Source organism: Sphingomonas sp. ATCC 31555, from assembly GCF_000282895.1.
GTDB lineage: Bacteria > Pseudomonadota > Alphaproteobacteria > Sphingomonadales > Sphingomonadaceae > Sphingomonas.
The window spans coordinates 1-54,205 of sequence record NZ_ALBQ01000062.1; the positions used below are offsets into that span (position 1 = coordinate 1).

51 protein-coding genes, 1 tRNA gene and 1 pseudogene are annotated in these 54,205 nt (G+C 66.9%); 25 read left to right on the forward strand and 28 right to left on the reverse strand.

Features of this window, described 5'->3' with window-relative positions; translation table 11 throughout:
* The 5 genes from B215_RS0119030 to B215_RS0119050 all read right to left on the reverse strand — a co-directional run bounded on the left by B215_RS0119030 (position 1) and on the right by B215_RS0119050 (position 2,420).
* Positions 1 to 73: transfer RNA gene (locus B215_RS0119030), tRNA-Arg, on the reverse strand.
* Between the two features lie 34 nt (positions 74 to 107).
* Complete coding sequence (locus tag B215_RS0119035; protein WP_019371240.1) at positions 108 to 545, reverse strand: DUF1178 family protein; 438 nt, start codon at positions 543 to 545, stop codon at positions 108 to 110.
* The gene (locus B215_RS0119040) at positions 542 to 1,366 is read right to left on the reverse strand and encodes a carbon-nitrogen hydrolase family protein (RefSeq protein ID WP_019371241.1); all 825 of its coding nucleotides are present in this window, start codon (positions 1,364 to 1,366) and stop codon (positions 542 to 544) included. Before B215_RS0119040 ends, B215_RS0119035 begins: the two co-directional genes overlap by 4 nt.
* On the reverse strand, positions 1,363 to 1,620 hold the full coding sequence (gene grxC, locus B215_RS0119045; RefSeq protein WP_019371242.1) for a glutaredoxin 3: 258 nt from the start codon (positions 1,618 to 1,620) through the stop codon (positions 1,363 to 1,365). The genes B215_RS0119040 and grxC overlap by 4 nt, the downstream gene beginning before the upstream one ends.
* A gap of 35 nt (positions 1,621 to 1,655) precedes the next feature.
* Positions 1,656 to 2,420, reverse strand: a complete 765-nt coding sequence (locus B215_RS0119050) for a ComF family protein (protein WP_019371243.1) — start codon at positions 2,418 to 2,420, stop codon at positions 1,656 to 1,658.
* Between the two features lie 10 nt (positions 2,421 to 2,430).
* Here B215_RS0119050 and B215_RS0119055 point away from each other — a divergent pair, with 10 nt between their 5' ends.
* Positions 2,431 to 3,258, forward strand: coding sequence for a methyltransferase domain-containing protein (locus B215_RS0119055; protein WP_019371244.1), 828 nt, complete (start codon positions 2,431 to 2,433; stop codon positions 3,256 to 3,258).
* Positions 3,259 to 3,361: 103 nt separating this feature from the next.
* Positions 3,362 to 3,865: a class I SAM-dependent methyltransferase gene (locus B215_RS0119060; protein WP_236704483.1), complete on the forward strand. Its 504-nt coding sequence runs from the start codon at positions 3,362 to 3,364 to the stop codon at positions 3,863 to 3,865.
* On the opposite strand, the gene B215_RS0119065 is transcribed toward B215_RS0119060, so the two are convergent.
* Positions 3,832 to 4,293 (reverse strand): (deoxy)nucleoside triphosphate pyrophosphohydrolase, encoded by a 462-nt coding sequence (locus B215_RS0119065; protein WP_019371246.1) that lies wholly within the window; start codon positions 4,291 to 4,293, stop codon positions 3,832 to 3,834. The genes B215_RS0119060 and B215_RS0119065 overlap by 34 nt on opposite strands.
* Before the next feature lie 197 nt (positions 4,294 to 4,490).
* Here B215_RS0119065 and B215_RS0119075 point away from each other — a divergent pair, with 197 nt between their 5' ends.
* Positions 4,491 to 4,658, forward strand: a complete 168-nt coding sequence (locus tag B215_RS0119075) for a Flp family type IVb pilin (protein ID WP_019371247.1) — start codon at positions 4,491 to 4,493, stop codon at positions 4,656 to 4,658.
* A gap of 94 nt (positions 4,659 to 4,752) precedes the next feature.
* Complete coding sequence (locus B215_RS0119080; RefSeq protein WP_019371248.1) at positions 4,753 to 4,923, forward strand: Flp family type IVb pilin; 171 nt, start codon at positions 4,753 to 4,755, stop codon at positions 4,921 to 4,923.
* 64 nt (positions 4,924 to 4,987) lie between these two features.
* Here the strand turns inward: B215_RS0119080 and B215_RS0119085 are convergent, their stop codons facing one another.
* The 4 genes from B215_RS0119085 to B215_RS21650 all read right to left on the reverse strand — a co-directional run bounded on the left by B215_RS0119085 (position 4,988) and on the right by B215_RS21650 (position 8,886).
* Positions 4,988 to 5,935, reverse strand: a complete 948-nt coding sequence (locus tag B215_RS0119085) for an acetyl-CoA carboxylase carboxyltransferase subunit alpha (protein WP_019371249.1) — start codon at positions 5,933 to 5,935, stop codon at positions 4,988 to 4,990.
* 104 nt (positions 5,936 to 6,039) lie between these two features.
* On the reverse strand, positions 6,040 to 6,948 hold the full coding sequence (locus B215_RS0119090) for a tyrosine-type recombinase/integrase (protein ID WP_019371250.1): 909 nt from the start codon (positions 6,946 to 6,948) through the stop codon (positions 6,040 to 6,042).
* Positions 6,945 to 8,732 (reverse strand): hypothetical protein, encoded by a 1,788-nt coding sequence (locus tag B215_RS0119095; RefSeq protein WP_019371251.1) that lies wholly within the window; start codon positions 8,730 to 8,732, stop codon positions 6,945 to 6,947. Before B215_RS0119095 ends, B215_RS0119090 begins: the two co-directional genes overlap by 4 nt.
* Positions 8,733 to 8,748: 16 nt before the next feature.
* Positions 8,749 to 8,886, reverse strand: coding sequence for a hypothetical protein (locus B215_RS21650; protein WP_019371252.1), 138 nt, complete (start codon positions 8,884 to 8,886; stop codon positions 8,749 to 8,751).
* Positions 8,887 to 8,960: 74 nt separating this feature from the next.
* Here B215_RS21650 and B215_RS0119105 point away from each other — a divergent pair, with 74 nt between their 5' ends.
* Complete coding sequence (locus tag B215_RS0119105; protein WP_037514293.1) at positions 8,961 to 9,500, forward strand: shikimate kinase; 540 nt, start codon at positions 8,961 to 8,963, stop codon at positions 9,498 to 9,500.
* Positions 9,497 to 10,597 (forward strand): 3-dehydroquinate synthase, encoded by a 1,101-nt coding sequence (gene aroB, locus B215_RS0119110; RefSeq protein ID WP_019371254.1) that lies wholly within the window; start codon positions 9,497 to 9,499, stop codon positions 10,595 to 10,597. The genes B215_RS0119105 and aroB overlap by 4 nt, the downstream gene beginning before the upstream one ends.
* Positions 10,598 to 10,766: 169 nt before the next feature.
* Here aroB and B215_RS0119115 read toward each other — a convergent pair whose 3' ends face one another.
* Positions 10,767 to 11,747, reverse strand: coding sequence for a methyltransferase (locus tag B215_RS0119115; RefSeq protein ID WP_019371255.1), 981 nt, complete (start codon positions 11,745 to 11,747; stop codon positions 10,767 to 10,769).
* Between the two features lie 129 nt (positions 11,748 to 11,876).
* Here B215_RS0119115 and B215_RS0119120 point away from each other — a divergent pair, with 129 nt between their 5' ends.
* Both B215_RS0119120 and B215_RS21105 read left to right on the forward strand, forming a co-directional pair.
* Complete coding sequence (locus tag B215_RS0119120) at positions 11,877 to 13,754, forward strand: M1 family metallopeptidase (RefSeq protein ID WP_026009422.1); 1,878 nt, start codon at positions 11,877 to 11,879, stop codon at positions 13,752 to 13,754.
* Positions 13,755 to 13,759: 5 nt separating this feature from the next.
* The gene (locus tag B215_RS21105; RefSeq protein WP_082664473.1) at positions 13,760 to 13,903 is read left to right on the forward strand and encodes a DUF2256 domain-containing protein; all 144 of its coding nucleotides are present in this window, start codon (positions 13,760 to 13,762) and stop codon (positions 13,901 to 13,903) included.
* 52 nt (positions 13,904 to 13,955) lie between these two features.
* Here the strand turns inward: B215_RS21105 and B215_RS0119125 are convergent, their stop codons facing one another.
* The 6 genes from B215_RS0119125 to B215_RS0119150 all read right to left on the reverse strand — a co-directional run bounded on the left by B215_RS0119125 (position 13,956) and on the right by B215_RS0119150 (position 19,142).
* A complete protein-coding gene (locus B215_RS0119125; RefSeq protein WP_019371257.1) occupies positions 13,956 to 14,315 on the reverse strand; it encodes a hypothetical protein in 360 nt (119 codons plus the stop codon).
* Complete coding sequence (locus B215_RS0119130) at positions 14,312 to 14,653, reverse strand: DUF423 domain-containing protein (RefSeq protein ID WP_026009423.1); 342 nt, start codon at positions 14,651 to 14,653, stop codon at positions 14,312 to 14,314. The genes B215_RS0119125 and B215_RS0119130 overlap by 4 nt, the downstream gene beginning before the upstream one ends.
* Before the next feature lie 13 nt (positions 14,654 to 14,666).
* A complete protein-coding gene (locus B215_RS0119135) occupies positions 14,667 to 16,448 on the reverse strand; it encodes a cation:proton antiporter domain-containing protein (protein ID WP_026009424.1) in 1,782 nt (593 codons plus the stop codon).
* Positions 16,448 to 16,882, reverse strand: a complete 435-nt coding sequence (locus tag B215_RS0119140) for an iron-sulfur cluster assembly scaffold protein (protein WP_019371260.1) — start codon at positions 16,880 to 16,882, stop codon at positions 16,448 to 16,450. The genes B215_RS0119135 and B215_RS0119140 overlap by 1 nt, the downstream gene beginning before the upstream one ends.
* Before the next feature lie 96 nt (positions 16,883 to 16,978).
* Positions 16,979 to 17,542, reverse strand: coding sequence for a CvpA family protein (locus B215_RS0119145; RefSeq protein ID WP_019371261.1), 564 nt, complete (start codon positions 17,540 to 17,542; stop codon positions 16,979 to 16,981).
* Positions 17,543 to 17,633: 91 nt separating this feature from the next.
* Complete coding sequence (locus tag B215_RS0119150) at positions 17,634 to 19,142, reverse strand: S10 family peptidase (RefSeq protein WP_152997843.1); 1,509 nt, start codon at positions 19,140 to 19,142, stop codon at positions 17,634 to 17,636.
* 182 nt (positions 19,143 to 19,324) lie between these two features.
* On the opposite strand from B215_RS0119150, the gene B215_RS0119155 reads away from it, so the two are divergent.
* Positions 19,325 to 20,005, forward strand: a complete 681-nt coding sequence (locus tag B215_RS0119155) for a CAP domain-containing protein (protein ID WP_236704482.1) — start codon at positions 19,325 to 19,327, stop codon at positions 20,003 to 20,005.
* A 12-nt stretch (positions 20,006 to 20,017) separates the two neighbouring features.
* Here the strand turns inward: B215_RS0119155 and B215_RS0119160 are convergent, their stop codons facing one another.
* The 4 genes from B215_RS0119160 to B215_RS0119175 form a co-directional block, all read right to left on the reverse strand.
* Positions 20,018 to 20,635, reverse strand: coding sequence for a L,D-transpeptidase family protein (locus B215_RS0119160; RefSeq protein WP_019371264.1), 618 nt, complete (start codon positions 20,633 to 20,635; stop codon positions 20,018 to 20,020).
* A complete protein-coding gene (locus B215_RS0119165; protein ID WP_019371265.1) occupies positions 20,632 to 21,225 on the reverse strand; it encodes a PEP-CTERM sorting domain-containing protein in 594 nt (197 codons plus the stop codon). Before B215_RS0119165 ends, B215_RS0119160 begins: the two co-directional genes overlap by 4 nt.
* Positions 21,226 to 21,490: 265 nt before the next feature.
* Positions 21,491 to 22,867 carry a DNA repair protein RadA gene (gene radA, locus B215_RS0119170; RefSeq protein WP_019371266.1) on the reverse strand — a complete coding sequence of 459 codons (1,377 nt, stop codon included), beginning with the start codon at positions 22,865 to 22,867 and terminating at the stop codon, positions 21,491 to 21,493.
* Positions 22,868 to 22,907: 40 nt separating this feature from the next.
* Positions 22,908 to 23,126: a DUF2945 domain-containing protein gene (locus tag B215_RS0119175; protein ID WP_019371267.1), complete on the reverse strand. Its 219-nt coding sequence runs from the start codon at positions 23,124 to 23,126 to the stop codon at positions 22,908 to 22,910.
* A gap of 93 nt (positions 23,127 to 23,219) precedes the next feature.
* On the opposite strand from B215_RS0119175, the gene B215_RS0119180 reads away from it, so the two are divergent.
* From B215_RS0119180 to B215_RS0119190, 3 genes are all read left to right on the forward strand, one after another.
* A complete protein-coding gene (locus B215_RS0119180) occupies positions 23,220 to 24,365 on the forward strand; it encodes a glycosyltransferase family 4 protein (protein ID WP_019371268.1) in 1,146 nt (381 codons plus the stop codon).
* A gap of 149 nt (positions 24,366 to 24,514) precedes the next feature.
* Positions 24,515 to 27,025 carry a TonB-dependent receptor domain-containing protein gene (locus B215_RS0119185; protein WP_019371269.1) on the forward strand — a complete coding sequence of 837 codons (2,511 nt, stop codon included), beginning with the start codon at positions 24,515 to 24,517 and terminating at the stop codon, positions 27,023 to 27,025.
* 232 nt (positions 27,026 to 27,257) lie between these two features.
* Positions 27,258 to 28,427 (forward strand): collagen-binding domain-containing protein, encoded by a 1,170-nt coding sequence (locus B215_RS0119190; protein WP_019371270.1) that lies wholly within the window; start codon positions 27,258 to 27,260, stop codon positions 28,425 to 28,427.
* Positions 28,428 to 28,462: 35 nt separating this feature from the next.
* Here B215_RS0119190 and B215_RS0119195 read toward each other — a convergent pair whose 3' ends face one another.
* From B215_RS0119195 to ubiM, 3 genes are all read right to left on the reverse strand, one after another.
* Positions 28,463 to 28,786 (reverse strand): DUF2218 domain-containing protein, encoded by a 324-nt coding sequence (locus tag B215_RS0119195; protein WP_019371271.1) that lies wholly within the window; start codon positions 28,784 to 28,786, stop codon positions 28,463 to 28,465.
* 72 nt (positions 28,787 to 28,858) lie between these two features.
* The gene (locus B215_RS0119200; RefSeq protein WP_019371272.1) at positions 28,859 to 29,467 is read right to left on the reverse strand and encodes a PadR family transcriptional regulator; all 609 of its coding nucleotides are present in this window, start codon (positions 29,465 to 29,467) and stop codon (positions 28,859 to 28,861) included.
* 193 nt (positions 29,468 to 29,660) lie between these two features.
* Positions 29,661 to 30,833: a 5-demethoxyubiquinol-8 5-hydroxylase UbiM gene (gene ubiM / locus B215_RS0119205; protein ID WP_019371273.1), complete on the reverse strand. Its 1,173-nt coding sequence runs from the start codon at positions 30,831 to 30,833 to the stop codon at positions 29,661 to 29,663.
* Between the two features lie 253 nt (positions 30,834 to 31,086).
* On the opposite strand from ubiM, the gene B215_RS0119210 reads away from it, so the two are divergent.
* The 7 genes from B215_RS0119210 (at position 31,087) to nagE (ending at position 40,583) form a co-directional block, all read left to right on the forward strand.
* On the forward strand, positions 31,087 to 32,412 hold the full coding sequence (locus tag B215_RS0119210; RefSeq protein WP_019371274.1) for a replication-associated recombination protein A: 1,326 nt from the start codon (positions 31,087 to 31,089) through the stop codon (positions 32,410 to 32,412).
* Positions 32,370 to 33,278 carry a hypothetical protein gene (locus tag B215_RS0119215; RefSeq protein WP_019371275.1) on the forward strand — a complete coding sequence of 303 codons (909 nt, stop codon included), beginning with the start codon at positions 32,370 to 32,372 and terminating at the stop codon, positions 33,276 to 33,278. The genes B215_RS0119210 and B215_RS0119215 overlap by 43 nt, the downstream gene beginning before the upstream one ends.
* A gap of 45 nt (positions 33,279 to 33,323) precedes the next feature.
* A complete protein-coding gene (locus tag B215_RS0119220) occupies positions 33,324 to 34,064 on the forward strand; it encodes a copper homeostasis protein CutC (RefSeq protein WP_019371276.1) in 741 nt (246 codons plus the stop codon).
* Positions 34,065 to 34,124: 60 nt separating this feature from the next.
* Entirely contained in the window at positions 34,125 to 35,174 is a 1,050-nt protein-coding gene (locus B215_RS0119225; RefSeq protein WP_019371277.1) for an SIS domain-containing protein, read from the forward strand.
* Positions 35,171 to 36,304, forward strand: coding sequence for an N-acetylglucosamine-6-phosphate deacetylase (gene nagA / locus B215_RS0119230; protein WP_019371278.1), 1,134 nt, complete (start codon positions 35,171 to 35,173; stop codon positions 36,302 to 36,304). The genes B215_RS0119225 and nagA overlap by 4 nt, the downstream gene beginning before the upstream one ends.
* 86 nt (positions 36,305 to 36,390) lie before the next feature.
* Positions 36,391 to 38,871, forward strand: coding sequence for a phosphoenolpyruvate--protein phosphotransferase (gene ptsP / locus B215_RS0119235; RefSeq protein ID WP_019371279.1), 2,481 nt, complete (start codon positions 36,391 to 36,393; stop codon positions 38,869 to 38,871).
* Positions 38,868 to 40,583 carry an N-acetylglucosamine-specific PTS transporter subunit IIBC gene (gene nagE / locus B215_RS0119240; RefSeq protein ID WP_019371280.1) on the forward strand — a complete coding sequence of 572 codons (1,716 nt, stop codon included), beginning with the start codon at positions 38,868 to 38,870 and terminating at the stop codon, positions 40,581 to 40,583. Before ptsP ends, nagE begins: the two co-directional genes overlap by 4 nt.
* Before the next feature lie 5 nt (positions 40,584 to 40,588).
* Here nagE and B215_RS0119245 read toward each other — a convergent pair whose 3' ends face one another.
* Complete coding sequence (locus B215_RS0119245; protein WP_019371281.1) at positions 40,589 to 41,479, reverse strand: DMT family transporter; 891 nt, start codon at positions 41,477 to 41,479, stop codon at positions 40,589 to 40,591.
* A 129-nt stretch (positions 41,480 to 41,608) separates the two neighbouring features.
* Here B215_RS0119245 and B215_RS0119250 point away from each other — a divergent pair, with 129 nt between their 5' ends.
* Positions 41,609 to 42,232 (forward strand): twin-arginine translocation pathway signal protein, encoded by a 624-nt coding sequence (locus B215_RS0119250; RefSeq protein ID WP_162839601.1) that lies wholly within the window; start codon positions 41,609 to 41,611, stop codon positions 42,230 to 42,232.
* An 18-nt stretch (positions 42,233 to 42,250) separates the two neighbouring features.
* On the opposite strand, the gene B215_RS0119255 is transcribed toward B215_RS0119250, so the two are convergent.
* On the reverse strand, positions 42,251 to 42,670 hold the full coding sequence (locus B215_RS0119255) for a VOC family protein (RefSeq protein WP_019371283.1): 420 nt from the start codon (positions 42,668 to 42,670) through the stop codon (positions 42,251 to 42,253).
* A gap of 83 nt (positions 42,671 to 42,753) precedes the next feature.
* Between B215_RS0119255 and B215_RS21940 the strand changes: the two are divergent.
* Positions 42,754 to 42,897, forward strand: a pseudogene (locus B215_RS21940) (helix-turn-helix domain-containing protein); the annotation flags it as partial.
* A 109-nt stretch (positions 42,898 to 43,006) separates the two neighbouring features.
* A complete protein-coding gene (locus tag B215_RS20495) occupies positions 43,007 to 43,729 on the forward strand; it encodes a LysR substrate-binding domain-containing protein (protein ID WP_237718474.1) in 723 nt (240 codons plus the stop codon).
* On the opposite strand, the gene galA is transcribed toward B215_RS20495, so the two are convergent.
* Both galA and B215_RS0119270 read right to left on the reverse strand, forming a co-directional pair.
* Positions 43,710 to 46,595, reverse strand: coding sequence for a beta-galactosidase GalA (galA, locus tag B215_RS0119265; protein WP_019371284.1), 2,886 nt, complete (start codon positions 46,593 to 46,595; stop codon positions 43,710 to 43,712). The genes B215_RS20495 and galA overlap by 20 nt on opposite strands.
* A 34-nt stretch (positions 46,596 to 46,629) precedes the next feature.
* Positions 46,630 to 47,367 (reverse strand): GntR family transcriptional regulator, encoded by a 738-nt coding sequence (locus B215_RS0119270; RefSeq protein ID WP_019371285.1) that lies wholly within the window; start codon positions 47,365 to 47,367, stop codon positions 46,630 to 46,632.
* A 246-nt stretch (positions 47,368 to 47,613) separates the two neighbouring features.
* Here B215_RS0119270 and B215_RS0119275 point away from each other — a divergent pair, with 246 nt between their 5' ends.
* From B215_RS0119275 to B215_RS0119285, 3 genes are all read left to right on the forward strand, one after another.
* Positions 47,614 to 49,935, forward strand: coding sequence for a beta-N-acetylhexosaminidase (locus B215_RS0119275; RefSeq protein WP_019371286.1), 2,322 nt, complete (start codon positions 47,614 to 47,616; stop codon positions 49,933 to 49,935).
* Positions 49,932 to 52,520 carry a beta-mannosidase gene (locus B215_RS0119280; RefSeq protein ID WP_019371287.1) on the forward strand — a complete coding sequence of 863 codons (2,589 nt, stop codon included), beginning with the start codon at positions 49,932 to 49,934 and terminating at the stop codon, positions 52,518 to 52,520. Before B215_RS0119275 ends, B215_RS0119280 begins: the two co-directional genes overlap by 4 nt.
* A partial coding sequence (locus B215_RS0119285) for a glycoside hydrolase family 3 N-terminal domain-containing protein (RefSeq protein WP_019371288.1) occupies positions 52,520 to 54,205 on the forward strand: 1,686 nt, incomplete at its 3' end. The genes B215_RS0119280 and B215_RS0119285, both read left to right, overlap by 1 nt.

Consider the following 54,205-nt stretch of genomic DNA (forward strand, 5'->3'; position numbering starts at 1 on the left):
GGCCCGGAGAGGATTCGAACCTCCGACCTCTCGATTAGGAATCGCTTGCTCTATCCTGCTGAGCTACCGGGCCACGCCGTCGCTGGTACCGAGCCGGCGCCGGCAAATCAATTGCAAGCCTCGGGCGGCACCACCGGCACCAGCAGCGGCGCCACCGGCACGCCTTCGTCCACCAGCGCCTTGGCCTCCGCGATCGTCGCTTTGCCGTGGATCGGAGCCTCGGGCTCCTCGCCCTGGTGCATCGCCCGCGCCTTTTCCGCAAAGGCCGTCCCGACCCATTGGGAACGTTCGAGCTGCTTCGCCTGCATTTCGGCGATCGCGGCGAGCGCAGCCTTCATTGAATCGGCGGGGACCACGGGCCGTTCAGGCTGCTGGTTGCCCTTGGCAGCCACGGCGGGCGCCATCACCGCCTTGCCAACCTCGCTATCGCCACAGAGCGGACATGCGATCAACCCGGTCGCGCGCTGCTCCTCATAGGCGCCGCTCGACTTGAACCATGCTTCGAACACGTGCCCGCCGCCGCACTTCAGATCGAACACGATCATGATGTCGCCACGGCAGGAATGGCACGGCGATGGCGCAGGACCGGCACGCGCGCCCGTACTTCTTCAATACGGGCCGGCGCGATGTCCACGAAGCCAAGGCCTGCGGGCTCCCCCAAGTCCAGCAGCACGTCGCCCCAGGGATCGATCGCGAGGCTGTGCCCATAGGTGGTGCGGCCATCCGCATGCACGCCGGTTTGCGCTGCTGCGATCACGAACGCCGCGGCTTCGATCGCGCGGGCGCGGAGCAGGACGTGCCAGTGCGCTGCCCCTGTCGGCCGTGTGAACGCCGCAGGCACCGCAAATATCGTGGCGCCGGCATCGCTGAGCGCCCGAAAAAGATCCGGAAAGCGCAGGTCGTAGCAGATCGCCAGACCCAACATGCCGAGCGGTGTATGCACCACCACGGGACCGGCGCCAGCGGTATAGCTGTTCGATTCGCGCCAGCTTTCGCCGGTGGGAAGATCGACGTCGAACAGGTGCATCTTGTCGTAGCGGGCGCGGATCGCCCCGCTATCGTCGACCACGAAGGCGCGGTTGGCGAGCTTGCCGTCTTCGCGCAGCACAGCGAGGCTGCCCAGATGCACCCAGATCCCGTGCTTCGCCGCCGCTTCGCGCACTGCCGAAAGTACATGATCATCGCGCTCATGCGCATAGTGACGCTGCGCGCGCTCGCGGTTGCCGTCGAGGAGGCCGGACATTTCGGGGGTGAACAGCATCGCCGCACCACCGGCCTTGGCCTCGGCCACGCCGGCCGCCAACGTCGCGGCGTTGCCGGCGGGATCGATCCCGCTGGTCATTTGGAGCAGCGCGGCGCGGGTCATGCGGCGAGCAGCGGGTCCAATCCGCCCTTGCGATCGAGCGCGGCGAGATCGTCCGATCCGCCGATATGCCGCCCATCAATAAAGATCTGCGGCACCGTCGTACGGCCCGGCGCGCGGTCCAGCATCTCGGCGCGCTTCGGTCCACCCATGGTGATGTCATATTCTTCGAACGTCGCGCCCTTGCTGGACAGGAGCTGCTTGGCGCGGGTGCAATAAGGACAGAACGCCTTGGTGTAGATTTCGACTTTTGCCATGATGCCTCCAGAGGTGTGCGTGGTGCCCCGGCTTGTCAATCCAGGTCCTCACCGGGAAGAACGCGCGCCCAGCACAGAAGGATCACCCGCGCTGCGCCGCCACGCTTGAGCAGACGGGCACAGGCATTGCCGGTGGCGCCGCTGGTGTGCACATCGTCGACCAGCACCACCGTCTTGCCTTTGAGCACCGCGGCAGCATCCGGCGCTAGCGCGAAGGCGCCCGCCACGGCCTTGGCACGGGCCCGCGCGCCCAACCCGCGCAGCATAGGCGTGGCTTTCGTCCGCCGCAGCACCGCCACATCGACCGGCACGCCGCTCTGTCGGGAGAGGCCGCGCGCCACCAGAGCGGCCTGGTTGAACCCGCGCGACCACAAGCGCCACCGGTGCAGCGGCACCGGCACCAACAGCTCCGCCTCCGTCGGCATCAGCCGCAGCATCGCGCGCGCCATCGTCTCCGCGGCCGCCAGCTTGCCACCATATTTGAGCTTCAGCGCAACCGTTCGCGACACCTCCCCATAGGCGACCGCTGCGCGAACCCCGTCATGCGGCGGCGGGCTTGCAAGACAATCGATGCAGCACGCCCCCTCTCCCCGATCGAAGGCGAACGGCACATGGCAGGCCGCGCACCAGGGCGGACCGAGAAACCGCATCCCTTCCCAGCAGCACACGCAGAAGCGATGGTCCGCCTCTACCAGCGCGCCGCAGCCGGGGCAGCGCGGCGGCAAGGCCAGATCGATCAGGCGGGAGAAGGGGGCGCGCAGATCCACGCCGCTCTTGTCGCCGCCCGCGTCCCGCTGCACAAGCGCGGCCGTGTCCGACTCCGAGATCTTCGACCGCGCCCTGCGCCGCAAGCGCCGCGATCGCGCCGCCCGCAGCTATGAGAGCTTCCTGCGCGAGCACATGCTCGACGGGCTGTATGAACGTCTGGAAGGCGTAAAGCGCGAGTTTCGCCAGATCCTCGATCTCGGCAGCCATGATGGCAGCTTCACCTGGCCTGGCGCGCAGATCACGCGGCAGGAGGCCGGCGCTGCCTTCGCCGCCGCCAGCGGCGCGATCCACGCCGATGAAGACATGCACCCATTCCCCGAGGGAAGCTTCGACCTGGTGGTTTCCGCCGGGGTACTCGACACGGTAAACGACGTGCCCGGCGCGCTTACCCTCGCCCGCCGCGCGTTGAAGCCGGACGGCCTGTTCCTGGGCGCGTTCCTCGGGGCCGGCACGCTAGCGACGCTGCGCGCCTGCCTGATCGGTGCCGAGGCCGATCGCCCGGTGGCCCGATTCCATCCGCAGATCGACGTGCGCGCCGCCGGAGACCTTTTGTCGCGGGCGGGCTTCACCCTGCCTGTTGCTGATGTGGAGACGCTGACCGTCCGCTACACCGGCCTCGCCGGGCTGATCCGTGACCTGCGCGGCATGGCGGCGACCAACCTGCTGCCGGGCACGCCGCCGCTGCGCCGCGAGACTCTGCTCGGCACGGCCGCTGCCTTTGTCGAGCGCGCCGATCCCGACGGACGCACCCCCGAGCGGTTCGAGATCGTGTACTGCACCGGCTGGGCGCCCGACGCGTCGCAGCCGCAGCCTGCGCGGCGCGGCAGTGCCACCACGTCGCTTGCTGCGGCGCTCAAGCCGAAGGGATAACCGCCATGCAGGAGCGAATCGCCTGAGCGAAGACGCTTCCGCCGGCTGGGAGGCCGTAGTCGAAGCGTTTGCGGCGGCTCGATCGCCGGTTGGGGCGGACGTGGTGCGCCGCTGGTCGCGCAATCTGCCGCGCAATGGTGCGATCCTCGATATCGGCTGCGGCACGGGCTGGCCGATTGCGACGACGCTGGCGGAGCAGGGCTTTGCGATCTTTGCCATCGACCCCGCACCCGCCATGCTGGCTGCCTTCCGCCAAAACTTGCCGGACGCGGCCGCGGCGTGCGAAAGCGCGGAGGAAAGCCGCTTCTTCGACCGGCGCTTCAACGGTGCGATCGCAATCGGGCTGATGTTCCTGTTGCCGGAAGCGGCGCAACGCCGGATCATCCAGCGCGTCGCACAGGCGCTGCATCCCGGCGGCCGATTCCTGTTCAGCGCCCCGCAGGCGGCCTGCGAGTGGGACGATATCCTGACGGGCCGTCGATCCCGCGCCCTCGGCGCGACACGCTATCACGCCCTGCTGGCCGCGGCCGGGCTCAAGCCTCTCGGCAGCGCAACCGACGAAGGGCAGAATCACTATTTTGAGGCGATGGCGACGGTGCCGTCCTGACTGCGTGGTTTTCCGAGCAGCGGCGCCAGCGCAGCCGGAAACGGCAGGTCTGCGGGCGGCATCGGCAGGGTACGCAGCGTCGCGTGGTCCGCCCAGCATAGCGCGGTGGCATGGCGTGGCTCGGGCGCGCCCTGCCAGCGATCCAGCCGGTAGAGCAGCAAGAGCAGGTGGCGATCGCCCAGCGCTTCGCTGGCGAACGTGAGCGGTACCAGCGCGGCGGGGTCGACGCCGATGCCGAGTTCTTCGTGCAGTTCGCGGGCCAGCGCATGTTCCGGCGTTTCGCCCGGCTCCACCTTGCCGCCGGGGAACTCCCACAGGCCGGCCATCGGCGTGCCAGACGGCCGCTGCTGCACCAGCACTCGCCCTTCCCGGAGCATGGCCGCGGCGACGACCGTCAACAAAAAGGGTTTCGGCAGGGCTGCGTCCATCGTGGATTCCGTTCCGTGCGGGTGGTGCGGCGCAGGCTTGTGGACGAGATCGCGCCTCGATGCGAGCCCGACACCGTATCGCCCCCAAGGGCGCACTTAGCCGCTTCTTAACGCATCCTGGTTACGGTTCGGCCAGCGTCGCCCAGGGATCGGGCGAAGCACAAAAAACGCACGTCCGCAGGACGATGGAGTTGGGTATGCAGAAGATTCGGAACTTCCTCAAGAACGCCAAGGGCGCAACCGCGATCGAATATGGGCTGATCGCCGCGCTGATCGCCGTGGCCGCGGTCACCGCGATGGGCAGCCTGGGCAACCAGCTCAAGACGACCTTCGGCAACGTCACGTCGAACATGAAGGCTTCGTAAGCCTCACAGCCGCAGGGGGTGCCGCCGCGGTGCGGCACTACCGCACATGCCGAACGCACCGCACCCGGATGCGCTTGGGAGAAGGGAAAGCATCATGAAGAAGTTTGTTCGGACCCTCATCGCCCATCGCAAGGGCGCAACCGCCATCGAATATGCGCTGATCGCAGCGCTAATCGCCGTCGCGGCGGTTACCGCGATGGGAACGCTGGGCAATCAGCTCAGCACCACCTTCGGCACCGTTTCCACGAAGATGCAGGCATCCTGATCCCGGGCTGCATCGTTCTTGCGGAAGCAATCGGGCGGCATGCGCACGCCGCCCGTTTCCCGATCTAGATCCGGCCCATCGCCAGGAACTTGGCCCGCCGCGACTGGCGCAGCGCCTCCGGCGACATATCGGCCATATCGCGCAGACAGCGCTCGATAGCATCGCCGAGCGCCTGCACCGCCTGCCCCGGCGCACGATGCGCTCCGCCCAGCGGTTCCGGCACGATACGGTCGATCACGCCCAATTCCTTCAGGTGCTGCGCAGTGACCTTCATCGCCTCTGCGGCGTCGGGCGCCTTGTCGGCGGTGCGCCACAGGATCGAAGCGCAGCCTTCCGGCGAAATCACCGAATAGACCGCGTGCTCCATCATGAGCACCTGGTTGCCCGCGGCCAGCGCCACGGCGCCGCCCGAACCGCCTTCGCCGAGGATCGAGGCGACCAGCGGCACGCCCAGCGCCAGACAAGCTTCGGTCGAGCGCGCGATGGCTTCGGCCTGGCCGCGCTCTTCGGCCTGCACGCCTGGGAAGGCGCCGGAGGTGTCAACGAGCGTGATCACGGGGATGCCGAACCGATCGGCCAGCTTCATCAGGCGGATCGCCTTGCGATAGCCCTCCGGCTTACCCATGCCGAAATTATGTTTGAGCCGGCTGGCGGTATCGTCGCCCTTTTCATGGCCGATCACCATCACCCGGCGGCCGCGGAATCGGCCGAGACCGCCAATGATCGCATTGTCGTCGGCAAAGGCGCGATCGCCGCCCAGCGGCATGAAGTCTTCGATCAGACCGGCGACGTAATGCTTGAAGTGCGGGCGTTCGGGATGGCGAGCGACCTGCGTCTTCTGCCAGGGGGTGAGCCGGGCATAGGTGTCGAGCAGCAGCTTGTCCGATTTGGCCTGAAGCGGGGCGATCTCCGCGGCGATGTCCACTTCGCCGCCCTGGGCAGCGTTGCGCAGCTCATCGATCTTGCCCTGGAGCTCGGCAATCGGCTTCTCGAAGTCGAGGAATGTCGTCATGGGGCGTGGCGCTACGCGGAGCCGCGCTTCGCGTCAACGAGGGTGCGTAAGGTGACAGTGGGCGCCGTGCCCGTTTCCCCGCGGGCGAGGCTCGGGCAGGATTGCTATTTTCTACCCGCGAGAGCCTCGCCCAGCGGGTGGCGCTCGTTGACCAGTTCGACCAGCCTGCGGCTATCGACATGGGTATAGATTTCGGTGGTGGCGATATCGGCATGGCCAAGCATCGCCTGCAGCGCGCGTAGGTCGGCGCCGCCCTCCAGAAGGTGCGTGGCGAAGGCATGGCGCAAGACGTGCGGGCTCACGCGATCGGGCGGGATGCCCGCTTCCGCCGCCAGCGCCCGGACGATCTGGTACAGCCGCACGCGGGTGAGGTGCTTCTTGCCTGAGGGGAACAGCCAGGCCTTGTCCGGCGGCACCTGCCCGCGCCACAGCGCCACCGCGGCGCGCGCGCGATCGGAAATCGGCACCAGCCGCTCGCGCCCGCCCTTACCCTTCAGGATCAGGAACGGCCGGTCGGGATGGATGGCGTTGCGCGGCAGCGACACCAGCTCCGTGGCGCGCAGGCCCGATCCATAGAGCAGCTCGATCAGCGCGGCGAGCCGCAGGTCGAGCGGATCGGGCGGTACGCGCGCCTGCCGCGCGGCGATGGCAGCGAACAGCGCATCGACATCCGTCGTTCCCAAAATCTTCGGCAGCCGTCGCGCTGCGCCGGGACGCGGCAAGGCCGCGCCGGGATCGTCGGCACGGTGCCCCTCCTCTGCCAGGAAGCCAAAAAAGCGCCGGAGGGCCGCCGATTTGCGGGCGACTGTGGCCCGCGCCAGATCCTGCCAGCCGCCCGCCAGTCGCTCGATTTCTGGGCGACCGGCTTCGTACAAGCGTCCGTCCAGCGCCTGCGAGGCGAGCCGCAGATCAGTTTCATAGGCCGCGATGGTGTTGGCGGCGGCACCAGACTCGGCGCGGAGCATCTCCAGGAAGCGCTCGATCAGCGCGCGATCGTCGCTGACGCCCTTCACGCCGCCCGCGTCACCGCCTCCACGGCGATCAGGCGCGCATAGTTGCTCATCCCCGCCGCACGCATGGCCGAGACGATGTGGAACAGCGCCTCCGGCGTCACCTGATCCCAGCGCGGCGACTGCATGCCCGTGGCAGCGAGCAACGCGACCATGCCGGGCTGGTTGGCAGCAGCGGCGCGATCGATCGCCTGAATCCAGCGGTTGACGCCACCGATCTGCACCTGCGTTGCCTCTGCCCCCCGGCGTGCATCGGTGGGGGTAAGCCGCCCCAGACCGGCAAGGCCGGCCAGCAGCATCGCCGCCTTGCGCGGACTCGCGGCACCGACATAGCGTTCGAAATCGGCATAGCCGATCGGCCCGCCGGCATCGGCAAGCGCCAGCAGCGCCCAGCCCTCGCTGCCCGGCGCAACCACACCGCGCCATTGCAGCGCCGCCGCATCATAGCCGGCGGAGAGCATCGAGGCGATCAGCCGGTCGGGCTCGGCGACATCCTTGCCGGCCGGGATCCACGCCGCCGCCTTGGCAGTCAGCACCAGCCGGGCATAACGGGTCCGCGGCGTTTCGGCGGCATCCCACAGCGCGCGCATCGCCTGCACCCGCTCGGCCGGCGATCCGCCATTATAGGCGGTGCGCAGCTCGCGTGCCGTAGCCTGCAGCGCATCGGGAACATCGCTGCCCTGGTCGATCTCGGCATAGAGATCGACGAGCCCGGCCGTGGAAAACACCCCTGCCGCCGCGGCGAGCTCGGCAGCCGGCGCGCGCACCACCGGCGATACCGCCGGCGACAGCGCCTGCCAGTAGCGGACTTCGGGGCCCGCGGTGGCAAACAGATTGTCCGGCACGTCGACCCCTGCGGCGCTGGCCAGGCCGAAGCGCCAGGGGGTAAGCCGGGGCACGCCGATCCAGTCGATCGTCACCGCCCGGCGCGAATCGGCACCCATGCCGACCAGCTTGGCGGCGAGCAGATTGTCGATGTTGTTCTGCTGCGAGCCACGGCGCGCCGCTTCCAGTCGCTGTTCGGCCTCGCTAGGCTTGCCGCCGAGCGCGGCGCAGATTGCCTGAGCCAGCGCCCAGCCCCGATCCTGCAACCGCGCTGCCGCGCGATCGACGACCGGGCAGACCGCCGCCGGATCGCTGGAGGCGAGCGCAACCTGCATCACCGCCTGGTCCAGGGCGTTGGTATAGTCCTCGGCGTCGACAAACCCCACCACCGCGCGCGCAGCAACCGCTTCGCCCATCCGCAGCAACAGCCAAGCCCGTTCGGCCGCAAAATCGGCGCCGTTTACACCGGCTGGCGTATCGATGGGTGACATCAGCGCACGGCGCAGCGCAATCGATACCCAGCGCGAGGCGACGGGCGCATCGAGCCGGTGCAGCAACGCCATCAACGTACGACCGGGCACATCGCCGAACGCATCCGCCGGGAAGGGCGCGTTGCCCCAGGCGAAGGTGCCGATGCGGTTCAGCCCATGGCGCGCGGCCCTGGGCAGATCATATTGCGACAGATCGATCGGGGGCAGTTCAGCAGCGGAGACATTGCCTTCGCCCATATCGAACGATTCGTCATCACCCGCCGGCAGCGCCGCCGGATTCGGCGTAGCCATTTCCGCTGCGGTCGACGGGGAAGGCGACGGAGAAGGCGCGCGCGTGGGCGCCGGCTGCGGCCGTGAGGGCGCCTGGGCCGGCTGATCGAACCCCGGTGGCAACAGCGACTCGGGAGCATTCTGCTGCTTCTGCTGGCTGAACGCCGGCATGCCGAAGCCCGCCAGCACCAGCGCACCCAAGGCGAGCCGCGAAACCCTAATTGGCCAGGTTTTCAAGCGCGACGGCCTTTTCCATGCGCACCGGCTCTTTCACGGTGTTCCGCCCGGCGAAGGCAAACATCGCCGCAACGAACAGCGCCAGGACAACAAGCAACACGACAAGCAAACGCAGCATCAGAAAAAGTCCGTATCCTCTGGTCGGCGCGCCTTTTGCCCGACACGGGGGCACGCTGTATAGCCCTTCGCACGATGTTACAAACGCACGCGCAACTTCAGGGGTGGACCGGCAAGCCAATCGTATTGGTGGGGCTGATGGGGGCTGGCAAAACCACGGTGGGCCGCCGCCTCGCCCAGCGGCTGCGGCTGCCGTTCGTTGACGCCGATGCGGAAATCGAATCGGCCGCGGGGATGAGCGTCGCCGACATCTTCGATCGATTCGGCGAGCCGCATTTCCGCGACGGCGAACGCCGGGTGATCGGTCGATTGGTGGATGGCACCCCAAAGGTGATCGCAACGGGCGGCGGCGCGTTCATCAACGACGAGACCCGCGCGCTGATCCTCGACCAGGCGATTTCGATCTGGCTCGATGCGGAGCCCGCGGTGCTGGCGGACCGGGTGCGCAGGCGCGACACCCGGCCTCTGCTGCGCGGCAAAGACCCGTTGGCGACGCTCACCGAGCTCGCTCGGGTGCGCAATCCCTATTACGCGCTTGCGCAGATCCGCGTGCCCAGCGTAGCCGCACCGCACGAAACCACCGTCGAAGCGATCCTGAAGGCCCTGCCCAAGTGACCACCATCCCCGTCGCGCTCGGCGCACGCAGCTATGACGTGCGCATCGAACCCGGCTTGCTGGCGCGTGCCGGCGAGATCCTCGCGCCCCTTTCGCGCGGGCGGCCGATGCCGATCGTCACCGATACGAACCTCGCGATACATTGCGAGACGCTGGTCGCCAGCCTCGCCGCCCATGGCGTCGCCGCGCCGGTGCGGGTGCTGCCGGCGGGCGAGAGCACCAAGAGTTGGGCGCAACTCGAATCGCTAACCGACTGGCTGCTGGAGCAGGGCGTAGTGCGCAGCGACCATGTGATCGCGCTGGGTGGCGGCGTGATCGGAGACCTGGTTGGCTTCGCGACGAGCATCCTCAAGCGCGGTTGCAACTTCGTCCAGATTCCCACCACTCTGCTGGCGCAGGTGGACAGTTCGGTGGGCGGCAAAACGGCAATCAATTCCAAGGCGGGCAAGAACCTGATCGGCGCGTTCCACCAGCCTTCTGTAGTCCTTATCGATCCGCAGGTGCTCGATAGTCTGCCCCAACGCGAACTGCGGGCGGGCTATGCCGAGGTCGCCAAATACGGGCTGATCGACGACGCCGGGTTCTTTGCGTGGTGCGAGGACAATGCCGCTGCGCTGTTCACAGGCGATCCCGATGCACGGGCGCGCGCAATCGCCCATTCGGTCGCCGCCAAGGCCCGCATCGTTGCCGCCGACGAACGCGAGACCACCGGCACCCGGGCACTGCTCAACCTAGGGCACACCTTCGGCCATGCGCTGGAGGCGGAGACGGGCTTTTCGGACAAGCTGCTCCACGGCGAAGCAGTGGCGGCTGGGATGGCACTGGCCTTCGCTTTCTCGGCCAAGCAGGGGCTGTGCCCGGCCGAGGACGCAGTGCGAGTGGCGGCGCATCTGCGCAGCGTCGGGCTGCCGGACGGGCTGGCCGCCGCGGGCGTGACGGCGGACGGCAAGACGCTGGTCGCCCATATGCTACATGACAAGAAAATGGAGGGCAGCACCCTGCCCTTCCTGCTCGCGCGCGGGATCGGGCAGACGTATCTGGACAAGACGGTGGACCTTGAGAAGGTCGCGGCGTTTTTGGACGGGTTGCACGCCTGAGTTCCTCCCCGGCATGGGAAGGGGGACGAAGACGCGAAGCGGCTTAGTGGAGGGGTCGCCGCGCGAGCGGCGGAGTTCCGACCGCGGTGGCGTTATCCGCGCCTTGCGGCGCGGCCCCTCCACCACGCGGCTGCGCCGCGCGGTCCCCCTCCCCGTAGCGGGGAGGAGTTTAGAGGTTGGTCCGCTCGATTGCGGCCGTCACTAGCGCAATTCGCTCGACATCCGCATAGGCCGCCGTTTCAAGTTCCTCGCCAAACACATCGGGGTCGATCTCCTCGTAGCGCAGTCGGCAGCCCTCCATCGCCGCGAGTTGCATCAGCCGCGCGTGCAGAGCATCCTCCCCACGCACGATCGCGCTGCCGGTATAGAGCAGGAACCGCCCGCCCTGCGCGAGCCGCGGCACCGCCTCGCTGGCCATCGCCATCGCAACGCCCGCGCCATGCAGTTCGCCGCCGTCTCGGTAGGCGCGGCCAGCAGGATCGATGATGTAGGGCGGATTGGCCAAAACCAGGTCGAGCGCGCCCTGGATGCCGGAAAGATCGTCGCCCTCGAGGAACCGCGCCAGGACACCGGCGGCTTCCGCATTCACTTGGGCGAGACGCAGCGCTGCCGGATTGATGTCCGTCATCACGATCTCGACCTTCGGGCAGCAATGCGCAGCGGCTATGGCCCCCGCTCCCGCGCCGGTTCCAATATCCACCAGCGTCGCGCCCTGCCGCCCTGGGCATCGGCGAAGCTCATCGGCGATGAAGCGCGCGAAGCGGTAGCTGTCCGGACCGAAGAACACCGCATCCTTGTCGTCCGTCGGATAGGCGGAATGCGCGAGCAGGTAGGAGCCCAGCGTCGACACGCGTACCTTGCTGTGCAGCCCGTACCCGGTCCGCTCAATCAGCCCCGCCGCCTCCAGCGCCGTGCGGAGCGACGCATCGAGCAGATCTTCGGCGAACGGCAGGCTCCACCCGAAGATGTCGCGCAGGTCCCCGGCTTGCCGGCGGTCCGGGCGCGCCAGTACACGGGCATGGGTCGCCGGCGTCGGCGTAATGAAGTGATAGTCACGACCTTTAAGGAAGCCGAGCAGCGTGCGCAGCGCCGATATTCGCGGTCCCTCGTCGACCCCAGCCGCCGGCCGATCCGCCACCAGAAACTCCATGCGCACCCCTTTGTTACCAGACTGCCCCTAACGTACGGGCGTGCGGGTGGGTCCGCGCGACAGGGCGGCAACTGCTTGATCCAGGGCAAGTGTCTTGCCCCCAACTGCAGCAAGGCCTAGCTCCGTGCCATGCGTATCCTAGCCCTGGCCCTCGCCGCTTCGACCATGCTCGTCTCCCCCGTCCTCGCCCAGCAGACCGCCCCCGCGCCGATCCTGACGACGCCCGAGGCGAAGGACGTATGGACCTATGCGCGGCCGGAAGTCGCCCGCGTCACCCATGTCGCGCTCGACCTGAAGGCGGATTTTGCGAGCAAGACGCTCAGCGGCACCGCCACACTCGACATCCTCGCCGCGCCCGGCGCGAGCGAGATCGTGCTCGACGACGACGGGCTCGTGATCGCCAAGGTGACCGATGCGGCGGGCAAGCCGCTGCCCTTCACGGTCGGTGCGCCCAAGCCCGATCTCGGCGCGCCGCTGACGGTACAGCTGAACGGCGCGCGCAAGATCGTGCTCCACTATGCCACCGCGCCCGGCGCCTCGGCGCTGCAATGGCTCGCGCCTGCGCTGACCGCCGGCAAGAAGAAGCCGTACCTGTTCAGCCAGGGCCAGCCGATCAACAACCGCAGCTGGATCCCCACCCAGGACAGTCCCGGCATCCGCCAGACCTGGTCCGCCACGCTCACCGTGCCCGCCGATCTCGTCGCGGTGGCGAGCGGCACGCGGATCGACGGCGCGAAGGGCGTGCCGGCGGGCAAGGGCTGGCACCGCTTCCGCTTCCGGATGGACAAGCCGGTGCCGCCGTACCTCATCGCCTTGGCGGTGGGCGACCTGGCCTTCCAGCCCGTCGGCCCGCGCGCCGGCGTGTGGACCGAGCCGAGCATGCTCGCCGCCGCCGCGAAGGAAGTCGCCGATGTCGAGAAGATGATCGACGCGGCGCAGGCGCTCTACGGACCCTATCGCTGGGGCCGCTACGACATGCTCGTCCTGCCGCCGAGCTTCCCCTATGGCGGCATGGAGAACCCCACTCTCACCTTCCTGACGCCCACCATCATCACCGGCGACAAGTCGAACGTCGACGTGGTGGCGCACGAGCTGGCGCATAGCTGGTCGGGCAATCTCGTGACCAACGCGACCTGGTCGGACAGCTGGCTCAACGAGGGGTTCACCACCTATTTCGAGAACCGCATCATGGAGGCGGTCTACGGCAAGGAACGCGCCGCGACCGACGCCGATCTCGAATGGGACGGGCTGCAACGTGACATCGCCGATGCCGGCGGCATGGAGGCGCCGACGACGCGGCTGCACGGCGATCCGGGCGCGACCTTCGGGCAGCTCGATTACTTCAAGGGCTCGACCTTCCTGCGCACGATCGAGCGCACCGTGGGGCGCGCGCGTTGGGACGTCTATCTGCGCGGCTATTTCGACCGCCACGCCTTCCAGCCGCAGACCACCGCCGGCTTCCTGGCGGACCTGCGCGCCAATCTTGTGAAGGGTGACGCCGGGCTCGAGGCGAATCTCCAGCTCGACAAATGGGCCTATGCCGCAGGTCTCCCGAACAATGCGGTGCATGTCGAATCCGCCACGCTGAAAGCGATCGACGCGCAGCTGGCGGCGGTAAATGCGGGCGGACCAGTTTCGGCGGTTAACCCCAAGGGCTGGTCGACCCAGCAATGGCTGCGCTTCCTGAATGGTCTCGATCGCAAGCAGACGCCGGCGCGGCTGAAGGAACTGGACGAAAAGCTGGGCCTCTCAGCATCGAACAACGCCTATGTCCGCTCCGCCTGGGGCGAGTTGGCGATCGCCAATCGCTATGATCCGGCGGTTCCGTCGATCGGAAAGCTGGTCGGCAGTGTCGGCCGCGGCCTGCTGATCTACCCGATCTATCGCGATCTGATGGCGCAGGGCGATTGGGGGAAGCCGATCGCCGCCCGCTTCTATGCGGCTTCGAGGGCGAGCTACCACCCCAACGTCGCCGCCGGCATAGCCAAGATCCTCGCGGGGGAGTAACGCTTATGCCGGGCGGCGTCGCCAAGCGGGACCTGCCGACCAAAACCTGTCCCGTCTGCCAGCGCCCCTTTGCCTGGCGAAAGAAATGGGAGCGGGATTGGGAGAATGTGCTCTACTGCTCAGATCGCTGCCGGCGGAAGGGAAAATAGCGGCTTCTCGTAAGCCCCTCTCCTTCAGGGGAGGGGCTGAAAGGGCAAAAGATCACTGATACCGCAGCGTCTTCCCGAAACCCGTATTCGTCTTGGTCATCTTGGCGAGCTTGCGAAGATACGCCTTCACCTCGCGCTCGAAGCGCTGCTCGCTACGTACGCCAGCGCGGTAGAAATCATCCTTGGCCAGCAATGCCTTCAGCGCGTCGGCAAGCTTGGCCTGGTCGTCCACCGCATCGCTGTGCCGGAACTGCTCGCACACCCACTCCTCGGCCGCCGCCTTGTCATAGTCGTCCTCGCGGTCGCGGCCGTAGCGGTCCGCAGCGTCCTGGTCCGCGCGCGCGGCCTTGATCCGGCGTTCGAGCCAGGTGCGGACCTGTGCCGAACTCCACTCCCCTTGCGCTTCGCTCATCGGCCCGCCTTCGTCGCAAGCACCCAGGCCAGCCACAACCATCCGGCAATCATTGCCGCCCCGCCGATCGGCGTCACCGCACCGAGCCAGCGCGGCAGGCCCAGTGCCATCAGGTATAGTGTGCCCGCGAATACGAACGCGCCGCCCACGAACAATGCAGCAGGCCCCCGCGCGGCGACTTGCAGTGCCACCAGGGCCGCCACGGCGTGCACCAGCTGATATTGGCCGCCGGTCTTGAGCCACTCGACCGCCACGCCCTGCGCGCCGTGCGCACCAAAGGCGCCGGCCGCGACCGCCATCGCCCCCGACAAGGCCGCCAGTACTGCTATCCAGTTCATGCCTCTGCTCCACTCAGCCATCGCCGCGGTCCTGCGCCGCTGCGGCAGCGGCCGCAGCCTGGCTGAACATGCCGTCGCGACCGGCATACAGGTCGCCGGTTTCCTTCTGCCGCTTCAGTCGCTCGATATCGCGGCGGCGATATTCCGCTTCGGTCTTGTCGATCTCGGCCCCGTCGACACCCACCGCATCCATTGCACGACGCGCCATCACAACAGCGCTTTCCATCACCTCGCGGACGACGCCCGCCACCGGCGCGCCTTTCAGCTTCATGATGCTGCGACGATCATAGGCGCGCACGAAGATGCTTGCCTTGGGGAAGGCGGCGTGCACCCCTTCGACGATGGCCGTGTCCATCGCGTCGCCATCTTGGCAGAAAAGGATCAGCTCGGCATCCGCAGCACCGGCCTGGCGCAGCAGATCGATGCGAGTACCGTCGCCATAATAGACCTTCATGCCGAAGCTGCCGGCGGTCTCGATCATTTCGACGTCGCGATCAATGATCGTCACCGGGATGTCCTGCGCGATCAGGATCTGCGCCACCGTCTGGCCAAACCGGCCATAACCGACCACGACGGCGTTGGCGCCTTCCTGCTGTGGCCCGTCGGGTAGCGCGCCGGGCTTGGGCGGTTCTGCGCGCAGCCGCTTCGTCGCCATCATCAGGAACGGCGTGGTCGCCATCGATACCGTAACGATGGCGCTGAACACGCTCGCTGCCTGGGGCTCGATGAGCAGCGCCTTCTGCGCCTGGGCGAACAGCACGAAGCCGAACTCACCGCCCTGGGACAACAGCACCCCCAGCGCGAAGGCGCCGCGTGGCTTCATCCCGAACAGCAGTGCCAGCCCCATGATCAGCACCGTCTTGGTAGCGATCAGCGCTAGCGCCATGCCGGCAACGAAGAAGGGCCGCTCGGCAATCGCGTGCAGGTCGAGCGTCATGCCGACGGCCACGAAGAACAGGCCGAGAAGGATGGCGCGGAACGGTTCGACATCCGCCTCCAGCTCGTGGCGGAAGGGCGAATCCGCGAGCATCACGCCGGCGATGAACGCGCCGAGCGCGGCAGAAAGGCCCAGCGCTTCCATCACCGCCGCGCTGGCAATGACGGTGAGCAGGCCGGCAAAGACGAACATCTCGCGCTCGTCGAGATTGCCGATAAGCCGGAACAGCGGGCGCAGCAGGAACCGCCCTGCCAGCACCAGTCCGACGATCGCACCAATGGTGTACAGCCCCAGCAGCCATCCCGGCGGGCCACCCTGATCCGCCGGATTGCGCGACATCGCCGCGACGATGGTGATCAGCGGCACGATCGACAGATCCTGGAACAACAGGATGGCGAAGGCGCGCTCGCCGAACGGAGTGCGGAGGCGACCGGCGGACTGGAGCAGCGGTAGCACCTGCGCGGTGGAGGAAAGGCCCATGGGCAGCCCCAGCGCCAGGGCCGCAGCAAGGGTCGATCCGGTTACCGCCCAGACGACGCCGGCGATGGCTACGCCGCACAGCGCAACCTGCAATAGGCCCAACCCGAAAATGTCGCGGCGCATTCGCCACAGGCGCGACGGGCTAAGTTCCAGCCCGACGAGGAACAGCAGCAGCGCGATGCCCAGTTCGGCGATGCCCATCTTGCCCTCGGCATCGCCCACCAGCCGCAACACATGCGGGCCGACCAGCGCACCGGCGACGAGGAAGCCCAAGGTCGCACCCAGGCCCAGCCGCCGGAACAACAGCACGAACGCTAGCGCGAAGCCAAGCATCGGTACCGCATCTGCGAGCAGCGATCCTCCCCCCCCATGTGCCATCAGACGCGCGCCTCCGCTGCCTGCGCGGCAGCATCCGCAGCCGCCTCGAAGGCGAGCCGGATCGAGGCATGCCGCCCGCGATGCGGCAGCGCTGGCGTGAAGAGGTCGATTCCCGGCCAGTCCGGCGGCGTATCGCGCTCGCCCGCCAGCCACGCCGTCAGCGCGTCGCGCGCCGCGGCGATCTCCGTTGGGGTGCGGCCGAGTATCGCTCGACCGAGCAGCGCCGCAGAAGCCTGCCCCAGCGCACAGGCCCGCACCAGCATGCCCAGTTGCACCACGCGACCTTCATCATCGACATCGATGTCAACCGTCACCCGGCTGCCGCATACCGGCGAGCGCTTCTCCGAGGTGCCGCCGGAGTGCTCCAGCCGTTCATGATGCGGGATGTCTGCGGCGAGCCGCAGGATTTCCAGATTGTAGAGCGGCGCGTTCATAGGCCCGATCTAGGATAGCGGCGCTGCAGTTGCGAGCGCGAATTACCTCCTATTGGTGCGGCGAGCGGGCGAAGACCCTTCCCTGCATGAGGAAGGTCAATCGCGCCTGCGCCGCTGCGGCCGATCCTGGTCCCCGTTTGCCGTGTCTGCCCCGAACACCGGCTCACCCTTGCGACGCCGGTCCACGAAATCACCGATTGCCGCACTGGTCGTATCGAGCAGCGGATAGGTGACGGACGTGGTAATCCATTTCGGCCGGCGCGTCCGCCCGCCTTCGAACGTGTCGAGCACGAGCATGAGCACTAGAAAGCCCATGCTGACGAGGATCAGCCCCTTTGCGACGCCGAAACCGACGCCCAGCGCGCGATCGATCGGCCCCAGTACCGAATTGCGCATCTGCCCGCCGAGCGTGTTGGCGATCAGCCGCCCGCCGAAATAGCTTGATCCGGCGAGGGCCACAAACGCCATCACCGCCGCCCCGCCCTCGGTGCCGATCACCGGAGCGAGCAGCGCGGACAGCCCGGCATGGAAGAACTTCACCGCCACCACCACAAGGATCCAGGCGAGGAACGCCAGCACTTCGGTGGTGAAACCGCGGAGAAAGCCGAGCACGGCTGCGCCGGCAATGATCAGCAAGGTGACGATGTCGAGCCCGGTCATGCGGCGCGCTTTAGCAGGATGGATGGCAAGGTGAAGGGGAGTCTCTTCTTGAGCCCCCTAGTTCCACGAGAAGGGGCTCAAGAGAGTGCTGTCATCGCACGTACAGTGCCCGGGCATCCGCCTTGAACGCATCGGCGCTGGGACCACGCGAATAGAACATGTGACCGCCGGGGTAAACGCCCAGCTTCACTCGCGTGTCGCTGCCGAAGCGCGGCAGCTGATCAATGATCAGCCGCGAACCGAAATACGGGCAGGACAGGTCGTTATAGCCGTGTACGATCAGCACGCCCATCTTCGGATCGTTGGCCACCGCCTTGCGCAAATCGCTGACCGGAGCGTCGTCCGGAGTGCCGCGATCCCACGCCTCGTTCACCGAATAGGACAGCGCATTGTATCGCGCGTTCGTTTTCCAGCCCACCTTCCGCGTGATGAAGTCCACCATCGCGCTGGTGGTCGGCGCGATGATACCCTCCAGGATGGGGTCGCCTGATTTGCGCTGCGCCGAATTGGGGAAGGGATCGAAAGCGTCGACGTTCGAGTCATAGACGCTGCCGATCTTCTGGTCGTCGCGATGCACCTCGCGCAGATAGGTGCCTTCATCGACTCGCCCGTCCAGCCGCGTAGTCAGCTTTGGATCCAAGCCAGTCAGTTCCGCCACTTTCTGCCCCAGCCGGGCGGTCGCTTGCGGATCCGATCGGCCGGCGAGCAGATCGGTGGCGAAGGCGCCGCGCGTATAGGCCTCCACCGCCGCCATTGCCTGCGGCGTCAGCCGGCCTTGCCGCTCCAGATGGCCGGCCGCCATCGATGGCAGGTTGATCATCCAGGGCAACGGGGACAGCGCATCCGAGCCGGCCGTGGCAGCGGGATCGAGATAGGGCGACACCATCACGATGCCGTTTACGCCGATGCCGAGCTGCGTCTGGAGTTCATAGGCGATCCGCGGCGCGCGATAGCCGCCATAGCTTTCGCCCATCACGAACTTGGGCGCGCGCAGTCGCTCGTTCTTGACCAGCCAGTCGTACACAATGCGCGAGAGATACTTGATGTCGGGCTCGGTCGCGTAGAATGCCTTCTTGGTCGCTGCTTCGTCGACCAGGCTGCGGCTGAAGCCGGTGCCGATCGGATCGATGAAGACGAGGTCGGTCATGTCCAGCCAGCTTGCCGGATTGTCGACCAGCAGCGGCGCATCGGAGGGCGCATCGCCCTTGTCCCCGAACTGCACCCGCTTCGGCCCCACCGCGCCCAGGTTGAGATAGACCGAAGAGGCACCCGGGCCGCCGTTGAAGGCGAAGGTCACCGGCCGGTTCGGCGCTCCGCCCGGGACGATATAGGCGGTGTACACCACCTCCCCGATCTTCTTGCCCTTGGCGTCATAGACCGGCAGCTTGCCCACCGTAGCCTGATACCGGATCGACTTGCCGCCGATCACTGCGGTCTGGGTGATGGTCTTGTCGTCTGGAAGCGGCGGCAGTTCGCTCTTGTCGCCCTTCGCATCGGATTTGTCGGCGGCTGCCGCATCGGCCGCCTTGTCTTGCGCCGGAGCCTGGGGTGCGAGCAGGAGCGCGGCGAGAGAGGCGGCGAGCAAGGGGGAACGGCGCAAGGTCTTCTCCGAATTTCAGGATCTGGCCGTAGCCTAGCTTCGGCCACGAAATCATCAAGCGGCAGGCTGGGCGCGTTAACCCTTTCCGATAACCGCTTCCATCAACGGCATTTTCGCTAGTTTTGATCACACCATTACCAGCAGCCCCGGCCTGTAACCTCCGGGGTTCGGTGGAGTATGGCGTGACTGGCATCCGATGCCTCTTCTGCATCGTCCTTGCGGGCGGCGCATTGCTGCTCACGGCGGCGAGCGATACGCCACCGCTCGAGGACCAGGTGCTCGAACGGATCAACGAGGTGCGCCAGGACCCGGCGGGGTACGCCGATCGGCTGCGCACGCTGCGTAACCACTTCATCGGAAATGCGCTGTATGCCCCGGATCATCCGAAGGGGACGATGACGCGCGAAGGACTGCAGGCGATCGACGACGCCATCGCATTTCTGGAACGGCAGCGCCCGCTGCCGCCGCTGGACCGCGGCGCGCTGCTCGATCTTGCCGCGCAGGACCATGTCGCCGATCAAGGGCCCCGCGGCGCACGCGGCCACGTTTCTCCCGACGGCGCGACGCCGGCCGATCGCGTGCGCCGGCGCGGCGGCGGCGACCTTGTCGGCGAAGGCATTTCCTACGGCTATACCGATGCCGAGCAGGTGGTTCGCCAGCTGGTGGTGGACGATGGGGTGCCCGACCGCAGCCATCGGCTGCTGCTGTTCAACCAGGAACTGCGCTATGCCGGAATCGGTTGCGGCGCGCACCAACGCTATGGCCATATGTGCGTGATCGACGTCAGCCGCACCCGCACCGGCCGATCGGTCTTCGCCCTTTTCGCCCAAAATGACGTGCGGGGCGGCACCAAGGCGCCCTGAACGGCGGCGCGCTCACTGCACGATCGTCACCACCGTCCCACGCCTGACCACGGCGAACAGCCGCGCCGCAAAATCCAGCGGCACGCCGATACAGCCATGCGTGGCGAGCCCTTCGCGCACGTCGCTGCCATGGATCGCCACGCCGTCGCCGGTCAGCCGCAGCGTATAGGGCATCTCGGCATCGTAGAGGCTGGAGCGGTGATTGCGGCCCATCCACAGCACCGGAAAATCCCCGGTCGGCGTTGGCTTGTCGTCCTGGCCGTACAGGATCACGCTGGTGCCGATTTCCTCGCCAGCACGGAAGACGGATAGGATCTGCTTCGAAAGATCGATCCGCAGCCATAACTCGCCCGCCGGCACGCCGCGATCGTTCCACACGAAGCTGCCATAGCGCATCGGGGAGTCGAGCCGCAGCAGGGTCTTCACCGGCTGTACGCTGCCATCGGCGCGCGTCAGTCGCCGCGCCTCGTCCCCCGGCAGCCTTATGCGTTCACTTTTGGGCGGAAACAGCGGCATTGCGACCGCGACGGCAGGCGGACGGCGCAGCAGCGCAAGGCCCGCCGGCACCAGGATCGCCACGCCCAGCGCCGCCAGCGAGATCCAGAAGCCGATCGAACGCCGGCTTTTCAAGCGGCCACGCTGCTCCGCGTGCGCCGGCGGAGCGCTGCACCCACCAGCGGAAAAGCGGTAAGCAGCAAGAGCCACATGCCGGGTTCGGGCACCGGCGTGATCGGCGGAACCGGGGTGGGTGCGGGCGCTGGCACGACGATGATGCCGCCACCACCGCCACCACCGCCGCCGCCCTGACCCGGAAAAACGGTCGTCGGGATGGCCCCGCCCCCGCTGCCGCCGGATCCGCCCGGCGCAGCGCCGACGGCGCTCGGCGCTACTACATAGGGAACCTGGGCAAACGCAGCCGGCGGCAACATCGCCTCACCGGCGGGCCCAACGTCCGCCGGCAGCGCCACGGCGGCCGGCAGCGGCGCCATCGGCGGCTCTGCCGCAGGAGGAAGATTGTTGAACGCTTCAGTGCCAGTCAACATGTCGGCGTCGGCGAGCGGCAGCATGCGCAATGCTTTGGTGCTGCGCGCGCCTTCCGCCCGCAGGCCCGGCGAGCGGGCGGCGAGCACCGCAAGCGCATCGATCGTGTCAGAAACTGGCGCGATAGCAATTCCGGCGGAAGTGGTGGAGAGCAGCGGCACCACGATCGCGGCTGTCATCAGCAGGCGCCGCTTGCCAGCGTGCCTCCTGTCCCCCCGCAAAAACCGCCTGCCGATACGCACCTGTCGTTCGCCCCCTAAGCGACCCGAAATCGCATGACCCTGTTAACTATGCGAGTTAAGTTTATGTTATAATCAGGGGAAAACCTAGTTTTGGCAAAATAGTTCCTTACTGCCAAATTCACCAGTACGAATTTTGCCGGATGCCCTCGGTTCGTCTCTTCTGTCTCGAAACGAACCGGTTCGATCGGCACGATCGATCAGCCTAGGCGCTCTTCCCCAACAGGTATTCGACGAAGCTACCCAGATTGCGAAAGCTGCTCAGCGTCAGCGCACTGCCCTCGCCTGCCTGCGCCGCCGGGGTCAGCGCACGGGTAAACCCCAGCTTGGCCGCCTCGCGCATGCGCAGCGGGGCATGTGCCACGGGCCGGATCTCACCGGACAGGGCGATTTCGCCGAACGCAACCGCATCGGCGGGAACGGGGCGCTCCGAAAGCGCCGAGACCAGCGCCGCCGCCACCGCCAGATCTGCGGCGGGATCCTGCACGCGATAGCCGCCGGCGATGTTCAGATAGACTTCGCAGGCGGAGAAGCTGAGCCCGCACCGCGCCTCCAGCACCGCCAGCACCATGGATAGCCGCGGCGAATCCCACCCGACCACAGCACGCCGCGGCGTGGCGCCGGACGCTAACCGTACCGTCAACGCCTGCACCTCCACCAGCACCGGCCGCGTGCCTTCGAGCGCCGGGAACACCACCGTGCCGGTGACGTTCTCGTCACGCTGCGTCAGGAACAGCGACGAGGGATTCCCGACCTCGGTCAGTCCTTCCGCCTGCATCGCGAACACGCCGATCTCGTCGGTGCCACCGAAGCGATTTTTCACCGCGCGCAGGATGCGATACAAATGGCTTCGCTCGCCTTCGAAGGCGAGTACCGTATCGACCATATGCTCCAGCACGCGCGGGCCGGCGATCGCCCCGTCCTTGGTGACATGCCCCACCAGCACCAACGCGGTGCCGCGTTCCTTGGCGAAGCGGATCAACTCCTGCGCGCTCGCGCGCACTTGGCTCACCGTGCCCGGCGCGCCTTCGATCAGATCCGAATGCATCGTCTGAATCGAGTCGATGATCAACAGGGCCGGTGGCGTACCCTGCCCCACGGTCGTGAGAATATCCCGAACCGAGGTGGCGGCGGCGAGCTGCACCGGCGCATGGCCCAGCCCAAGCCGCCGCGCGCGAAGCCGCACCTGGTCGGCAGCTTCCTCGCCGGAGACATAGGCAACGGACAACCCGCGCTCCGCGATCCTGGCCGCCGCCTGCAGCAGCAGGGTGGACTTGCCGATGCCGGGATCGCCACCGATCAGCGTCGCCGATCCCTCGACGAAGCCGCCACCCAGCGCGCGATCGAGTTCGGCGATGCCGCTCGCCATCCGATCGGGCAAGGCGATGTCGGTGTTCAGGCCAGACAGCTGGATCGCGCGGCCGCCGGATTGCAAATTATGCTTGGCCTGGAAGGGTGTAGCCGCGGCCGCCACTTCCTCCACCAGCGTATTCCATTCGGCACAGTCCGCGCATTGCCCGGCCCATTTCGACGTTGCCGAGCCGCAGGCCTGGCAGACATAGCGTTTCTGAGGTTTCGCCATCCCCACGCTCTAGCCGAACCGAAACGAAAAGGGAACAGCGTCAGTCCCGCTCCAGCTCCGATTCGAGCTTCAGCACGCGCCCGCCATCTTCCTGCTCGATCAGATAGGCGGGATTGTCGGCGCTGCCGTTGCGAACGATCTTTTCACCCTTGATCGTGCGCTGTACGCGCCGGTCGAAGCGTTCGGCAATCTTGCCATGTGCGACATTGCCGCCCCAATTCCAGCGGATTGCCGTTCCCTTGGAGAAATGCTTGCTCATTGTCGCGAGAACCGCCGGGCAGATCTTCTGTTCCTGGGGTGGGACAATCCATTCGCTTGCCGGCCCCGGCGCGCCAGACTATGCCGCGCGCAAATGCAGCCCTCGGATCTTCGTGTCGCGCTCTTCAGCGGCAACTACAATTATGTTCGCGACGGCGCGAACCAGGCGCTTAACAAGCTCGTCGGCTATCTGCTGGATCAGGGCGTAAACGTGCGCGTCTATTCCCCGACCACGGACACCCCCGCCTTTGCTCCTACCGGCGATCTCGTCAGCGTGCCCGCCTGGCCGGTGCCCGGCGGTCGAGCCGAATACAAGTTCGCGACCGGACTGCCTAAGAGCATCCGAGCGGATCTCGCCGCCTTCGCGCCCAACATCGTGCATGTGTCGGCCCCCGAATTCCTGTGTCACGGCGCGGTGAAATGGGCGCGGGCGCGTGGCATCGCCACCCTCGCCTCGCTGCACACCCGGTTCGAGACCTATCCAGCTTACTACCATCTCGGCTTCGTCGCGCCGGTGATCATCAAGCTGCTAACGCGCTTCTACAACCGGGTCGACAAGGTGGTCACACCCGGCGACTCCACTGCGGAGCTGATCCGGAGCTGGGGCGTGAAGACGCCGGTCGGCATCTGGTCACGCGGAGTGGACCATGATCGCTTCCATCCGGGGCGGCGCAGCCTGGAATGGCGGCGCTCGTTGGGGTTGCGGGACGAGGAATTCGCGGTCGGCTTTCTCGGCCGGCTGGTGCTCGAAAAGGGTCTCGATATCTTTGGCGCGGTTTGCAACGAGCTTAGCGCGCGGGGCATCGCGCACCGCGTGCTGGTGATCGGCGAAGGCCCGGCCCGGCAGACCTTTGCCGATCGGGTGCCCGGCGCGATTTTCACCGGCTTCCAGCGCGGCGACGATCTCGCCCGCGCGGTCGCTTCGATGGACGTGCTGTTCAATCCCTCCGTCACCGAAACCTTCGGCAACGTCACGTCCGAAGCCATGGCATGCGGCGTGCCTGTGGTAGCCGCACGCGCCACGGGGGCGGTGGATCTGATCGAGGATGGCGCGAACGGCTTCCTCGTTCCCCCACGCGACGTGCCCACCTATGCCGATGCGATCGAGCGGTTGATCCGCGATCCGGCGCTCGCCGCGGCGCAAGGAGCGGCCGGCCACGCCAAGGCGCAAGCACTGGTTTGGGATAAGGTCAACCGTTCTGTGCTGGACAGTTATTCTGAATTGCTTGCAAGACCTTAGGTAAAATACGGAAGCAAAGCGTTGCCAAGCCCTGGCACCAGTTTGCATTGCCCATCAGCACTGTAAAACTCCCTATGGGAACGTTCTCCTCCCCTTAACTTGCCAACACCCAGAGACCCCCCAGACACAATCCAGAAAAGGGGTCCTCCATGAATAACTTACGTCTGGCGCTCGTGACATCATGCGCGCTTTTCACCACAGCGGCGCAGGCGCAAGAACATGCCGCCAGCGCCACTGCGACGACCGCACACGCCGCGGAGCCAGCCGCGCCCGAGCCAGCCAAACAGTCGTTCACGACCGGCGTTGCCAAGGGCCGCGACCTGCTCGACTCCGCCATTTCGGCTAGCTCGATCGATGAGGAGCAGATCCAGAAGATCGGCACCCGCTCGATTGCCGAAGTGCTGGGCAACATGCCCGGCATCCGTGCCGAAACCGCCGGCACCGACGGACTGACCGCGATCACCATACGCGGCCTGCCGATGGCGGCGGACGGCTCGAAGTTCCTGCAGATCCAGGAAGACGGTCTGCCGGTCCTGGAATTCGGCGACATTCACTTTGCCGCCACCACGGCGTTCCTGCGCACCGATCTCAGCCTGTCGCAGGTACAGGCGATCCGTGGCGGTTCGGCATCCACGTTCGCGTCCAACTCGCCCGGTGGTCTCGTCAATTTCATCTCGAAGACCGGCGAGGAGGAAGGCGGCACGATCCAGTTGTCCTCGGGCGTGGATCATGAACTCGGTCGCGTCGACTTCAACTATGGCGGCCACCTCAGCAAGACGGTACGTTTCAACGTCGGTGGCTTCTATCGCCAGGGCGAAGGTCCGCGTGCGACCGCCTTCGATTCGTTCAAGGGTGGCCAGATCAAGCTCAATGTCACCAAGACGTTTGAGAACGGCTATGTCCGCGTCTACGGCAAGTACCTTGACGATCGCGAACCCAACTACGCGATGCTGCCGGTCGCGGTGCGCGGCACCAATACCGATCCGTCATATAGCACGATTGCCGGCTTCGATCCGCGCAAGGACACCCTTGAATCGCGTTACAAGTCCTCGATGCTGGCGCTAGACGGCAACAACAACATCACCAACCTGAACCTGCGTGAGGGCAATCGCAGCAAGGTGGCGTCGCTCGGACTGGAAGCCCAGTTCGACATCGCCGGGTGGACGTTCAGCAACCGCATGCGCTACGCCGCGATTTCCGGCAGCTATAACGAAAGTAGTTCGATGGCGTTGCTGCCTGCCGCGGCCTTTGCGCCGACGTTCGGCGGCCCTGGCGCGACGCTGAGCTACGCTACCGGTCCCAAGGCGGGGCAGACGATCACCAATCCAGCGACGTTGAACGGCAATGGTCTGATGATGTACGGTCTGGCGATCCACTCCGACCTGGAAAAGCTCGACAACTTCACCAACGATTTCCGCGGCAGCCGGGTTTGGAACGTCGGCGATGGCAAGCTTACCACGACGGCAGGCTTTTACGCATCCTCCCAGGCGCTCTGGCAGAACCTGAACCTGATGACCAACGTGTTCGATGTCGCGTCGAACGGCAATTCAGCGTTTGTCGATGTGGTCACCGCAACTGGCACTTCAGTTACGCAGGGTGGCGTACTGAACTATGGCATCGCGGGCGGCGCTGGATATCGCCGACGCTACGACCTCGATTATCGCGTGTTTGCTCCCTATGGCTCGGTCAACTACCAGATCGGCGCCCTTTCGCTGGGTGCGAGCCTCCGCTATGATTTCGGCAAGGTTAGCGGCGCGCTGTACGGAGCAGATCTTGGTGGCGGGCGCGTAGGGACGGCACCGGTCGACATGAACCGCGACGGCACGATCGCACCCGCCGAACGCTCGGTGGCCGTGCTGCCGCTGTCACGTCCCGGCCTAGCTGACTATAGCTATAAATACGCTTCCTACTCGATCGGCGTGAACTATCGCGTTGCCGAACCCGTGTCGGTGTTTGCCCGCTACAGCCGCGGTGCGCGAGCAAGTGCGGAACGGCTGTTCTTCTCGCCGGCCGTCAATGCCGCTGGCGCACTGACCGACCCTGCCATGGCGTACGGGCCGGTGAAGCAGGCGGAAGCCGGCGTGAAGTTCCGCAAGGACGGGATTTCGCTGTTCGCGACCGGCTTCTGGGCCTCGACTCAGGACAAGAACCTGCAAATCGGCGCGAATGCCACAGGCAACACCGTCGTGCTGCAGATTGATCGCGACTACAGCGCCAAGGGCGTCGAAGTCGAAGGCCTGTTCGAGCGGGGACCGTTTGGTCTACGACTCGGTGCTACCTACACCAAAGCTACTATCGATGCCGACAAGGCCGACAAGACGCTGGTCGGCAACACGCCGCGCCATCAGCCGGACCTGATTTTCCAGGCAACGCCACAGTTCGAGGTAAAGCGCTTCACCATCGGCACCAACGTGCTGGGCACCACCAGCAGCTTTGCCCAGGACGGCAACCTGCTGAAGCAGCCAGGGTACACGATCGTCAGCCCGTTCGTGCAGGTGCGCCCGGTTAACGGTCTCCAGATCAGCCTGAACGTCTACAACGTGTTCGACAAATTGGCGTTCGTCTCGGTCAACTCGGCAGCCATCCCGGCATCCGGCATCGTCAACGCCCAGACGCTAACCGGTCGCACGATCACCGCGTCGGTCCGTTTCAGCTTCTGATCTTTCCGCTCCGACGGAAGAAGGGCGGTCCGCGCTTCGGCGCTGGGCCGCCCTTGGTCGTTGCCCCCAGCCGCACGATTGCCGTGTCGATTTGAGACTAACAACAGGGGATTAACCATATTCTCGCATTGTACCGCAACCACTCTGCGAAGAAGAACGGATGATCCTGCGACGATCCGCGCCTGCGCTTTCGCTAGGCTGGTGATCGATCCTGTTGCGTAAGGGAACACGTATGCGCATCCTCTGTTTGTCTGCAATTGCCGCTCTGCTGGTCGCCCCCGCCGCTCTTGCCAAGCCGACTTCCTCGACGGGCAAGGCGACCACGGCCACCGCTGCGGCCACAACGGCGAACGCCAAGGCCGCTGCCGGCCTGCAGGCGATGCGCGAATTGAACCTGATCGTGCTCGACACGCTCACCACGAATGGCCAGGAAGTGGAAGGCCGCACCTTCGTCAACAAGCTGGTATCGCAGAACTTCACCAATTTCGGCATCGGTTCGAGCACCCAAGGTTCGGCATCCTCCCGCTATGACGTGCTGAGCGTCGTCGGCAACGCCACCGGTTCGTTCCGCCTGAAGGCGGGATATGCGAATGGCCAGAACGGTACGCTGGGCAACACCGCGCGCATCGGCGGTAATGTCGGCTATGTGGATTTCAACGCTACCAACGGCGCGGTGGGTGTGTTGGTGGCGGGGGGTAACCTCACCACCTCGTTCAACGTCAACAACAACAGCGTGACCTATGGCGGATCGGCCGCTTCGGGCATCAACGGCGCGCGCAAGGATGCCACCCTCGCCGCAGGCGGCGCGAACGACGTGGGCGCCGGCCTGGTGATTCGCATGAGCGAGCTGACCACCAACCTCAACGCCCTGTCGACCCAGTTGGCGAACCTGCCCTCGCTCGGCACGATCACCTCGACCAACAATGCGCTGAACTATTCGGGCGCCACAGACGGTTTCGCGGTGTTCACGATGACCGAAGCGGCATTCACCAACCAGAACGCCAATTTCGACAACCTGTTCACCCGGATGCCCAGCGGCACCACCACAATCATCAACGTGCTCGGCACGAATCTGGTGCAGGGCGGGAACATCAACAACAAGGCGCTGAACCAGAGCGTGATCTGGAACTTCAACCAGGCGCAGAACCTGTCGGTGAAGGGTTTTCACGGCAGCATCCTGGCGCCGAAGGCGACGCTGACGAACAGCAGCGCCATCGAAGGCAGCATCGTTGCGCTCAACATGCGCCTGAACGGCGAGGTGCATCTGGGCACCTATAACGGCAACGGCAATTTCGTGCCGACGAACGCCGTGCCCGAACCGGCGAGCTGGGCGATGCTGCTGGTCGGCTTCGGCGCGCTGGGCGCCGCGATCCGCAAACGCCGCGCGCTCGGCATCGCCTGAACCGACAAGGGGCGCCGGTAACGGCGCCCCTTTCGTCATTGCCAGTCGAACCGCAGCTCGCCTTCGCGGAAGGCAAAGCGGTCGAGATGGCGAGCAACCGCACCTTTGAGCCCTTCCAGCTGATCCGCCGACGTGGCATCGATCCGCACGTCCAGCCCAGCTTCGGCAACGTTGAACGTAACCACGGCATCGCCCGGATGATCGGCGCCGCGAGCATCCTTCGGGAAGATCACCGTGCCGTTTTCAGGCGTGAATTCCACCTGCAGATTGTGCTGCCAATGCTTGCACAACTGCTGGAGATAGCGGCTGGCATGTTCGGTCGGCACCAGGGTGTGGCTGGTGAATGGGGCAATCGTCATTCCTGTCTCCTTGGCCGAACCGGGGACCAGCCCCAGACGGCGACGTAACACCTCGATCCGGGGCATCGTTTCCTACAGCCGCTCGATCTTGCGCGCGGCTTCGTCGAGGATTTCGGCGATTGCGTGCAGCCGCTCCGCATCCACTTCCTCGTCGAACACGCTGGCGGCGAGCACGGTCTTGAGGTTGTGCATCGCGCGGCGCACCGGCCCGCCATTGGTGCGGGCATGGCGCTCGCCCAGTTGCGCCAGACGTTCGAACAGCGCTGCGACTTCGACGGCATTCTCCGCAAGATGCGCGGTGCCCGCCTCGGTAATCGCGAACTGCTTCTTGGCGCCCTCGCTCTTGTGCTCGGCGATCAGGTCCATGTCGTCGAGCATGGTGAGCGTGGGGTACACGACGCCCGGGCTCGGCGCATAGGCGCCGTTGGAGCGCGCCTCGATCTCGCGGATCAGGTCATAGCCGTGGCGCGGCGCCTCCTCGATCAGCTTGAGCAGGATCAGGCGGAGCTCGTCGCCGCCGAACATCCGCCGGCCGCGCCCACCAGGCCCACGCTCGCCCATGGCAAAGGCCATGTCGAAGCCGCCGGGAAAGCCCCCGCCCCAGCCGCCGCGTCCGCGGGGGCCAAACTGGTGGCCGTGATGATGGTGATGATGGCCGTGACGGCCGAAGGGAGAAAACATGGTTATATGCATCCTGTGCAAGTCGTGATGCACACAAGATATATCTTGAAAAAGATCGTGCAAGGGCCCTCTTTAGCCCCTCCTCCTAGGAGGAGGGGTTGGGGTGGAGGGATTCCAGAACGTAATTTGGTCTCGGTGAGACACCGCCCCACCCCAAACCCCTCCCCTGAAGGAAAGGGGCTTAGGAGACGCCCTAATGCGTCAGCATCGCCCGCACCGTCGGCCGGACGAAGGGCAGCCCCGCCCCCAGCCGCAGCACCGCGTGCCGCATCGCGCGTGCCGGCAGCCGCTCGTCAGTGAACAGCCGCACCAGCAGGTTGGTCCCCGTATAGAGAGGCTTGCACGCCGCCCGGTGGCCGTTCTCAAAGCGCCGCAGCACCGCCGGCAGCGCCGGGTCCATCCCCCGCCGCACCGCGTCCCGCACCTCGGCGGCGAGCAGCGCCTGCCCGCTCAGCCCGAGGTTGAAGCCATGCGCGGTCACCGGATGCATCCCAACCGCCGCATCGCCGATCAGCGCCGCGCGACCGGTGACGAACTGATGTGCCCAGGTGGTGACCAGCGGGTAGACGTTGCGATCGCTCACCACCTCCATCCGCCCCAGCCGCTGGCGGAAGCGGCGGGTGAGGTCGCGGCCGAGCGCGGCATCGTCGAACGCCGCCACCCGCCGCGCCGCCTCTTCGGGGAGGGTCAGCACTGCGCCGGCCATGTTGCCGTTCAGCGGCAGCAGCGCCAGCGTCTGGCGATGATCGAACCATTCGAGCGCGGTCGCACCGTGTGGCAGCTCGTGGCGCACCCGCACCACCATCATCGAACGACCAAGCGGGTTGATGTCGGTGTCGATCCCCAGCGCCTCGCGCGTCTTGGAGAGCCGCGAATCGGCCACCACCAGCAGCCGCGCCCGTACCACCTCGCCCGAGGAGAGCAGCACTTCCGCGCGCGGCCCGGTGGCACCCGAGCGGGCATGGACCACCTCCGCGCCGGTCACCAGCTTTAGGCCGGGCTGGTGCTTCACCGCCTCGTACAGCGCGGCGCGGATGCGGTGGTTCGGCACCAGATAGCCGAGCTGGTCGTCCGCCCCGCCCCCCGCGGTGAAGTTGAGCGCGAAGGGCGAATCGCCGTTGAGCACCTTGGCCGCGTGCATCGGCGCGATCTCGTCCGCCGGCAGCCGCCCCCAGGCGCCGAGCGAGTCGAGGATCCGCTTCGAGCCATGGGTGAGCGCGATCTCGCGCCCGTCGAAGCGCGGGCTGGCCAGCGCCTCCAGCGGCGCGCGCTCGAGCAGCACGATGCTCAGACCGCTGTCTTCCAGCGAGCGCGCGAAGGCGAGGCCCGCCGGCCCTCCCCCGACGATGACGACGTCGCAGTCCATGCCCGATCCTCCACACTTTCCGCCCCATCCCGCCCCGTGGCGATCGGGGCGACTTCCCCACCACGCACCGTCATCCCGGCGAAAGCCGGGATCCAGACGCTGTAGCGCGTCGGCTCCTGCTACACCGGATAGGCGAATGGATCCCGACTTTCGCCGGGATGACCAAGGGTTTGGGGCGCCAGGCGCCACCAAGCCTTGCGCCCGATCAACCAGCGGGATGCAAATAGCGTCGCACCCGCCTATCTTGGCCGCAATGGCCGACCTTTTTGCCACCCACGAACAACCCGCCGCCGACTCCCCCGCCGCCGGCGGCCCGCTCGCCGACCGGCTGCGCCCGCAGAAGCTCGACGAGGTGGTCGGGCAGGAGCATCTCACTGGACCGCAGGGCGCGATCGGGCGGATGGTCGCGGCGGGCAAGCTCAGCTCGATCATCTTCTGGGGGCCACCCGGCACTGGCAAGACCACCATGTCACGGCTGCTCGCCGATGCGGTGGGCCTGCGCTTCGTCGCGATCTCGGCGGTGTTCTCGGGCGTCGCCGACCTCAAGAAGGTGTTCGCCGAGGCGCGCGACCATGCCCGGATCGGCAAGCGCACGCTGCTGTTCGTGGACGAGATCCACCGCTTCAACCGCGCGCAGCAGGACGGCTTCCTGCCCTATGTCGAGGACGGCACCGTCACATTGGTCGGCGCGACCACCGAAAACCCCTCCTTCGAGCTCAACGCCGCGCTGCTCAGCCGCGCGCAGGTGCTGATCCTGCACCGGCTCGATCACGCAGCGCTGAGCCAGCTGCTCGATCGTGCCGAGACGCTGGAGGAACGCCCCCTGCCCCTGACGCCCGAGGCACGCGACGCGCTGGTGGCGAGCGCGGACGGCGACGGGCGCTTCCTGCTCAACCAGGCCGAAACGCTGTTCTCGGTACAGTTCGAGGCGCCGCTCGACCCCGCCGGGCTCTCCGCCTTCCTGCAGCGCCGCGTCGCGGTCTACGACAAGGACCGCGAGGGGCATTACAACCTGATCTCGGCGCTGCACAAATCGGTGCGCGGCTCGGATCCGCAGGCGGCGCTCTATTATCTCGCGCGGATGCTCACCGCGGGCGAGGAGCCGCTGTATCTGCTCAGGCGCCTCGTCCGCATGGCGGTGGAGGATATCGGCATGGCCGACCCCAACGCGCTGGTGCAGTGCATGGCGGCCAAGGACACGTACGACTTTCTCGGCTCGCCCGAAGGCGAACTGGCGATCGTCCAGGCATGTCTCTACCTGGCGACAGCGCCCAAGTCGAACGCCTCCTACAAGGCGCAGAAGGCGGCGTGGAAGGTGGCCAAGGAAACCGGCTCGCTGATGCCGCCGCAGAACATCCTCAACGCGCCGACCAAGCTGATGAAGCAGATCGGCTATGGCACCGGCTATACCTACGACCATGATGCCGAGGGCGGCTTCTCGGGCGACAATTACTGGCCGGCGGAGATGGAACCGCAGACCTTCTACACCCCCACCGATCGCGGGCACGAGAAGCGGGTGGCGGAGCGGCTCGCCTGGTGGGCGGCGATGCGGGAGCAACGGCGCGGAGACGGCGCATAGCGACGCCGGACTTCACCGATTTCATCGCGATCGATTGGTCGGGCCAGGCAGTTGAGCGGCCCAAGGGGCTGGCCGTTGCCCATGCCAGTGCCGGCGACGCCGCGCCGGTCCTGATCGATCGCCCCTGGTCGCGCGCCGACATTCTCGCCTTTCTCGGCGACCTTGCCGATACCGGCACGCGCGCGCTGGTCGGCCTCGATCTATCTCCGGCCTTTCCCTTTGTCGACGCCGGCGCTTATTTCCCCGGCTGGACGGAAAGCCCCGCCGATGGCCCGGCGCTTTGGGCACTGGTCGACCGCGTGTCGCAGGCGGATCCGCACTTCGCCGCCACCAGCTTCGTACAGCATCCGGAAGCGCGACGGCATTTCCGCCAGATGGGCGATTGCGGCGATCTATTCCCCGGCGGCCGCGGCCGGTTTCGGGTGTGCGAGCATGGCCAGCACGCGATGGCACTCTCGCCCTATAGCTGCTTCAACCTGGTCGGCGCGAGCCAGGTGGGCAAATCGAGCCTCACCGGCATGCGCGTCCTCCACCGGCTGCGGGGCCGCATCGGGCTGTGGCCATTCGATCCCGTACCCGATGCCGGCCCGGTGCTGGTGGAAATCTATACCGCGCTCGCCGCGCGGCTCGCCGGCATGCGCAAGGGCATCTCGAAGATCCGCGACGCCGAGACGCTGGACAAAATGCTCGCGGCGTTCGGATCAGCGCCGCACGGGCGGCTGCCCCGCTATGACGACCACGCCACCGATGCGATCCTCAGCGCCGCATGGCTGCGAGTCGCGGCGGGGCAACAGGATTCGTGGCAACCGGCGGCGCTCACGCCCAGCCTGGCGTGTACCGAGGGCTGGACCTTCGGCGTACTCTGAGGAATAGGACTTTTCTAGAACCTGCAGGGGAAGGTCGATTAGCGCATGCGCCGCCAGCTCGAAGTCTGTGTCGAAGACGTTGCCGGAATCGAAGCGGCAGTGACCGGCGGCGCCGATCGAGTCGAGCTTTGTGCGGCGCTCGCGGTCGGCGGCCTGACCCCGCCGGCCTCGCTGATCGCCCAAGCGGCGCGGGCGCCGATCCCGGTGCACCTGCTGGCCCGCCCCCGCGACGGCAACTTCCACTATTCGCCGGCGGAAGTCGCGCTGGTGACTGCCGATATCCGTGCTGCGGCCGAGGCGGGGCTGGCCGGCGTGGTGATCGGCGCCAGCGGTGCGGACCACCAGCTCGACGGAGACGTGCTGGCGCGATGGATTGCGGTCGCGCGGTCGAGCGGCAAGCCCTTGTCGCTTACCTTGCATCGCGCATTCGATCTCTGCCCGGATCCGTTCGCGGCGCTGGAGACGGCTGTCGCGCTCGGCTTTGATCGCATCCTAACCTCCGGCTGTGCGCCCAAGGCGATCGATGGCCGTGCGACCCTCGCGGCGCTGGTCGCCGCCGCCGGCACGCGCATCACCATCCTGGCCGGCAGTGGCATCGATGCAGCCACCCTGCCTGCGATCCTGGCGACGGGCGTGCGGGAGGTCCATGCCTCGTGCCGCAGCGCGCAGGGTGAGGCAAATGTGCGCGAAATCGCCTTCGGCTTCCAGGCCGGGGCGCGTCTCGCGACCGATCGGGCCAAGGTCGCGACGCTGCGGGAAATGCTGAATTCGCAAGCTAGCGCTTGAACAATACCAATATGTAACTTATCGCTGTGTCGGTCATAGCCAGTGGAGGCAATGGGGGACATGATCGCCGATATCCAAAAGCCCGCAGGCGGCGCGACGCTGATGGCGTCCGAAGCCGCTGAAGCCGGTGCGGCGGTGCGCCGCCTGCTCGACGCCAATGGTCCGGCGATCGCCGCGCTGGCGCGCGAGCTGCGCGCTGCGCCGCCTGCACTGGTCGTCACCTGCGCGCGTGGCTCGTCCGATCACTCCGCCACCTATGGCAAGTATCTGATCGAAACGATGATCGGCGTGCCGGTCGCCTCCGCGGCGCCGTCGGTGGCGTCGGTGTTCGAAGCGCCGGTCTCCACCGCCCGCGCGCTGTGCATCGCGGTGTCGCAGAGCGGCCGCAGCCCCGATCTGCTCGCCACCGTCCGGGCCTATCAGCAGGCCGGCGCCCGCGTCGTGGCCTTCGTCAACGACGAGGAATCGCCGCTCGCCACGATGGCAGACTCCACGATCGGCCTGAAGGCCGGCCCCGAGCGCTCGGTGGCGGCGACCAAGTCCTACATTACCGCGCTGGCCGCCTTCGCCGCGCTGGTCGCCGAATGGGCGCAGGATACTGCGCTGGCCGACGCCCTGACAGCGCTGCCCCAGCAGCTAGAAGCCGCGCGCGACTATGATTGGGCGCCGGTGGTGGAAACGCTGCGCGAGGCGACCAATTTGTTCGTGATCGGCCGCGGCTACAGCTTCGCCGTAGCGCAGGAGGCCGCGCTCAAGTTCAAGGAAACCTGCAGCCTGCACGCCGAAGCGTTCAGCGCCGCAGAAGTCCGTCATGGCCCGATGGCGATCGTCGGCCAGGGCTTCCCGGTGCTCGCCTTCGCCACCTCGGACGCAGCGGGCGACAGCGTGCGCGATGCCTGCGCCGAATTCGCCGAGCGCGGCGCCCGCGTGTGCCTGGCCGATGCGAAGGCCGGCACCGCGTCGCCTCTCCCCGTGCTGCCCGGCCATCCCGCGATCGAACCGATCCTGATGGTCCAGAGCTTCTACCCGATGGTAAACGCGCTGTCGCTGGCGCGCGGCAACAATCCGGATGCGCCGCTATATCTCCGCAAGGTGACCGAGACTCGATGAGCAGCTTCCGTTTCGTCAACGGCCATATCGTCACCGCCGCCGGCACCCTGCCGGAAGCGGTGATCGCGGTCGACCAGGGCCGCATCACCGGGCTTTCGAAGGAAGGCGCCGGCACCGAGACCATCGACCTCGACGGCGGCTGGATCGTCCCTGGCTTCATCGACGTTCAGGTCAATGGCGGCGGCGGCGTGCTGTTCAACGACGCCACCACGATCGAAGGCATCGCCGCGATCGGCGCGGCGCACGCCCAGTTCGGCACCACCGGATTCCTGCCCACGCTGATCAGCGATGTGCCAGAGGTGATCGCCCGCGCACTCGACGCGGCCGATGCCGCGATCGAGGCCGGCGTGCCCGGCTGTCTGGGCGTCCACATCGAAGGCCCGATCCTCAACAAGGCGCGCAAGGGCATCCACGATGCGGAGAAGTTCCGCGGCCTGGATACCGCGATGGTGGAGCTGCTCAGCCGCCCGCGCCGGGGCAAGGTGCTCGTCACCCTCGCCCCCGAGATGGTCGATCTGGCCAATGTCCGCCGCCTTGCCCGGGCAGGCGTTTTGCTCGCCATCGGGCATAGCGACGCTGCCTACGACACCGCCGTGGCGGCATTCGAGGCCGGCATGACCGGTGTCACCCACCTGTTCAACGCGATGTCGCCGCTGCTGCACCGCGCGCCCGGCGTGGTCGGCGCGGCGCTGGAGAACCAGACCGCCTATTGCGGCATCATCCCCGATGGCTTCCACGTCCATGACGCGGCGCTGCGCATCGCGCTGCAGGCCCGCCCGCATGATCGCTTCCTGCTTGTGACCGACGCAATGCCGAACGTGGGATCGGACATGACCTCGTTCGATCTGCACGGCCGGCTGATCCGCGTCGAAGGCGGCCGTTGCCTGGGTGCGGACGGCACGCTGGCCGGATCGGCGCTCGATATGACCGGCGCGTTCCGCCACATGGTCACCCGCGTCGGCACCTCGCCCGAAGATGCGGCGATGATGGCTGCCGCCAGCCCTGCCGCTTTTCTGGGCCTATCGCACGAACGCGGCGTGCTTGCCCCCGGCCTGCGCGCCGACTGGGTTCAATTGACCCGCGATTTCCAGCCGGCCGGTTGCTGGATCGGCGCAACCCGCTTCCCCTGAGCCTACGGAGACTCGCCCTGAGCACGATCGCGCCGCCCTCTCTTCACGACGACGCCACGGCCGGGGCTCTCGCCATCGGCGCCCCGATGGCGGGCTGGCTGATGCCGCTGGAAGAGGTACCCGATCCCGTCTTCGCGCAGCGGATGCTGGGCGACGGCGTAGCGATCGATCCCGTCGAAGGCTGCCTCTATGCGCCCTGCGACGGCGAAGTCTCGGTTTTGCAGCCGACCGGCCACGCCATCACGCTGCGCGCGGGTGACGCGATCGAAGTGCTGATGCACATCGGTATCGATACCGTCCAACTCGCCGGCAAGGGCTTCGAGCCGGAGGTCAAGGTCGGCGATCGCGTGCGCCGCGGCGATGTGCTGATCCGCTTCGATCTCGATGCCGTGGTCTGCGGCGCGCCTTCGGTAGTTACCCCGGTTCTGGTGATCCGGCAGGACGGCGTCGAGCTGTCCCCTTCGCACCTCAGCGGTATGGTTTCGCCAGGCGATGTGCTCTTCACCGTTGCCCGCGCCGCGCCCGAAATCAAAGCCGCTGCCGGTCCAGAAGGTCCGCTGTTCTCCCGCGACGTCGTCGTGCCGCTGGCGCACGGCATCCACGCCCGCCCGGCAGCCAAGCTGCGCGAGGCGCTGGTACCGTTCGACGCAAAGGTCACCATCGCGAAGGGCGAGCGCAGCGCCGATGCGCGCAGCCCGGTGGGACTGATGACGCTCGCGATCAAGCTCGGCGACACTATCCGTATCGAAGCCTATGGGCCGATCGGTGCGAAGGCTGTCGAAACGCTCGCGGCGATGATCGAAAGCGGTATGGGCGAGAAGGCCGATCCGGCCACCGCCAGTCGCCCTGTCCCCACCCCAGCCGCTCCCATCGCGATAGCTACGGACGAACCTGGTCTCCTCGCCGGCGTCTCCGCCGCGCCGGGACTCGCCATTGGCGCGGCGCGCTTCTTCCGCCTGCCGGAGATCGAGATCGATCCGATCGGCAAGGGCGACGGCGTGGAGCGCGCATCCCTTATGGACGGACTCGCCAAGGTTAGCCGGGCGATAGAGGGCGAACTGGCCCATGCCAGCGGCCCGATGCGGTCGATCCTGAGCGCACACCGCGCGATGCTCGACGATCCCGAACTGCTCGCCGCAGCCAGCGACGCGATCGGCCAGGGCGCCAGCGCCGCGCAGGCGTGGCGCGAGGCGCTGCGCCCGCAAGCAGATCTGTTGCGCACCAGCGGCGATCCGCACCTTGCCGAACGCGCAGACGACATGGTCGACCTCGAACGTCGTGTGGTCGCGGCGATTGCAGGCGTGGGGGATGCGCCGCTAGCGTTCCCCGTCGGCACGATCCTGCTCGCTGACGACCTGCTTCCGTCTCAGGTCTCCGCGATCGACCCAGCGCAGGTGAGAGGTTTCTGTACGGTAGGTGGTGGCCCCACCTCGCACGTGGCGATCCTCGCCGCGAGCCTAGGCATACCGGCGCTAGTGGCGATGGGGCCAGCGCTGCGCGGCGTTCGTGAGGGCGAAACCGTCATTCTCGATTCCGGCGCGGGCACCCTTCGGGTCGCACCGAACGACGCGCAGCGGGCCGAAGCCCAGGCGCGTGTCGATGCCCGCGCCGCCGCGCTCGCCGCCGCCCGATCGGCAGCGAGCGCGGCCTGCCATTTGGCCGACGGCACTCGAATCGAAGTGTTCGCCAACCTCGGCTCCGCTTCCGATGCAGTCCGCGCAGTCGCGACGGGCGCCGAGGGCAGCGGCCTGCTGCGCACCGAATTCCTGTTTCTTGACCGCGACACGGCCCCGAGCGTGGCCGAGCAGACCGCCGAATATCAGGCGATTGCCGACGCGCTGGACGGTCGCCCGCTGATCATTCGCCTGCTCGATATCGGGGGCGACAAGCCCGCCCCCTATCTGCCGATCGGGGCGGAGGAGAATCCGGCGCTGGGCCTGCGCGGCATTCGCGTCGGCCTCGCCCATCCCAAGATATTGGAAGACCAGCTCCGCGCCATTCTGGGCGTCCGCCCGATCGGCCAAGCCAGAATCATGCTGCCGATGATTGCCAGCATCGGCGAACTGCGGGCCGTACGCGCCGTACTCGATCGCTTGCGCGCCGAGCTGGGCATCGAGGAACGCGTCGAACTCGGCATCATGGTCGAGACGCCCGCCGCTGCGGCGACGGCTGATCTGCTGGCGACGGAAGCAGATTTTCTGTCGATCGGCACCAACGATCTTACTCAGTACGCGTTGGCGATGGACCGGGGCAATCCGGCTGTCGCGAGCGGGATCGACGGCCTGCATCCTGCGGTGCTGCGCCTGATCGCCGATACCTGCCGAGGTGCCGCCACCCAGAACCGCTGGGTCGGCGTGTGCGGCGGCCTCGCCTCCGATCCCCTGGCGGTGCCGATCCTGATCGGCCTGGGCGTGACCGAGCTTTCCGCCACCGTTGCGGTGGTGCCCGAAGTGAAAGCGGTGCTTGCCGGCCTCACGCTGGAGCGCGCCCGCGCGCATGCCGCTGCGGCGCTTGCCTGCGCCACCGCCGCCGATGTCCGCCGCCTTGCCCGGGAATTCACCGCATGAAGCACATCCTCGAAATGCTCCAGCCACTCGGCCGTGCACTGATGCTGCCGATCGCGGTGCTGCCGGTCGCCGGTCTACTGCTGCGGCTGGGCCAGCCGGACCTCCTCGACATCGCCTTTGTCAGCGCCGCAGGCGACGCGCTGTTCGCGCATCTCGGCCTGTTGTTCGCAATCGGAGTGGCGACGGGTTACGCGAAGGACGGCAACGGCGCCGCCGCGCTGGCAGGCATCGTCTGTTTCCTCGTATCCACGGAAGCGGGCAAGAGCCTGCTTGCCGTGCCCTTGGATGTCGGCGCGGGTCTCGCCACGGACCAGACGACGCTCGCCGTGGCTGCGTGGAAGGCCAAGGCGGTTGCGCGGCTCGACGTGCCGATCGGCATCGCCTCCGGCCTTATCGGCGGCACCTTCTACAACCGCTTCTCCGCGATCAAGCTGCCATCCTACCTTGCCTTTTTCGGCGGTCGCCGCTTCGTGCCGATCGTCAGCGGTCTGGCCGGGCTAGGGATCGCCGCGATCGTCGGCGTCGGCTTTCCGCATATCAGCGCGGGCGTGGACGGTCTCAGCCACGGCATCGCCGGTGCGGGCTCGTTCGGCCTGTTCGCCTTCGGCGTGCTCAACCGCGTGTTGCTGGTCACCGGCCTGCACCATATCCTCAACAACGTATTCTGGTTCGTTCAGGGCGACTATAACGGCGCAACGGGCGACCTGCGCCGCTTCTTCGCCGGCGATCCGAGCGCGGGCGCGTTCATGGCCGGTTTCTTCCCGGTGATGATGTTCGGCCTGCCCGCCGCCTGCCTCGCCATGTACCGCGCGGCACTCCCCGAGCGTCGCAAGGCGGTCGGTGGCCTGCTGTTCAGCCTCGCCCTCACTTCGCTGCTGACCGGTGTTACCGAGCCGATCGAATACAGCTTCATGTTCCTGGCGCCCATCCTCTACGCGGTGCACGCGGTGCTTACCGGCGTGGCAATGGTGGTTATGGATTTGCTGGGCGTGAAGCTCGGCTTCGGCTTTTCAGCGGGTTTGTTCGATTATGCGCTGAACTTCGGCAAGGCGACCAAGCCGCTGCTGCTGATCCCCGTAGGGCTGGTCTATTTCGCGATCTATTATGGCATCTTCGCCTGGGCGATCCGCCGCTTCGACCTGAAGACCCCCGGCCGCGATGCCGAGGCATCGGCGACTGCCCAGGCAAGCGCAAGCGCCGCTCCGGCGAGCCGTGGCGAAGCATTTGCCCGGGCGCTGGGCGGATCCGCCAATCTGGTCGAAGTCGGCGCCTGCACCACGCGCCTGCGCCTGATCGTCGCCGATCAGCGCGCCGTAGATGACGCCGCACTCAAGGCACTGGGCGCGCATGGTATCCTGCGTCCCTCGGAGCGGGCGCTGCAGGTGGTGCTCGGCCCGATCGCCGATGTGGTGGCAGTGGAAATCCGCGACACGATTGCACGCGGCGGCGTCACGGTCCCGGGCCCCGCCTCTGCTTCTGCCCACGATCTGCTGGTCGCCATGCAACCGGCAGCCCTCTCGGCACTAGGGGGTGCAACGAATATCGTCGCCGTCACCGCGCACGACCATCGCCTGCGCGTCGAGCTGTGCAACCCGGCCGATGTCGATGCCGATGCGCTGCTCGCACTGGGGCTGCGCGGCTTTGCCCGCCCCTCGGCCAATGTGCTGCACCTGCTGGGCGACGATACAGTGCTGGCGACGCTGCGGGGCTGAGCGCGCTAGAACAGCGTAATCAGCAGCACGCCGCCGATTACCGCCGCGCCTGCCACCATCTGCCGCAGGCTCAGTGCTTCGCGAAAGAACCGGTGGCCGGCGATGGCAGCGATCGGCGCCTCGATGATCCCCAGCGCACGCACTGGCGCGGCTGGCGAAAGCGCCAGTGCCACGAACCATCCGACCGAGGCGCATGCACCGCAGAGCCCCGCGCCAAGCGACGGCCGCCAGCGGCGCAGCACTTCAGCAAGCGCGGCCGCATCGCGCCAGGCCAGGAATAGAATCAGCGCCACAGTCTGCATCGCCTGCACCACCGCGACGCAGAGGATCGCCGCGAAGATCGGATGCTCACCGTCCAGCGCCAGCGCAGCATGCCGGAAGGCATTGAGCGAGAACCCGAACATCGCTCCGGAGGCGAGCCCGAACGCCGCCCCCGCAGTCGAAGCGCGAAGCTGACGGGGCGAAGGCCAACTCAGCGCCGCCAGTCCGATCGTGGTGATCGCCACGCCCAGCCAGGCGATGGCGCCGATATGGTCGCCATATACGATCAGCCCGAACAGCGCGGTCATCGGCAGCGAACTCTGCTGCAGCGCGGTCCCCACCGCGAAGCCTGAGCGATGCATCGCGCTGAGCAGCGCAGCCGTCGCGAGGATCTGGCTCGCCGCCCCGACAATCGCCGAGATCCAGAATGCGCTTGACCAGTGCGGATCCGCATCAGGTACCACCAGCAGGGCGAACAGCACGAAGACGATCGAGAAAGGCAGCCCGAACAGGAAGCGCACCAGCGTCGCACCCCAGGGGCCGGAGGACGGCATCACGCCGCGCTGCAGGGCGTTGCGCCCGACCTGGAAGGTGGCAGCCGCAAGCGTCGCAGGGATCCACAGAGGGTTTGCCATGGCGCCGCTTAGCGCTTCGAACGCGCGCCGTCCCGCCTTTTTCGGGCAGTCCGCGGCGGTGGGGCAAACATCGTATTGCTGCGGCGCGCTGCGGGGATGATGCAGCCATCGGAGACCGCCATCATGACCATGTTCGTTCGCGCCGTGCTTCTCGTTTCCGCAGCGATGGCGGGCCCGTCCGCCGCCCAATCGCAACAAGATCCGGCGCCACCTGCCGCAACGAAGGTCACGCCGGCCTCCTCCTTCATCCCTGCAGGTTTCAACCCGCCGACGCTCGTCGAAGCGAAAGGCTTCAAGCTCGTGCCACTCGGCCCCGCCTTGGTGAAGGTCGATTTCGACGCCTATATGTCGTCGATCGAACATCTGCAGAAGAACTTCACGCGCAGCACCGATTGGCCCCACGCCGGCATCACCGATGCCGATGCCATGCGCGACATGGAGACCGAGCAGGCGCGGTTCGCGAGTCGCCAGTCCTTCGCCTATGCCGTGCTCACGCCGGACGGGCGGCGCGAGCGAGGATCCGTCTATGTCTCGCCCAGTCCCGTCGGGCGCTACGATGCCGTCGTGCGGCTATGGGTGACGAAGGCGGACTATGACGCCGGCTTCGACGCGGAGCTGTACCAATGGGTCGCCAGCTGGATCAGGACGGATTGGCCGTTCCGGAACGTCGTGTATCCGGGGCGATCCCTGGACTGGCAGCGCTGGGATGCCCTGCGCGCCGCCAAAGGCCCGGGGGCTGCAGCGGCGCAATAGGCAGGCGCCGAGCGCGCCTCAGCTTGCGCGCTGATACAGCTCGATCAACATGCCCTCCCCATCGAGGATGAAGGCAAAGCGGTCGCCGCCGCTGCCGGGAACCTCGGCAGGCGCCGACGCGATTTCGACGCCCTTTGCCGCAAGATCCGCGATCACGGCCTCGATGTCGATTACGCCGATCGCGAGATGATTGATCCCGCCCAGCCGCAAATTGGCCCGGCGATCCAAACGCGCCGCGGCCGCCGGCGCAGCCCCCTCGACCTGCAACAGTTCCAGCCGCAGCGTACCCAGCCCGACGAACGCGACCGATGCGCCGGGAAAACCGAAGCGGTGCAGCACCCGAAAGTCCAGCTTTTCGACATACCAGTCGATGCTTGCCGCCAGATCCTGCACCACGATGCCGACATGATCGATGCCGCGAAGTTGGTCCTTTACCATGTGCCTGTCCTCTCGTGAGAACTGGCATCTCGTCTGTTCGGGCAGCTTTGATAATATGGTGGGATCTGAATAGAGTGATCGCCATGGCGAACAATCCCGATCGGCTGCGGCTGGACGATCTTTCCGTGTTCCTGGCCGTGTTGGAAGGCCAGGGCTTCCGCGCTGCCGCCAAGCGGCTCGGCATTTCACCCGCCACGGTGAGCGAAAAGATCGCGCAGCTGGAGGCGCAGATCGGCGCGCCGCTTCTGATACGCACCACGCGCAGCGTAACCCCAACCGATGCCGGTGCCGCGCTCGCGCGCCGTCTGTCCCCCCTGCTGGCCGAAGCGCGCGGCATTGCAGGACGTTCGCGACTCCCAGCTCGAGGTGCGCGGTCAGCTGCGCCTGAACGTGACCGGCGCAGTGATGGTCGACATGCTGCCGCCCTTGCTGGACCGATTCCTCCGTCGCCACCCGCACGTGCGCGTGGAGATCGTCGTGGAGGATCGGCTTGTCGACATCATCGCCGCGGGTTGCGACGCCGGCATCCGCTACGGCGAGCATCTCGCCCAGGACACGATCGCGGTGCCGATCGGCCTGCCGTTCCAGCGCCTCGCCTATGCCGCAGCGCCCGCCTATCTCGCGGAGCGGAGCGTTCCAGCCGCGCCGCACGACCTGCTCCGGCACGACACGATCCGCCTGCGCTTCTCCAGCGGCGCGATGGTGCCGTGGGAGTTCGAAAGGGCCGGAGAGGCGATCACGCTAAACCCGCCCGGTGGGCTGACGATCGGCGTGGACGCCGCTGATGCCGCGATCGGGCTTGCCTGCAGCGGCCACGGCGTGATCGCCACATTCGCCAACTGGCTCGATCCCCGCTTCCGCACCGGCGCGCTGGTGCCGGTGCTAGCCGAGTGGTGGCCCCGCTTCGACGGACCAAGGCTGTATTTCTCCAGCTGCCTGATGAAAGCGCCGCTCCGCGCGCTCGTCGACTTGGTCGCGGCGGAACGCGCGGCAGCCCAGAAGGGACCCGGGGCGCGTCAAGGCTCACCTCGACACCCGCTCACCGCGGCGTCAGCGTGACCTTGCCCAGGAGGCCGCTCGCCTGCCCCGCTGGCGCCTCGACGAGCAGTTCCACCGTGCGCTGTCCTGCGCCCGCCGGCAGCTTCGCTTCCAATGGCGCTGGCGCGACGTCGGTCTTCTCGGCGACCTTCGCGCCGTCTATCCACAGCTCCGCGCGTCCGCCGATGCTGGCAAAGCGCAGCGTGCCGCCTTCGGCCGCAATGCGCTTTCGAGGCGTCAAGCGGTTGTGATAGACGCGCCAGCCGGCCTGCGGCTCAGGTGGCGTGGGCACGGCACTGCGCAGGAAGGTCCAGCTGTTATTGTCGGGCACCAGGCCCGGCTTCGGCTTTTCGGCCATCAACGAGGAACGGCGCCAATCGCCGAGCAGCATCAGCGACGGAGACACGCCCATCTGCGGTCGAGGCGCGATATCGGCGCGGTCGATTGTCAAAACCGCCGGCTTCAACCCCTCGGCCGTCGCCCGCACGGTGATCTTGCCGCGGCCTATGCCCGCCTGCACCAGGATTTGCGCCAGCCCATTGAACAGCGACCGAGCATTGCCCTTCTCGGGCTCATGGCTGTTGGGATCGCCATTGCCCACGCCGATGATCGCCGCACCCTCCACGGTGAAGTTCGTCATCAGATTTGCCGTCGGCACGTGCCGGCCCTTGGCATCCACCGCATCGATGGTGATCGGCTGCACGTCTTCGTCGTCGCCCGCCATCACCGTGCGTGCGGGGGTGAGCCGCAGCGCGACCGGCTTGCCGACGGTCTCGTGCACCATGCGTGCCACGACCTTGCCGCCGCGCATTGCCTGCGCCTCGAGCCGGCCCGGCGCATAGGGCACCTGCCATTCATTGCCCTGCAGCCGGTCGACCTTCTGCGTGCCTACGACCTTGCCGTTGAGCAGCAGCGTCACGCTCTCGGCGTTGGAGGCGACGAAGACCTTGATCGCCTGCCCCTCCTTGCCCGGCCACGTCCAATGCGGTGCCAGCCACACGACTGGCGCATCGTCAATCCAGGCGGCGCTGTGGATGCCGAAGGCGGTCTTGGGGAAGCCGCATAGATCCATGATGCCGAAGAAACTGGAGATCGTCGGCCAGGCATAGGGCGTAGGCTCCCCATGATAATCGAAGCCGGTCCACACGAACCCGCCGGCAATGAACTCGCGGGCGGCGATCAGTTGCCACGCCTTGCGGTGGGTGTTGCCCCAGGCCGCGGCCTCGTCATCATAGGAGGTGATGACATGGGCGCCGGGATCGCTCGCGAACGCGCCGCGCGTCTCGAACGCGCTCGTATCCTCGGAACTGGTGCTGGGCCGCCCGGGATTCTGGGCGTGCCACTTGTCATATTCGCCCTGATAATAGTTGAAACCCATTACATCGACGACAGAGGAAACGTTCGACGGATTGTAGAAAGACCCGTTCATCGCCGCCGTCACCGGCCGGCTGTCGTCCAGCCGGCGCACCGCCGCTTCCATCCGGCGCACCATTTCGATGCCGGACTCGGTGCCCTGCATCGGCTCTTCGTTGAAGACCGACCACAGGATCACGCTGGGATGATTGCGATCGCGCCGCACCATCCAGCTGAGCTGGGCAAGATAATCGGGCGCAGGGTTGAAATGGCGATTCTCGTCCATGACGAGGAAGCCCATCCGGTCACACCAGTCTAGCAGTTCAGCGGTCGGCGCATTGTGCGACATGCGGATCGCATTGCAGCCCATCGCCTTCAGCCGCTCCATCCGCCAGGCGAGCAGGGCATCATATTGCGCCGCGCCCACACCGGCATGATCCTGGTGGATGCAGACCCCCTTCAGCTTGACGGGCTTGTCGTTGACGAACAGCCCCCTGTCGGCATCGAAGCGCACGGTGCGGAAGCCGATCGCGGTGCGCCGCTCGTCGATCAGCTTGCCGTCGCGCACCAGCCGCGTGTGAACCGTGTAGAGCGTCGGCGTTTCGACCGACCAGAGCTGGGGATTGCCGGCGTCGAGCGTAAACGCGGCCTGCGCTTCATTCAGCACCGGCACCGTTATGGCGGAGGAGCCGGTCGCCACGCGCTTCCCCGCCGGGTCGAGAAGGTCGGCCTCCACCGTCACGCTGACCGGCGCGCGTTCGATATTGCCGAGCGTCACGGTGACGGGAACCAGCCAGCCACTCCCGGTCTTGCGCGGATCGCAATGCACGCCGTCGGTAATGATCGAGACAGGGGCGCGGCGCACCAGCCAGGCGTGACGATAGAGCCCGGCGCCTTCGTACCACCAGCCCTCCATTGCCTCTGCATCCACCCGGATGGCGATGACGTTGTCCTCGTCGCCGAAGCGGGCAAACGGCGTCATGTCGATCAGGATGCTGGCATAGCCGGACCAGCTGTGCGCGACGATGCTGCCGTTCACCCACACCGTCGCGTTGGTGGCGACGCCGTCCAGGTGCAGCTCGATCGTCTTGCCGCGATCGGCGGCGTCCAGCGTCAGCCGGCGGCGATACCAGCCGATACCACGTCGCCGATAGCCCTGCGAGACATTGGCGGTCTTCTCGAATGGCTGGAACGATGCCCAATCGTGCGGCAGCCGCACTTCTGCCCAGTCGCTGTCGTCATAATCGCGGGCCGCGGCACCGCGCGCGTTCGCCGCTTTCACGCTGCCATAGGTATCGTCATGGTCCTTCAGCGGCGCCGGCGCGATATCGCCTTCATGGAAGCGCCAACCGCGTTCGATACGGGTGCGGGTGGGATCCGAGTCCGGCAGGCGCGGCAGCAGCGTCGTCTTTGGTGCGGGCATCGGAAAGCCATCACCCTCGATTCCCCGCGCCGCCGCCTCCGCTTCGGCCGTGCCCAGCGTGGCGAGTACCCCCAACCCCGCGCTGCCGAGCAGCAACTGGCGACGATCCATGCAGCAATCTCCAATCCGGTAAGGTGCGGTGCGATCAGACGTCGCTGAGTTCCGCCACGAAATCATAGGCATCGCCCCGATAATAGGAGCGGGTCACTTCGGCCGGGCGGCCGTCGCGAAGGAAGGCGCGGCGTTCGATCAGCAGGCCCGCATGGCCCGGATCGACGCCCAGCATCTTGGCGTGTTCGCCCAGGAACGGCACGGCGCGCAGTCGCTGCAACGCGCGCACCGGGCGGTTACCGGCGGCCTCGAGCGCGGTGTAGAGCGAATCTCCCACCGCCTCTACGGAGGGCAGGCAATACCCGGCGATCGTGGAGAATTCGAGCGCCATCGGCTCGCCCTCGGCATAGCGGATGCGCGAGAATCGCAGCACGCCTGCCCCCGGGGAGAGCCCCAGCGCCATCGCCTCTTCGGGCGTCACCTGGCCAGCCGAGCGGGCAATCCAGCTGCTGCTGGCCGTCCGGCCGCGCGCGGCCATGTCTTCGGAGAAGGACGAAAGCTTGGAAAAGCTCTTCTCGACGCGCTCGGCGACGAAGGTGCCCGCGCCACGCCGACGCGTCAGCAGACCTTCCTCCACAAGTCCGCCGATCGCCTTGCGCACGGTGATGCGAGACACGTCATATTCTACCGCCAGGTCGCGCTCGGGCGGAATCGCGTCGCCTTGGGCGAGGATCTTGCCGCTGATCGCCTCGCGGATCAGCTGTTGCAGCTGCAGATAGAGCGGCGACGGGTTGCCTTCACGAAACCGGCCGATCTGATCGGAAAACGTCATTGATCCTCCCCTGCGCGACGCCGCTGCCCACCGAAGCAGCGCCTAGAGCAAGCTCCCCGCGGAGCGCAAACGTTACCTCGGGGATATACATTGGTACGATGATACCAACAGCCTGAAGCGACTAGGTCAAGCGTATAATTGAAAAGAACTATGTCCGCCCGCGCAAGCCTATTGTCCGATAGGACCTAAATTGGTTACACCCTTTCCTGGCCCCAATCGGTGGCCGAGAAACGAGGGGAGTTTCCGATGCGCGCGTTCCTGCAACAGGCAAAGCATTCAGGCTGGGCGGCGATCCTGCTGTCTTCGACCGCTTTCGCCCAGACGGTGCCGCCGCTTACTCCTTTGCCCGCGAGCGTCACGCTCGGCAAGGGTAGCTTCACGATCGCGAACGGCGCCACGTTGGCCGTGCCGGCGGGCGACAACGCCGCCACCGCTGCCGCGCGCCTGCTCGCCGCGCATGTGAAGGTGGAGCGCGGCCTCACGCTGGGCACCACGGGCACCAGTGGCGCGATCCGTTTCGAACGCGACGCGGGCGTCAAGGGCGATGAGGCCTACCGCCTCATCATCGACACCAAGGGCGTGCGCATCGCCGCCTCGGGCGACCGCGGTTTGCTCTACGGCGCGATGACGCTGGCGCAGCTGCTCAGCCCGGACCACGGCTTCGGCAAGGCGGTGAAGCTGCCGGCGCTCAGCGTCGAGGACGCGCCCCGCTTCGGCTGGCGCGGGCTGATGCTCGACGTCGCCCGCCACTTCCAGCCGATCGAATTCGTCTACGGCGTGGTCGACCAGATGGCCTCGGTGAAGCTCAACACGCTGCACCTCCACCTCACCGACGACCAGGGATGGCGCTTCGAGGTGAAGCGCTATCCGAAACTTACCGAAGTGGGCGGCTGGCGTACCCCGCCGAGCACCGGCGGCGCGCCGGGCCCGAAGGTCGGCGGATTCTACACGCAGGAACAGCTGAAAGGCCTGGTCGCCTATGCTGCCGAGCGCGGCGTGACCATCGTGCCGGAAATCGACCTGCCGGGCCACGCCCAGGCGCTGGTCGCCGCCTATCCCGAACTCGGCATCTTCGGCGACAAGCCGGAGGTGTCGCACGACTGGGGCGTGAACCCCTATCTGTTCAACCCCGGCCCCAAGGGCATCGCCTTCGTCAAGGAAGTGCTCGACGAGCTGATGGCGGTGTTCCCGGGCACCTATGTCCATCTCGGCGGGGACGAGGCGGTGAAGGACCAGTGGGAGCGCTCGCCGGAGGTGCAGGCGCAGATGAAGGCGCTCGGCATCAAGACCGAAAACGGGCTGCAGAGCTGGATGATCGATCAGTTCGGCGCCTATCTGGAGGGCCATGGCCGCCGCCTGATCGGCTGGGACGAGATCCTCGAAGGCGGCCTGCCGCCCTCGGCCTCGGTGATGTCGTGGCGCGGCGAGAAGGGCGCGGTGGAAGCCGCCAATGCGGGGCATGACGTGGTGCTCTCGCCCGCCCCCACCCTCTATCTCGACAGCCTGCAGAGCGATCGTCGCGACGAGCCGCCGGGCCGCCTCTCGATCCAGACGCTGGCCGATGTCTACAAGTACGAGCCGATGCCCGTCGGCATCGATGCGGCCAAGGCGAGCCATGTGCTCGGCGCGCAGGGCAATGCGTGGAGCGAATATCTGATCACGCCGTACCAGGTGCAGCACATGCTGTTCCCGCGCGCCGCGGCGATCGCCGAGATCACCTGGTCGGGCAAGGACAAGCGCGACTTCGCATCGTTCGTCAGCCGCGTGCAGCCGCAGATGGCCCGCTGGCGCCGCTCGGGCATGGAAGTCGCCGACAGCGCGTTCGCGATCGACTACAAGCTGCAGGGCACGCGCGGCGAGGCGCTGCGGGCGAACCAGGCCAAGGTGGCGCTCGCCACCCAGACCGGTTTCGGCACGATCCGCTACACGCTCGACGGCAAGCAGCCCACCGCCAAGTCGCCGGTGTACAAGGCACCGTTGACGCTCAAGCCCGGCACGACGATCACCGCCGCGGCGTTCGACGCAGCCGGCATCGTCACCGCCACCCCGCGCAGCTTCGATACCAGCCGGACGGCGCTGCTCACCCGCACCAGCTCGGACATGGTGGCCTGCCCCAGGGGTGCGCTCGGCCTGCGCGTGCCGCTGACCGCCGAGTCGCAGGAAAATGCGCCGGTGTTCAACGTCAACCTGTTCGATACCTGCACCGCCTATCCGGCCGCGCCGCTGGACGTGGCGACCGGTTTCACCGTCGATGTCGCCCGCACGCCGCGCAACTACGGCCTGGCGCATGATTTCAACAAGGTGCGCGCCCATTACAATGTCAGCACCCATGGCGAGCTGATCGTCACCGCCCGCTGCATTGCCGCGTCCAAGGATCCGGCGGTGAAGCGGATCGTCGTCGCCACCTTCCCCCTGCCCGATCCGGCCAGCGCGCCGCAGCAGTTCCGCTTCACCGGCAGCCTGCCCAAGCTGGCGGGTGACGAGGACCTGTGCTTCCAGTTCACGTCGCCGCTCAGTGACCCGTTCTACACCGTCGAGAAGGTGGTGCTGACGGAGGCGGCCAAGTGAAGGCGCGCACCCTCGCCCTGCTACCACTGCTTGCCCTCGTCACGCCGGCCTGGGCCGATCCGCGCCAGTCGCTGTCGCTCGACGGCGCCTGGGAAGTGCGCATCGACCCCAGCGACGCCGAAGCGGCCAGGGCGCATCCGAAGGAATCCGTCTGGTTCCCGGCCAAGGTGCCCGGCAGCGTCCAGCAGGACCTGATCGCGGCGAAGCGCGTGCCCGATCCCTACAAGGGCATCAACGAGGCGCCGATCCAATGGGCAGGCCTCACCCGCTGGCAGTTCCGCCGCACGCTCAACGTCACGCCGGCGATGCTGGCACGCGACCATCTCGACCTGGTGTTCGACGGGCTGGACACCTTCGCGACCGTGACGCTCAACGGCCGCAAGCTGATCGAGACCGACAACGCCCATCGCCGCTGGCGCATCGACGCCAAGCAGGCGCTGAAGGCCGGCGCGAACGAACTGATCGTCACCATCGCCTCGCCGATCAAGACACTGCAGCCGATGGTGCTCGCGGAGAAATTCCCGCTTCCCGGCGAATATGATTCCGCCTTCGGCGACGAGCCCAAGGGCAAGCAGACCTCGCCCTATATCCGCAAGCCGAAATATGATTACAGCTGGGACTGGGCGCCGCGCCTCGTCAAGATCGGGCTGTGGCGGCCGGTGCGGCTGGAAGCGTGGGACGATGCGCGCATCGAAGGCTTCCGCGTCGACCAGGAAGCGCTGATCCCGGCGGAAGCGCGGCTGGTCGCGCGCTGGAAGATCCTCACCGATATCGAGAAGTCGGTCACCGTCCGCACCCGCGTCACCGGCCCAGACGGCAAGACGGTTGAGGCCAGTCGCACGCTGGCGATCGGCATGGGCGAAAACGACGTCAGCGTTCCGCTCACCGTGCCCAAGCCCCAGCTTTGGTGGCCCACCGGTTATGGCGCACAGCCGCTCTACAAGGTAGAGGCGGTGCTGGAGGAAGACGGCGCCGTCAGCGACCGCGTGTCGCAGCGCATCGGCCTCCGTACCGTGGAACTGGACACACAGGGCAGCGGCTTTGGCTTCCGCATCAACGGCTTACGCATTTTCGCCAAGGGCGCGAATTTGATCCCGTTCGACATGTTCCCAACCGCCGTGACCGAGGCACGCATGCGCCGCATGGTCGCCGATGCGCGCGACGCTAACATGAATATGATCCGCGTCTGGGGCGGCGGCTATTATCTGGACGACGCGTTTTACGCCGCCGCTGACGAACTCGGCATGATGGTGTGGCAGGATTTCATGTTCGGCGGCGCGGTGACCCCGCCAGACGCCGCGTTCCGCGAAAATGTTCGCAAGGAAGCCGAGCAGCAGGTCGCCCGGCTCCAGCCGCACCCGTCGATCGTCGGCTGGAACGGTGGCAACGAGATCCTGTCCGGCTGGGAAAACTGGTCCGATCGCAAGGCGTTCAAGAAGAATGTCGGCGCGGACGAGCAGGAGCGGATCGGCGCCGGCATGGCCGTACTGTTCGATCGCACCCTGCGGAACGCCGTGCTGAAGGAAGCACCCGGCAGCACCTATTGGCCCGGGTCGCCCTCCACCGATTATACCGGCCCCACGGATACGGACGCCAATGGCGACCGCCACTTCTGGGACGTCTGGTCGGGCTCCAAGCCGGTCGAGCGCTATCTCGACGGCTGTGCACGCTTCATGTCCGAATATGGCTTCCAGGCGATGCCGAACCTGTCGACGATCCGTGGCTTTGCCGGAAACGGTCCGCTGGCGATCGACAGCCCGGTCCTCAAGGCGCACCAGAAGTTCCTGGCCGGCGAAGGCAATAGCCGCCTCCAGCTCTATCTCGACCAACGCCTGCGCAAGCCCGCCGATTTCGCCGATCTCGTCTATCTCACCCAGGTGAACCAGATGCAGGCGATCGGCATGGCCGCGCGCCACCACCGCGCCTGCGCGCCGATCACCATGGGCTCGCTCTACTGGCAGCTCAACGATGCGTGGCCCGCGATCAGCTGGGCGAGCATCGACTATGATGGCCAGTGGAAGCTGCTCCAGTACGAGGCGCGTCGCATGTTCGCGCCCCAGGCGATCGTCGCCGAGCACAAGGACGGCGCGACCCGCCTTGCCGCCGTGTCCGACGCGACCAACCTGATCGCGGCCGAATGGCGCGTGCGCGGCTTCACCATGGACGGTAAGCCGCTGGCTGCGAAAGCCGAGAAGTTCGACTTGTCCAACGGCTCGCTCGAACTCGCCAAGATCGCCGATGCGGAGCTGTTCAGCGACGCGGCGCCTGCGCAGAGCTATGCGGTTGCCGAGCTGTGGATCGACGGCAAGCAGGTCTCGCGCCAGATCGTCGAGCGACTGGCGCCCAAGGACATGGCCTATCCCGCCCCGCGCCTATCGGTTCGCTGGCGGGACAAGCAGGTGACCGTCACCGCTGGCGCGCTCGCCCGCGCGGTGATGCTCGATTTCGGTACCACCGTCGCGCAACCGAGCGACAACGGCTTCGATCTGCTGCCCGGCGAGAGCCGCACCCTCACCATCACGTCCGAGGCGAACGCCGCCGCGCTCGCCCGCGCCCTCACCCTTCGCACCCTGGGACCCCGTTGATGCCTCTGCTCCCCCTGCTGCTGCTCGCCGGCGATCCCGATCCGGTCGCCGCCGCCGTCGCCCAGATGACGATCGAGGAAAAGGCCGCCCAACTCCAGAGCACCGCGCCCGCCGACCCTAAGGTCGGCCTGCCTGCGTATGACTGGTGGAACGAGGGCCTGCACGGCCTCGCCCGCAACGGCACTGCCACCATATTCCCGCAGGCTATCGGGCTTGCCGCGACGTGGGACGTCGCCTTGCTCCACAAGGTGGGAGACACCGTCGCCACCGAAGCGCGCGCAAAGTTCAACGCGCTGCCCGTGACGGCCGATCGCAAGATTTATGAAGGGCTGACCATCTGGTCGCCCAACATCAACATCTTCCGCGATCCGCGCTGGGGTCGTGGCCAGGAAACCTATGGCGAGGATCCGTTCCTCACCGGCCGTCTCGGCGTCGCCTTCATCCAGGGTCTGCAAGGGCCTGATCCCATGCACCCCAAGGTAATCGCCACGCCCAAGCATTTCGCGGTGCATAGCGGCCCCGAAGCCGGCCGCGACGGATTCGACGTCGATCCCAGCCCGCAAGATCTGGAATCGACCTACACCCCCGCTTTCCGCCTCGCCATCATCGAGGGCAAGGCGCAGTCGCTGATGTGCGCCTATAACTCGATCCACGGCACCCCCGCCTGTGCATCGGGCGCGCTGATGAACGATCGGCTGCGCAAGGATTGGGGCTTCAAGGGTCTCACCGTCTCGGACTGTGATGCCGTGGCGAACATCCACCTGTTCCACCACTACCGGCTCGACGCGGCCGAAGCGTCCGCCGCCGCGATCAAGGGCGGTATGGATCTGAACTGCGGCACCACTTACGCGGCGCTGCCCCAGGCGGTGAGGCGTGGGCTGGTGAGCGAAGCCGAGGTCGATGGCGCACTGAAGCGTGCACTGGACGCGCGCCGCGCGCTCGGCATGGCCTTTGGCGGCGCCAATCCCTGGAGCAAGATCAAGCCCAGCGAACGCGGCACCCCAGCCCACCGTGCGCTGGCGCTGGAAGCCGCGCGCAAGGCGATCGTGCTGCTCAAGAATGATGGCGACCGTCTACCGCTCAATCCCGGCGGGCGCATCGCGGTAATCGGCGCCAATGCCGACGATCTCGGCGTGCTAGAGGGAAATTATCACGGCACTGCGAAGGATCCGGTGACGCCGCTCGACGGCATCCGCCGCGAGTTCGGCGCCGATAACGTGGTATATGCGCAGGGCTCGCAACTGGCCGAAGCAGGTGCAGTGATCATGCCCGAAACCGCTTTCCGTGCCGACGGCAAGCCGGGCCTGAAGGCTGAGTATTTCGCTTCCCCCTCGGTAACCGGCACCCCAGTCGCCACGCGACGGGACAGGCGCATCGACTTCAACTACACCCGCGCCGCACCGCTGCCGGGCCTCAGCGCCACCGGCTTCGCGGTGCGCTGGAGCGGTGAATTCACGCCTCCGGGCGCTGGCGACTATGAGCTGGCGATCGATATCCCCGCCTGCTGGAAGGACTGCAACACGCACGACGCCGTACGGCTATGGGTTGACGGCAAGCTCCTCCACGACGGCCCGCTCGGCAAAGCACGCGTCGCGGTGAAGGTCGCCAGCGACGGCAAGCCCGTGCCGTTCCGCATGGAGATCGACCACCGCAGCGAAGACGGAGGCGTCCGCCTGATGTGGCAG

Excerpts from the sequence above, each read along its gene's own strand:
- B215_RS0119035 (WP_019371240.1), bottom strand. The coding sequence starts at position 545 with ATGATCGTGTTCGATCTGAAGTGCGGCGGCGGGCACGTGTTCGAAGCA.
- B215_RS0119040 (WP_019371241.1), bottom strand. The coding sequence starts at position 1,366 with ATGACCCGCGCCGCGCTGCTCCAAATGACCAGCGGGATCGATCCCGCC.
- grxC (WP_019371242.1), bottom strand. The coding sequence starts at position 1,620 with ATGGCAAAAGTCGAAATCTACACCAAGGCGTTCTGTCCTTATTGCACC.
- B215_RS0119065 (WP_019371246.1), bottom strand. The coding sequence starts at position 4,293 with ATGGACGCAGCCCTGCCGAAACCCTTTTTGTTGACGGTCGTCGCCGCG.
- B215_RS0119075 (WP_019371247.1), top strand. The coding sequence starts at position 4,491 with ATGCAGAAGATTCGGAACTTCCTCAAGAACGCCAAGGGCGCAACCGCG.
- B215_RS0119080 (WP_019371248.1), top strand. The coding sequence starts at position 4,753 with ATGAAGAAGTTTGTTCGGACCCTCATCGCCCATCGCAAGGGCGCAACC.
- B215_RS0119085 (WP_019371249.1), bottom strand. The coding sequence starts at position 5,935 with ATGACGACATTCCTCGACTTCGAGAAGCCGATTGCCGAGCTCCAGGGC.
- B215_RS21650 (WP_019371252.1), bottom strand. The coding sequence starts at position 8,886 with ATGCTGCGTTTGCTTGTCGTGTTGCTTGTTGTCCTGGCGCTGTTCGTT.
- B215_RS0119105 (WP_037514293.1), top strand. The coding sequence starts at position 8,961 with ATGTTACAAACGCACGCGCAACTTCAGGGGTGGACCGGCAAGCCAATC.
- B215_RS0119115 (WP_019371255.1), bottom strand. The coding sequence starts at position 11,747 with ATGGAGTTTCTGGTGGCGGATCGGCCGGCGGCTGGGGTCGACGAGGGA.
- B215_RS0119120 (WP_026009422.1), top strand. The coding sequence starts at position 11,877 with ATGCGTATCCTAGCCCTGGCCCTCGCCGCTTCGACCATGCTCGTCTCC.
- B215_RS21105 (WP_082664473.1), top strand. The coding sequence starts at position 13,760 with ATGCCGGGCGGCGTCGCCAAGCGGGACCTGCCGACCAAAACCTGTCCC.
- B215_RS0119125 (WP_019371257.1), bottom strand. The coding sequence starts at position 14,315 with ATGAGCGAAGCGCAAGGGGAGTGGAGTTCGGCACAGGTCCGCACCTGG.
- B215_RS0119130 (WP_026009423.1), bottom strand. The coding sequence starts at position 14,653 with ATGAACTGGATAGCAGTACTGGCGGCCTTGTCGGGGGCGATGGCGGTC.
- B215_RS0119135 (WP_026009424.1), bottom strand. The coding sequence starts at position 16,448 with ATGGCACATGGGGGGGGAGGATCGCTGCTCGCAGATGCGGTACCGATG.
- B215_RS0119140 (WP_019371260.1), bottom strand. The coding sequence starts at position 16,882 with ATGAACGCGCCGCTCTACAATCTGGAAATCCTGCGGCTCGCCGCAGAC.
- B215_RS0119145 (WP_019371261.1), bottom strand. The coding sequence starts at position 17,542 with ATGACCGGGCTCGACATCGTCACCTTGCTGATCATTGCCGGCGCAGCC.
- B215_RS0119165 (WP_019371265.1), bottom strand. The coding sequence starts at position 21,225 with ATGACAGCCGCGATCGTGGTGCCGCTGCTCTCCACCACTTCCGCCGGA.
- radA (WP_019371266.1), bottom strand. The coding sequence starts at position 22,867 with ATGGCGAAACCTCAGAAACGCTATGTCTGCCAGGCCTGCGGCTCGGCA.
- B215_RS0119175 (WP_019371267.1), bottom strand. The coding sequence starts at position 23,126 with ATGAGCAAGCATTTCTCCAAGGGAACGGCAATCCGCTGGAATTGGGGC.
- B215_RS0119180 (WP_019371268.1), top strand. The coding sequence starts at position 23,220 with ATGCAGCCCTCGGATCTTCGTGTCGCGCTCTTCAGCGGCAACTACAAT.
- B215_RS0119185 (WP_019371269.1), top strand. The coding sequence starts at position 24,515 with ATGAATAACTTACGTCTGGCGCTCGTGACATCATGCGCGCTTTTCACC.
- B215_RS0119190 (WP_019371270.1), top strand. The coding sequence starts at position 27,258 with ATGCGCATCCTCTGTTTGTCTGCAATTGCCGCTCTGCTGGTCGCCCCC.
- B215_RS0119195 (WP_019371271.1), bottom strand. The coding sequence starts at position 28,786 with ATGACGATTGCCCCATTCACCAGCCACACCCTGGTGCCGACCGAACAT.
- B215_RS0119200 (WP_019371272.1), bottom strand. The coding sequence starts at position 29,467 with ATGTTTTCTCCCTTCGGCCGTCACGGCCATCATCACCATCATCACGGC.
- ubiM (WP_019371273.1), bottom strand. The coding sequence starts at position 30,833 with ATGGACTGCGACGTCGTCATCGTCGGGGGAGGGCCGGCGGGCCTCGCC.
- B215_RS0119210 (WP_019371274.1), top strand. The coding sequence starts at position 31,087 with ATGGCCGACCTTTTTGCCACCCACGAACAACCCGCCGCCGACTCCCCC.
- B215_RS0119220 (WP_019371276.1), top strand. The coding sequence starts at position 33,324 with ATGCGCCGCCAGCTCGAAGTCTGTGTCGAAGACGTTGCCGGAATCGAA.
- B215_RS0119225 (WP_019371277.1), top strand. The coding sequence starts at position 34,125 with ATGATCGCCGATATCCAAAAGCCCGCAGGCGGCGCGACGCTGATGGCG.
- nagA (WP_019371278.1), top strand. The coding sequence starts at position 35,171 with ATGAGCAGCTTCCGTTTCGTCAACGGCCATATCGTCACCGCCGCCGGC.
- ptsP (WP_019371279.1), top strand. The coding sequence starts at position 36,391 with ATGGCGGGCTGGCTGATGCCGCTGGAAGAGGTACCCGATCCCGTCTTC.
- nagE (WP_019371280.1), top strand. The coding sequence starts at position 38,868 with ATGAAGCACATCCTCGAAATGCTCCAGCCACTCGGCCGTGCACTGATG.
- B215_RS0119245 (WP_019371281.1), bottom strand. The coding sequence starts at position 41,479 with ATGGCAAACCCTCTGTGGATCCCTGCGACGCTTGCGGCTGCCACCTTC.
- B215_RS0119250 (WP_162839601.1), top strand. The coding sequence starts at position 41,609 with ATGTTCGTTCGCGCCGTGCTTCTCGTTTCCGCAGCGATGGCGGGCCCG.
- B215_RS0119255 (WP_019371283.1), bottom strand. The coding sequence starts at position 42,670 with ATGGTAAAGGACCAACTTCGCGGCATCGATCATGTCGGCATCGTGGTG.
- galA (WP_019371284.1), bottom strand. The coding sequence starts at position 46,595 with ATGGATCGTCGCCAGTTGCTGCTCGGCAGCGCGGGGTTGGGGGTACTC.
- B215_RS0119270 (WP_019371285.1), bottom strand. The coding sequence starts at position 47,367 with ATGACGTTTTCCGATCAGATCGGCCGGTTTCGTGAAGGCAACCCGTCG.
- B215_RS0119275 (WP_019371286.1), top strand. The coding sequence starts at position 47,614 with ATGCGCGCGTTCCTGCAACAGGCAAAGCATTCAGGCTGGGCGGCGATC.